Below are 50,212 nucleotides of genomic sequence, written 5' to 3' on the forward strand. Positions count from 1 at the left end.
AAGCGCATCGTCGAAGCCGTAGTAGTCATGCGCGAAGAACACGTGGCCGCTCATCTCGCCGGCCAACGGCGAACCAACTTCCTTCATTTTGGATTTGATAAGGCTATGTCCGGTTTTCCACATAAGGGGTTTTCCACCAAGTGCAGAGACCCGGTCGAATAGGGCGGAGCTGGCCTTCACATCGGCGATAATCGTGGATCCGGGGACCATTTTCAGGAGGTCCTCGGCGTAGATCATGAGCAACTGGTCGCCCCAGATCACGCGCCCCTCACCATCGACCGCACCGATGCGGTCGCCGTCGCCGTCAAAAGCTACACCAAAATGGAGGTTCTTCGCCGCGACCAGCGCCTTCAGGTCTGCAAGGTTCTTCTCCTCAGTCGGGTCCGGATGGTGGTTCGGAAACGTCCCGTCCACTTCAGTGAAGAGAAGATAATGCTCACCGGGAAGTTTCTTCGTCAGCAGTTCGAGAGCGGGTCCAGCAGCGCCGTTGCCAGCGTCCCAGCCGATGCGCAGATGACTCAGGCTTTCGGGGGCGATGCCGTTCAGCCCTTCAACCAGCCGGTCGACATAAGTGATCAGGATCTCGCGGTGCTCGCTGCTGCCCTTCCCGCCGGATGCCTCACCGTCGATCCAGTCTCCGGCTTCGGCCATTTTGCCCAGCTTGGCGATATCGGCGCCGAAGAACGGCAGCCCCATAAATACCATCTTGAAGCCATTGTAATTGGCGGGATTGTGGCTGCCAGTTATCTGAATGCCGCCTTGTACCTCTGGAATTGAGGCTTCGGCGTAATAGAGCATCGGGGTCGGCCCCATGCCGACACGCAGCGCATCGACCCCGCTGTCGTTGAGTCCTGCCACGACAGCTTCTTCCAGCATGGGCGAGCTGATGCGCCCGTCATAACCCACCGCGACCTTGGATCCTCCCGCGCGCTTGATCAGCGTGGCGAAGCCCCGGCCGATGGCATAGGCGTCGGCGGCGCCCAGCGTTTCATCGATGATACCGCGGATATCGTATTCGCGAAGGACGGTCGGGTGGAAGCTGTGTGTCATGGGCCCTCAGTCTGGCAATTCGTCTAGGAGCAGGTCGCGCGCGGCGTTGGCCTCGTGCACCTGGGCATTGGTTCCGCCGCGATCCGGGTGGACCATGGTGATGAGGCGGCGATGCGCCTCGATAATGTCTTTCCGGCCAGCCTCGGCGCGCACGGCAAGCAGCTTGCGCGCCTTGAACCGCGCCTGTTCGCGGGTCGGCCGGCTGCTGAGGAATTCCCACGGCCAGCGACCGAACATGTACCGGCAGGCAAAGGAAACGACTGCGGCGATCAGGACGAGTTTGAGCATTGCCTCCGGTCCCTTTCAATCAGGCTAAAGCGAGTTCAGCCGGTCTTGTTCCCGGCATCGGCAAGGCAAGCGAGGCCAGCAGGGCGCGCATTTCCTGCCGGGCGACAAGATGGCTGGTGCCCAGATCGCCGAGGTGGCCCTTGTCGAGCAGGGTCAGGCCCGAGGGAAACAGCTCGCGGTAGATCACGCGTTCCGACAGGCCGTTGGCGATGCGGAAGCCGACGCGCTTCGACAATTCCTTGAGGGCACCTTCAAGTCGCTTCTGGTTGCGTGCCTCGATATGGCCGGTGCGGTTGCGCACGACCACCCAGTCAAGCTCGCGCCTGCCCTGTTCGATGGTCATCATCGCGCGCTTCTTGCGGGTTTCCCAGATCAGTTCGGCATAGAATGACAAGCGCCGGACCTTAAAGGTCTCCGCGTCGACCTGCCCGATCAGGTCGAAGTCGACGAAGCTGTCGTTGAGCGGAGTGACCAGCGTGTCGGCCCCGGTCGCGGCGTGGCGGGCGAAGACATCGTCGCGCCCCGGCGTATCGAAGACGAGGAAGTCCATGCCCGCGCCAACCTCGGCAGTCATGGCGCCGAGCTGCTCGGTCGTGTCGCCATTGAACACTTCGAACCGCGCGGTTGGGAGGGTGATGCCGCGCCGCTTTTCCGTCTCGGCACGGTTTTCCAGATAACGGTGCAGGGTGCGCTGGCGCGGATCGAGGTCGATCGCGGCGACTTTCGCGCCCATGTAGGACAGCGCAATGGCGACGTGGACCGCTGTGGTCGACTTGCCGGTGCCGCCCTTTTCATTGGCGAAAACGATACGATGCGGGCCGGGGGCAGTAATCACGGTGTTCGGTAAGCCTTTGTGTGGTTTGTCTGCGCAGCTATCCCGCGCTAGGGCACTGCGTCTTTAACGCAAGGGACTCTCGCCGTGCAAACCGTCAATCGCATTGATCCACTACGCCAAGCGGTTGAGCTCTTGCGCGCCGACGGGCCGGTTGCCTTGGTGCCTACGATGGGCGCGCTGCATGACGGCCACCTTACGCTGGTGAGCGAAGCCCGGAAGCTTGCCGCGCATGTTGTCGTGTCGATCTTCGTCAATCCCCGCCAGTTCGGCGCGAACGAGGACCTGTCCTCCTACCCGCGCCCGTTCGAGCGCGATTGCGAGCTGTTGGGGGGCGAGGGCGTGTCGCTGGTGTGGAACCCCGATGGCGCGACGATGTACCCGCCCGGCTATGCCACCAACATTTCAGTGACCGGCGTGAGTGAAGGCCAGTGCGGCACAGCGAGGCCCGGGCATTTCGATGGCGTCGCCACGGTGGTGTGCAAGCTGTTCAACCAGGTGCGGCCCGATATCGCGCTGTTTGGCGAAAAGGACTGGCAGCAACTGGCAGTCATCCGCCGCATGGCCCGCGATCTTGATCTGTCACTGCCGAAGGCGGAGGCGATTCTGGGCGTGGCGACCGTGCGCGAGGCGGATGGTCTGGCGATGTCATCACGCAACGCTTACCTCACGGTAGAAGAGCGCGCGCAGGCCGCCGCTCTCCCGCGCGCTATGCAGGCTGCTATCGCCGCCGTGCGATCAGGCACCGCGCCTGAAGCAGCGATCGCGGCGCTGGGGCAGGCGTTGATCGCCGGCGGGTTCGCCGCAATCGATTATGCCGAGTTCGCCGATGCCGATTCGCTTCAAGTCCGGTCGCAGCTTGGCAACGAGCCGGCGCGGCTGCTGGTGGCAGCCCGGATCGGCAAGGCGCGATTGATCGACAACATGGCAGTTTTTGGCTACTAACAACATTCGTCATTTGCCTTGGTAAGGGGCATCGGCAATCAACGGGTCGTAATCAGTTTCCGGACGTCGGCTTTGCTGGAGGGCATTGGCGCTGACGCTCCACATTGGGGAGTGCGACTTTATGAAGAAGATCCTTTGCAGCCTTGCAGCCATCGCCGTGGCCATCGGCGGCATCAGCACCAGCGCCTCGGGCGCAGACAAGGGCTCGTCCGCCCGCCAGAAGCAAACCAAGGGCGTGCAGGAGATCCCGACCTGCGGCCGCAACCTGGGCGCGCTGGCGATCGTCGAGCCTGACACCCAGTGGTGGCGCGAACTCAACGTCGGCAGCCCCGAAGCGATCCTCAAGATCTTCGCGCAAAAGTCCGGCTGCTTCACCATGGTCAACCGTGGCCGCACGATGGCCAGCCGCGCGATGGAACGCGCGATGGCGGATTCGGGCGAGCTGCAGGACGGTTCCAACCTCGGCAAGGGCCAGGTCAAGACCGCCGACTACTACCTTGAACCCAACATCGTCTCGGCCAACAAGAAATCGAGCGGCGGCGGCTTTGGCGGCGTGCTCGGCGGGGTCGGCGGCAGTATGGGCGGCATGTTCGGCAAAATGGCAGGTGGCCTGATCGGCGGGATCAGCGTCAAGAAGGGTGAGGCCAACGTCACGCTCTCCGTGGTCAATGCCCGCACGACTGAGGAATTCTCGGTCGAAGGCTATGCCCGCAAGAGCGACATCGGCTTCGGCGGCGGTGGTGGCGGGCTGTTCAGCGGCGGCACTTTTGCCGGGGCGGCTGGCGGCGGCTATCAGAATACCGAAATCGGCCAGATCATCGTGCTCGCTTACCTCGATGCCTATACCAAGCTGGTCGGCCAGCTTGGCGGCCTGCCGGACAGTGCGGCAGCCGCGGCACCGCAGGCCAAGTAACCTCCTCTCCATAACCCCCCGCCAAGGCGTTTAACGCCAGAGCGAAAAGGGGCCTCTTCCCGGCGGGGAAGGGGCCCTTTCGCGTTGACAGGCGGGCGGTGCAGTCCACCAAGTCAGGCGAACGATTTCGGGAGCGGAAAATGGATCTGGGTAAAATCGGCGTCTGGTCGATGGAACTGCGCTTTGGCGACAAGGCCGAAGCAGCGAGCGGCGCGGCGGAGATTGAAGCGCTGGGCTATGGCGCGATCTGGGTGCCGGGCGGCATCGGCGGCGATGTGACCGGCGATCTCGATCACTTGCTGGCGGCGACGCAGCGCATCGTCGTGGCCACCGGCATCCTCAACATCTGGAAGCACGAACCGGCGGAAATTGCCGCCTGGTTCCTCGCCCTGCCAGACCACCAGCGCAGCCGCGTGATGCTCGGCCTCGGGGTCAGCCACGGTCCGCTGATTGGTGAGAACTGGAACCGCCCGGTGGCCAAGATGGCGGAGTGGCTGGACGCGTTCGAGGCGGCAGGCATGCCGATGGCGCAGACCTGCCTCGCCGCGCTGGGGCCGAAGATGCTCGAACTCGCCGGTCAGCGCACCTGCGGCGCGCATCCCTATCTGATCACTCCGGCGCACTCGGCAGAGGCACGGGCGATCATGGGGCCGGGCAAGCTGGTCGCGCCCGAACAGGGCGTCGTGCTCGAAAGCGATCCGGTGCGCGCCCGCGAAAAGGCGAGCGAGGCGCTCACTCATTACCGCCGCCTGCCGAATTACTGCAATTCGTGGAAGCGGCTGGGCTTCACCGAGGCGGATATCGAGCAGGAGAGCGACGCGCTGCTGGACGGCATCTTTGCGATGGGGGATGCGCAGGCCATTTCCGCGCGGGTGCGCGAGCATCACGATGCCGGTGCGGACCATGTCTGCGTCCAGACCATCACCGGCGGCGCGGGACTGGCGGCATCGCTCGCCGACTTGCGCGTGCTGGCAAAAGAACTGCTCTAGCGAGGCGAACCGCGTCAAATCAGCGTCGCGGCGATGCGCTTGGCCCTTGCCATGCGGGCGCGGACTACCACATCCTTGCTGCAGTGCGGCAAGCGTCATACAGGCGTCAGATTGTCCCGGTAGCATCGGCCTGCATTTCGGGAGTAGGCTCATGAACGCCAGGTCGCTTGCCAGCATAGTCCAACAGGGGAACGCCGTGGTTCAGGTGCGCAACAGGATCGACTCTCTGCTCTCCGGCCGGCTTGGCCGCCTGCTCGAACGCATCGGCATCAGCCGCGCCAAGGGCGATAACATCGGCCCGGTCGACCGGATGAACGACCTTGCCGATACGCTGCTTTCCGTCTCGGGCAAGGCATCGGGGCCGTCGCTGGCATCGGCCTTCTTCGACCTCTACGATGCCTCCTCACTGGAAGAACGGCGCGCGTTCCTCTCCGGCCTGCGCGCCCGTTTTCCGCGTGATGGCAAGGCCATCGATGCCGCCATTGCCAATTGGCAAGCCGCGCCCGGCGAACCCGCCGCCCGCGCGCTGCACAAGGCGGCGGAGGCACGCAGCCACAAGCTGATCCGCAAGCTCAACACCGCGCCAGGCGGCACCTGCCGCCTGATCCGCATGCGGGAAGACCTGCTCACCAAGGGCAGGCTCGCCGGTGACGAAGCCGCGCTCGACGCCGATTTCGAGCACATTTTCGAAGGCTGGTTCAATGCCGGCTTCCTCGAACTGCGCCGGATCGACTGGGAAACCTCGGCCTCTGTGCTCGAACGGGTGATCCGCTATGAGGCGGTTCATTCGATTGAATCGTGGGATGATCTGCGCGCCCGCGTGCAGCCGGCAGACCGCCGCTGCTACGGCTTCTTCCACCCGCAGATGCCCGACGAACCACTGATCTTCGTCGAAGTGGCGCTGACCATGGACTTGCCCGACGCGATCGGGCTGATCCTTGATGAGAAGCGCGTGCCGATCAATCCACACGCGGCCAGCCACGCGATCTTCTATTCGATCTCCAACTGCCAGGAAGGGCTGCGCGGCGTTCCCTTCGGCAACTTCCTGATCAAGCGCGTGGTCGGCCTGCTGCGCGAGGAATTGCCGCAGCTGGCCTGCTTTGCCACGCTGTCACCAGTTCCTGGCTTCGCTCGCTGGCTGGCGGGCGCGGGCGGAGCCGACGGTTTGGCCGGTGAGCCGCTGCGGGCGAAGGCGGCAGAATATCTGGTCGATGGCCGCGATACCAAGGGCGGCCCGCTCGATCCCGTCGCGCGTTTCCATCTTGGCAACGGCGCGCGGCTCGAAGCGATCCACGCCGATGCCGACCTTTCGGCGCGGGGTCTCAAGCAAAGCCACGGGGTCATGGTCAATTACGTCTACGATCTCGACGCGATCGAAGCGAATCTGCTGACCCTGTCGGAACTGGGTCAGGTGCCCCATTCTGCGGCAGTCGAAGCACTCGGGCAGGCGCTTGCAGCCTGAAGCGAATGGCGCAGTGCGGTTCGTCGCACGAAAGTTTCGCTTCGCACCCCGCGATGAAAATCTTGTTAGGCATGGTGCGAACGAATCTCTATTCGAAAAGTTGAGAATAAGGGATTCGGTTCGATGGACATTGCGGCCTGGTTTGCGACGATTGACCTGTCGGCATTGCTGCCCTTCATCCTCGTGGGCTTTGCTGCGCAGATGGTCGATGGCGCGCTGGGCATGGCCTTTGGCGTCATTTGCAACACCTTGCTGGTCGGCGTGATGGGCATGCCCCCCGCGCTCGCCTCGCAGCGGGTCCATCTTGTCGAATGCTTCACCACGGCCACTTCGGGTATCAGCCACCTGCTGCATGGCAATATCGACAAGCGCCTGTTCCTCAGCCTGGTCATTCCGGGCGTCATTGGCGGTGTGGCCGGCGCCTATCTGCTGACCTCGCTCGACGCCAGCGTGGTCAAGCCGTTTGTCCTGATCTACCTGACCCTCATCGGCGTTTACTTGCTCATTCGCGGCATTGCCTATCCGCCAAAGCAGAAGCCGGCCAAGGTCGTTGCGCCTTTGGGCTTGATCGGCGGCTTCCTCGATGCTGCCGGCGGGGGCGGCTGGGGACCGGTGGTCACCTCGAACCTGCTGATCCAGGGCGTCGAGCCGCGCAAGGTTGTCGGTTCAGTCAATGCCGCGGAATTCTTCCTCACCCTAGCTATTTCGGCGACCTTTATCTGGCACATCGGCATTACCGACCTTGCCGGCGCAACGCTTGGCCTGCTGATCGGCGGCGTGCTCGCCGCGCCAATGGCGGCATGGGCCGCGAAGCATTTCCCCGCCCGGCCGATGCTGATCCTGGTTGGCGTCGTGCTCACTCTCACCAGCCTTTACGGCGTGTATAGGGCATGGGGCTGATCCGGCGCGCTGGACCGGTGACTCGCGAGCGGTTACCTGATCCTCCTTGCCGCCGTTTCGCGGCGCGCTGAGCGGAGGCCGCGTTGGACAGCAAGTTGCTCGTGATCTGTCTGCTCACTGCAGGCATCAACCTGATCGGCGCGCTGGCCTATGCCGCGCGGATTGCCGGGGTGCGCACCGGGCGCATCGCGATGAGCTTTGCCCTGTTCAACATCCTCGTGCTGGTAAGCCGCACGGCCAACGGGTTCCTTGGGCCCTTCCTTGCCAAGCGCATCGAGAACCGGCTGGCGAACGGCGGCGGGGATGCCTTGCTCGGCGATTTCCGCATGGTGCTGGCCAGCGCGAGCGTGGCGGTCTTTGCCGGAATTCTGCTGGTGCCCACCGGCCAGCGCCTGTTCGCGGATGCCATCGGCTATTTTCAGCGCACCCGATCTACCGGAAAGCTGCTGTTGCACACGGTGACGCCCGGTGGGCTGAGTACGATCCGTCAGTCGCTGACCATGCCCAAGCTAAGCAATCTGAAGACGCTCGCTTCGATGCAGGGCGTGGGCTGGGGCGTGCTGCTGGCCAATGTTCTGGCGCAGGCGCTGCTGTCTGTGGGCGTGTTGGCCTCGTTGTATGCCGGCTATCTCAACCCGGAATTCCGCGTCACCGCTTCGCAGCTATCGGCTATCATCAACGGCGTGGCGACGATCCTGCTTTTCGCCCTGATCGACCCGCAGATTTCGGTGCTGACCGACGACGTTGTCGAAGGCCGGGTCGACGCCGGCCTGTTCCGCCGCACGATTGTGTGGGTATCGATCAGCCGGCTGGTGGGGACCCTGCTGGCGCAGGCGTTCTTCCTGCCCTCGGCCATGGCAATCGCCTGGGTTGCGGCGCGGGTTTAGTAACGGGCAACACCCGCTCCAATTCTCTCGTCATCCCGGGCTTGACCCGGGATCCAGCTTTCTTTTGCGGCCCGGCCGAGGAAGCGGGACCCCGGGTCAAGCCCGGGGTGACAACTAATTGGATCTGGGGTCTTTAACCCACAACCCCGCCCGCAGCCAGCACCGCCAGCGTCAGGATATCGGGCGCAATTGCCGTCATCGGGGCGATCTGGACCGGCATTTCCATGCCGACCAGCATTGGCCCGATAGTGGCACCACCGCCCAGTTCGCGCAGCAGCTTGGCCGAGATATTGGCCGATTGCAGCCCCGGCATCACCAGCACATTGGCCGGCGCGGACAGGCGGCTGAACGGATAGTTCGCCATGACCTTCGGGTTGAGCGCGGCATCGGGGGCCACTTCGCCCTCATATTCAAAGCTCACGCCCTCGGCATCAAGGATCGCCACGGCCTCGCGGATCGGTTCCAGCCACTTGCCGTGCGGGTTGCCGAAGGTGGAGTAGGACAGGAAGGCAACGCGCGGTTCATGGCCGAGACGGCGGGCCACTGCGGCGGTTTCCTTGGCGATGATCGCCAGATCCTCGGCGCTCGGCCGCTCGTTCACGGTCGTATCGGCCAGGAACACGGTGTAGTTCTTGTTGACCATCAGGTGCGTGCCGAAAGGCAGGTAGCCGGGCTTGGGATCAAGCACCTGCCGCACTTCCTTCATCGTCTGGCCAAACGGACGCGTCACGCCGGTGATCAGCGCATCGCCGATGCCCAGCTTGAGCAGGGCGCTGGCGAAGACGTTGCGGTCCTGATTGACCATGCGGCGCACGTCGCGCTCAAGGAAGCCGCGGCGCTGAAGGCGCTCGTAGAGCATCTCCACCATCGCGCCGACATGCGGCGACGTGGCCGAGTTATGGATTTCGTAGCCGCTGGAATTGCTGACGCCGAGCTCTTCCAGCTTGGCCAGCACGGCTTCGGTGCGGCCGACCAGTACCGGCTCGCCATAGCCGAAATCGCGGTACTGGATCGCCGCGCGCAGCACGACTTCGTTTTCAGCCTCGGCAAAGATCACCCGCTTGGGATTGGCCTTCACCTTGGCGTAGATCGAGGTCAGGGTCGACGTGGTCGGGTTGAGCCGGGCCTTGAGGCTGGTGCGATAGGCGTCGAAATCCTCGATCGGCTTTTGCGCCACGCCCGAATCCATCGCCGCCTTGGCCACGGCGGACGAAACCACTTCCATCAGGCGCGGATCGAAGGGGGCGGGGATGATGTATTCGGGGCCGAACTGGTGGTTCTTGCCATAAGCCGCCGCGACTTCCTCGGGCACCTGCTCGCGCGCCAGTTCCGCGATGGCGCGGGCGGCGGCGATCTTCATTTCCTCGTTGATCGCGGTGGCCCGCACGTCGAGCGCGCCGCGGAAGATGAAGGGGAAGCCGAGCACGTTGTTGACCTGGTTCGGATAGTCCGAACGGCCAGTGGCGACGATGGCATCAGGGCGCACTGCCATGGCATCGGGCGGAGTGATTTCCGGGTCCGGGTTGGCCATGGCGAAGATGATCGGGTTCTTGGCCATCGACTTGACCATGTCCTGCGACATTGCGCCGGCGACTGACAGGCCAAGGAACAGGTCAGCGCCGACGACGGCTTCGGCGAGCGTGCGCTTGTCGGTATCGATGGCATGGGCCGACTTGAACTGGTCGATCCCGGCGCGGCCGCGATAGATCACGCCCTTGCTGTCGCAGACGGTGACGTTTTCATGGCGTACGCCCATCGACTTGATCAGCGCGGTGCAAGCGAGCGCCGAAGCGCCGGCGCCGTTCACCACGACCTTGATGTCCTCGAACTTGCGGCCAGTGATATGGCAGGCATTGACGAGCCCGGCGGCAGCGATGATCGCCGTGCCGTGCTGGTCATCGTGCATCACCGGGATCTTCATCCGCTCGCGCAGGGCCTGCTCGATAACGAAGCATTCGGGAGCCTTGATGTCCTCAAGGTTGATGCCGCCAAAGCTTGGCTCCATCATGGCGATGGCTTCGATCAGCGCATCGGGATCTTCGCTGTCGAGCTCGATATCGATCGAATCGACGTCGGCGAAGCGCTTGAACAGCACCGCCTTGCCTTCCATCACCGGCTTCGACGCCAGCGCGCCAAGGTTGCCCATGCCAAGGATGGCCGTGCCATTGGTGATGACCGCGACGAGGTTGCCCTTGGCCGTATAGTCATAGGCCGTTGCAGGGTCGTCGTAGATGGCTTGCACCGGCACCGCGACGCCGGGGGAATCGGCAAGGCTCAGGTCGCGCTGGGTCGCCATCGGCTTGGAAGCGATGATCTCGATCTTACCCGGACGGATCGTCTTGTGATAGAACAGCGCCTCGCGCTCGGTGAACTTGACGTTACTTTCGTCGGACACGCGTGAATTCTCCCGTTGCCAAGCCGGCCCTAACGGCAAAGCGCGAAAGACGATAGGGGAAAGCCGGAAGTGACACCGTTTCCGAATCGACTTCGCAAGGTCTAATCATCGCCGCGATGCACGCATCGACGACTCCTTCGGCCCCGCCCGGCCCCGCCACGCCGATGATGGCGCAATATCATGCGCTTAAGGCGCAGGCCTCTGATTGCCTGCTGTTCTACCGCATGGGCGACTTTTTCGAGCTGTTCTTCGACGATGCGCGCACGGCGGCGCAAGTGCTCGATATCGCTCTGACCAGCCGGGGCGACGGCGTGCCGATGTGCGGCGTGCCGGCCCATTCGGCGGAAGGCTACCTTGCTCGCCTGATCAAGGCGGGATGCCGCGTCGCGATTGCCGAGCAGACCGAAACGCCCGAGCAGGCAAAGAAGCGCGGTGGATCGAAGGCATTGGTCGCGCGCGATATAGTCCGCTTTGTCACCGCCGGAACGCTGACTGAAGAGGCTTTGCTAGAACCGCGCCGCGCCAATGTGCTGGCGGCGGTTTGCGAGGTGCGTGGGGCAATCGGGCTGGCCGCCGTCGACATTTCCACCGGCCGGATGGAGCTGGAGGAATGCGGCCCCGACCGGATCGGCGCGGCGCTGGCGCGGCTCGGGGCGAGCGAACTTGTCTGCCCCGAAGGCTGGGAAGACGCGCCGCTCGATACCATTGGCCGTCCGGCCCGCGATTTTGGCAGCGATTCTGGCGAGGTGCGGCTGCGCGGCGTTCACGGCGTTGCGACGCTGGACGGTTTTGGCCAGTTCAGCCGGGCGATGCTGGGGGCGGCAGGGGGCCTCATCGCCTATCTCGACCATGTCGGGCGGGGCAATCTGCCGCTGCTGTTGCCGCCAGTGATGCGCGACGGCGCGGCGCATCTGGCCATGGACGAGGCGACGCGGGCCAGCCTTGAGGTGCTCGAATCCAGCTCAGGCGGTCGGCGCGGCAGCCTGATCGATGCGGTCGACCGCTGCGTTACTGGCGCGGGTGCGCGCCAGCTGGCCGAGGACCTTTCCGCCCCGTTGACTGACATTGCCGCGATCGAGGCGCGGCTGGCGCTGGTTCAGTGGTTGCACGAAGATCCGTTGCTCCGCGATGACCTGCGCGCCGTCTTGCGGGCCCTGCCCGACGTGGGGCGTGCACTCGGGCGCGTTGTCGCGGGACGCGGCAGTCCGCGTGATCTGGGGCAATTGCGCGATGGCCTGTCCGAAGCGCGTCGCCTGCGCGACCATCTGCTGCGGCGGGGTGACCGGCCAGCGCTGCTTGACGAATTGCTCCCGCTGCTAGGCGGGCACGGCGCATTGGTCGATCTCTATAGCCGCGCGCTGGTGCCAGCGCCGCCGACCGAACGCAGCCAGGGTGGTTTCATCGCCGAGGGCTATGACCATGCGCTTGATGCCCTGCGCGCCACCGCCGGCAACGCCCGCCGCGCCATTGCCGCGCTTGAAGCGAAGTACCGCGACGAAACCGGGGTGGCCGCGCTCAAGATCCGCCACAACGGCGTGCTGGGCTATTTCATCGAGGTCCCGGCGAAGCACGCCGACCGGCTGATGGTGCCGGAATCTGGATTCACCCACCGCCAGACCATGGCCGGCGCGGTGCGCTTCAATGCGCTCGCCCTGCATGAAGAGGCGAGCCGCATTGGCGAGGCGGGCGGCCATTCACTCGCCGCCGAGGAAGCACATTTCGAGGAACTGGTCGCCGCTGCAGTAGCTCAGGCCGAAGGCATTGCCCGCACCGCTGCGGCGCTGGCGCGGGTCGATGTTTCGGCCGGTCAGGCGGAGCGCGCAGCGGAAGGCGGGTGGTCCCGCCCAGAATTGCTCGAAGACCCCTGCCTCGAAATCACCGGTGGCCGGCATCCTGTCGTCGAAGCTGCGCTCGCGGCGAAGGGCGAACGGTTTGTCGCCAACGATTGCGCGCTGTCATTGAACGACCGGCTGTGGCTGGTCGGCGGGCCGAACATGGGCGGCAAGTCCACATTTCTGCGCCAGAACGCACTGATCGTCCTCCTCGCGCAGGCCGGCGGTTTTGTACCTGCCGAAGCCGCGAAGCTGGGCCTGGTCGACCGTCTGTTCAGCCGCGTTGGCGCATCGGACAACCTTGCGCGCGGACGCTCGACCTTCATGGTCGAAATGGTCGAAACCGCCACGATTTTGAGCCAAGCAGGGGAGCGCAGCTTCGTTATCCTCGATGAGGTGGGGCGCGGCACCTCCACCTATGACGGCCTCGCGCTGGCATGGGCCGTGGCCGAGGCGGTTCATTCGAACAACCGTTCACGCTGCCTGTTCGCCACACATTACCATGAGCTGGCGCGGCTGGCGGACACCTGCGAGGCGCTGTCGCTCCACCACGTCCGCGCACGCGAATGGAAGGGTGACCTCGTCCTGCTGCATGAAGTAGCAGAGGGGCCGGCGGATCGTTCCTATGGCCTCGCAGTTGCCAAGCTGGCTGGCGTGCCTGCGCCAGTGGTGGCGCGCGCCAAGACCGTGCTCGAGAAGCTGGAAAAGGGCCGCGCGGAAACCGGCGGGCTGGCGGCTGGGCTTGGTGACTTGCCGCTGTTCGCCGCCGCGCTCGACGCGGCGGAGGAAAAGGTCGACCGCCTCCGCGAGAAGCTGGAGGGTCTCGATATCGATTCCCTCAGTCCGCGCGAGGCGCTCGACCTGTTGTATGAATTGAAACGGGACGCGGCGACCTAGACCTTGTCGGGGTCGTGGCCCTCGCCGTAAGTTTCGTCTTCATCATCCATGTTGGGTTCGCCGGCAAAGGCACCCATGTCGATGCGGCCCGATGCTTCCATGTCGCGCATGTGGTCGATCAGGTCTTGCTCGTCGACACCTTCGACGCCCCCGCCAACCTTCTCGCTATCGAGCGGGCTGGAATCGTCGGGATTACCGGCTTCTTCGGCGATTTGCTGGGCCTGCGCGGCTTCGTCGTCCTGCTCGAGGTTGTGCGCTTCGGGGGCAAGATCGTGGTTCTTGTCATTCATCTACGTTCTCCTTGAAGAGGGAACGCCGGGCAGGGCTGCCTGTTCCCCTAGCGGTTCCCGCCGGGCACCCAGAGCACGTCATTCTTGCCGCCATCGTTCACCGCGCGGGCGAGGACGAAGAGGTAATCGGACAGCCGGTTGATATAGCTGAGTGCCGCCAGATTGACCGGGCTTTCTTGGGCCAGCGCCGCCATTGCCCGTTCCGCCCGGCGCACGGCGGCGCGGGCGACGTGGACGCGGGCAGAAGCCTCGCTGCCGCCCGGAAGGATGAAGCTGGTCAGCGGGTCGATCCACGCGGTGATCGCGTCGATCGCGGTTTCGAGCCATTCGCTCTGCGCAGGGACTATGCGCAGGACCATCTCGGACGGCGCAAAATCCTCGCCCGGGGTGGCAAGGTCGGCTCCCAGATCGAACAGGTCATTCTGCACGCGCTGCAGTTCGCGGCCCGGCTCGGTCCCGGCGAGCACCACGAGGGCCAGGCCGATCGCGCTGTTCGCCTCGTCAACCGTGCCGATCGCTTCGAAGCGCTGATCGTGCTTGGGCAGGCGCGAGCCATCGACGAGGCCCGAGGTGCCGCCGTCGCCGGTGCGCGTATAGATCTTGTTGAGCTTGACCAAGTAGCGAAGGCCCTGGCTTCAGGAACTGCTGCCGGCGGCCAGCAGCAGCGCGACCACCAGAATAGCCAGCCCCTGAAACAGGATGCGGTTGAACATCATCTTGTTCTGCTTGAGCTGCGAGGGCGAAGGCCCGCTGGCCGGGTCATGCTCGAGGTCCATGCGCGTGCTGTGCAGGAAGGCACCGATGCCGCGCACCAGGCTGTAGACGACAAGGCCCATGAGAACGAGCAGGACGGGAACGAGAAGCCATTTCATGTCCCGCCTCCTACGCCTGTGCCAAGCGAAATGCCAGCGGGGAAGTGGCCGGCTCGCAATGCATCGGCGAGAGCTCGCCCGTACTCCCCGGCGCGGCGGCGGTCGGTGAGACCAAAGCCTTCCTGCGCCGATCCGCGCCGCTTGGCGAGCTTCTTCCCGTTCGCTTCGACCAGCAGTGCATGATGATGCCAGACCGGCACCGGCAGGCCGAACAACGCTTGTAGCAGCCGGTGAACGTGGGTCGCTGCGAACAGGTCGGCGCCGCGCGTCACCAGCGTGATGCCGTCTGCTGAATCGTCCAGCGTGGCGGCGAGGTGATAGCTTGCCGGGGCATCCTTGCGCACCAGAACGACATCGCCGAACAGCTCGGGCCGCGCCGCCTGCTCGCCGGCATTCTCGTCGCGCCAGGTGAGCGGGCCGGCCAGTGCGACCGCCTTGGCCATATCGAGCCGCCACGCCGCCCCGTGCGAGTACATGTCGCGGCCCCGACAGGTTCCGGGATAAAGCGGCCCGTCAGGCCCATCGGCGCGGGCAGCGGCCAGCACGTCGGCGCGGGTGCATTGGCAGGGGTAGAGCAAGCCCATTCCCCGCAGGCGCTCGGCAGCGTCGGCGTAGCTTTCCAGCCGTTCCGACTGGCGCACCACCGGTCCGTCCCAGTGAAGATCCAGCCAATCGAGGTCGGCCAGATGATCGTCGGCCAGTTCCGCGCGGCTGCGAGCGCCGTCGATGTCTTCCACCCGCACAAGGAACTCCCCGCCGCGTTCCCGCGCCAGGTCATGCGCGACGATTGCCGCCCAGGCATGGCCAAGGTGGAGCGAGCCATTCGGGCTGGGGGCGAAACGGGTGCGGATCAAGGCCAGGTTCCTGTGAAACGCCTTGTCCTGTGGATTTCGCCTTGGCGCAAGCCTTGACGGGCGGCCCTCAGCAATGTTCATTGCCGTCATGCAGCTGCAACATCACATGCCCATGGAAAGGCCATGCTCAAGTCGGAGCTGATAGAGCGCGCGGCCCGGTTCCGCAGCGCCGAGGGGGACCCCTCCCGCCATCTGTCCGATTGTCCTGCGCTCGTGCTCAATGCCGATTACACCCCGCTCTCCTATTATCCGCTCAGCCTGTGGCCGTGGCAGACGGCGATCAAGGCGATCTTTCTTGAGCGCGTGGACATTGTTGCGACCTATGATCGCCACGTCCATTCGCCGACCTGGGACATGGCCGTGCCTTCGGTCATCGCCTTGCGGCAATATGTGCGGCCTAACGAATTTCCCGCCTTCACCCGCTTCAACCTTTTCCTGCGCGACCGGTTTTCCTGCCAGTACTGCGGCAGCCCGCAGAACCTGACTTTCGATCACGTCGTGCCCCGCCGGCTGGGCGGGCGGACAAGCTGGGAAAACGTCGCCACCGCCTGCGCGCCCTGCAACATGCGCAAGGGCGGGCGCACGCCGAGACAGGCGCACATGCCGTTGCTGGTCGAACCGATCCGGCCAACCAGCTGGCAATTGCAGGAACGCGGCCGCAGCTTCCCGCCGGGCCACTTGCATGAAACCTGGCGGGATTGGCTCTACTGGGATGTCGAGCTGGAGGCTTGAGCGCCTTTGGGCTGATCCCTCAAAACTGTCATCCTGAACTTGTTTCAGGATCCATTTCGCTTCACCCGCTGGGCCTTGGTTAAGTGATGCAACTGCGCCGTTGCATTGTCGCCGCTACGGTCGGGTGCGAGGCCCGATGGATCCTGAAACAAGTTCAGGATGACGTTTGGTTCTGAGCGATGGCGTGGGGTGAGGTGGCTGGCCGCTACTTCGCCGCGGTCACCTTCGGCGCATCGGCGAACGGCTTGATCCCCAGCTTCGGATAGATTTCGCTCGGGAAGTAGGCCGTTCCGCCCTTGACCACCATGGCGATCGACTTGATCGCTTTCAGGTCCTTGGTCGGATCACCCGGTACCAAAAAGAAATCCGCGAACTTGCCGCGCTCGATTGAACCGAGCTGCTGGTCGACGCCCATGTAGCGCGCCACGTCGATGGTGTCGCGGGCCAGCACTTCGGCCGGCGTCATGCCCAGCTTGGCAAACAATTCCAGCTCGCGGTGCAGGGTGAAGGCGCCGCCGGTGTCGGTGCCCGGGATCAGGAAGATGCCGCGGCGGTGCATTTCGGCGAGCGTTTCGATCACCTTGCCATAAGCAGCGACATATTCGGCGCGCTGCTGCGGGGTGTCGGCACCGAACAAAGCTTGTTTCAATGCCCGTTGCTCGGCGGGCGGCATGTGGTCGATATAGTCGACCGCGCCGGGGTTGGCCGCGCCGTCAATCGCGGTCATGCCCAGTTCGTGGATGCCGATGGTCGGTTCATGCGACACCTTGTTCGCCACCATGGCATCGAGCGTGGCCTTCACCTTGCCGCCTTGCACGTCGATGGTCGGGAAGCGGCGCATTGCGGTGAAGCGAAACAGGGTGCGGGTGTCCTCGCCCGGATTGAGCACCCAGCCGAGCATCAACTGATTGACGTGGGTAATCTCGTCATAGCCGGCAGCGATCATGGCATCGGCGCTGGAAAAGGCGGGCACGTGACCGGCCACGCGCATACCCAGCTTGTGCGCCTCGGCCGCCATCAGCGGTGCCCACTTGGGGTCGATCGAGTTATAGATCTTGAGCTGGTTGTACCCGCGCGCGGCATACCAGCGCACGTGGTTCAGCGCCTCGGTCTCGGTCGAGGCGAGCAGGCCGGTGGCCGAGGAGAACGGGCTCTTGCCCTCGACAAAACCGCTGCGCACGACACGCGGGCCGGCTATCTCGCCCTTGTCTATCCGGTCGATCAGCTGTGTGAGCAGGGTGTTGTTGTTGCCCATGTCGCGGACCGAGGTGACGCCTGCGAGCACATTGAGCAGGCCGTCCTCTTGCCCCAGATGGCCGTGCATATCGGTGAGGCCGGGGACGAGCGTTCCACCATCGCCCTCGATCACCGTTTCGCCCGGCGTTGCCAGTGATCCGGCGGGGACGACCTCGCTGATTTTGCCATCGAACCAGACGACATCGCTGGGACTGGTGAGCTTTTTTGCCACCGGATCGAACAGCTTGACGTTGCGCAGCCGCACCGGCCCGGCCCAATTCCGCGCGCCGTCCATCTGGATGTCGCGCAGGCGTTCGGACGCCAGCTTTTCGGCCACCCCGCGCAGGGTCGCGTCGGCGCCCTTTTCATAGCCGGCGCGGGCGATGATGAAGTTCGAGCTCGGCATGGCGAACAGCTCGCCCTTGCTGTCGAGCGTGATGTAGCCCGGCGAAATCGACAGTCCGGATAGTTCGTAAGTCACCACTTCGAGCGGCCCGCCGGTGCCATCAAGCGTGCGGCGGTCCTTTTCGGTCAGCGTGGCCGAGCCGCCCGGTGCGACTTTCAAAGTGCGGCCCGGCGCGGCGAGGAGCGCCTTGGCAAGCAGCGCCTGATCGAGCGGCGATCCGCTCTGCGTTACGTAAAAGCGCGGTGCGCCCTTGCCCTTGATCGTGCCGCCGCCAGCCGCATCGCGCCATGTCACTCCACCCGAGGTGCGGCGGAAGCTTTCGTTCACGGCATTGCCGAAGGTAGTCCGTCCCGTGCCCTGATAGCTGACCGGCGCGCCGTCCTCGCCCAGCTTGAGCACTTCCTTGATCGTCGGCCCGCGCCCGTTTTGCTTGAAATCGAAATCGACGGTTACCGCTTCGCCCTGTTGGTCGACCTTGAAGTGGCCGATGTCGCGGCCCTGCATCAGCACGCGGTATTCGGCAGTGTCAGCAATCGCGGGGGTGGCCAGCGCGGAAAGAGCGGCGGCGAGCAGGAAGCGGGTTTTCAAGGCGGTTTCTCCGGAAACGAGTTCGCGACACTAGCGGGAACTTTGATCCGGCAAAGCGAAAAAAAAGAGCCCCGCGTCCGGACAGGATGCGGGGCGAGGCAGGGTGGAGCTTGTTGAATTCTGCGCGGGCCGCGGGCGGCCTATTTCTCGATCGACCAGCGCACCGATGAATACCAGGTGCCGGCAACCTTCGCGCCGTTCTCGTCCGTGCGGGGATCGAAGCGGCCGCGCTGGGAAAGTTTGGCGCAGGCCGCCGCGTCGAGCCGGGGGAACCCGCTCGATCCGGTGACGGTGCAGCTGGTTACCTTGCCGTCTGCGCCCACGCCCAGCCGGAAGCGGACGGTGCCCTCGTTGCCTTCGCGCAGGTCCTGCGCCGGGTAGTCATTGCGGCTGACCCATTCGCCGGGACGGCCCTTGGGCTTGGGGGACTTGGGGGTGAAGGCGGCGCGGCTGGGTTCGCTGGTCGGCAGCGGTGACGGGGAGGCCGTGCCGGTTCCCGAACCTGTGCCGGTTTCCTCGGCAGGACCGGAGGTGCCGGTTGGCTGACTGGTAGGCGTTACTTGAGGGGTGGGAAGGGGCGATGGCTGCGGGATCGGATCGTAGATCGTCTTGTCCTGCGGTTTGGCAGTCTCGGTCGGCTTTTCGGGCGGAACCGGCGTGAAAGTGGTGGTGATCGGCTTGTCAGGGTCTCGCGGGCCGACGACGTAGCTCAGGCTGGCGATGATCGCGTAGATGCCGGCGGCCTGCAGTGCGGCGACGATGATCGCGGTTCTGGCCCGGCTGGCGGATGACTGGCTGGAAACATAGGCCATGACACACCTCTTCCTGTTCCCCGCCGGCGTTGATGCGGCGGTTGTGTTGAGTCGTGTCCGGACGATCAATTCATGTCATAGTATTACATCACACGCAATGATATTTTATCACATAACTAACCCACGTCAGCATATTTCGCTATGATATCAGGTGGATCATGCGCTTAGCGCACGCCGGCAAGCGCCTTTTGCCGCCGCCGCTGTACGGAAGAACCAAGGCCGATTGCCTCGCGGTACTTGGCCACGGTGCGCCGGGCGAGTTCGAAGCCGCGCTCCTTGAGCAAGTCAACCAGCGTGTCGTCGGACAGGATCGCCTTGGGGTCTTCAGCATCGATCACCTGCCGGATCGCCGCCTTGACCGCTTCTGCCGAAGCGCCGCCCTCGCCATCGACCGCACCGACGCCTGACGTGAAGAAATATTTCAGCTCAAAGGTGCCGCGAGGGCACATCAGGTATTTGTTCGAGGTCACGCGGCTGACGGTCGATTCGTGCATCTCGATCGTTTCGGCAATCGCGCGCAGGGTCAGCGGCTTCAGCTGCGAAACGCCCTGCCGGAAGAAGCCTTCCTGCTGCTTGACGATCTCGCTCGCCACTTTGAGGATCGTCTTCTGCCGCTGGTCGAGCGCCTTTACCAGCCAATTGGCATCGGCCAGTTTCTCGGACAGCCAGCCGCGCGCATCCTTGCCGCCGCAGGCCCCCTTCATCTCGACATAGTAGGTGCGGTTGACGATCAGACGCGGCAAAGTGTCCTGATTGATCGCCACGTCCCAGCCGCCATCGCTGCGCGGGGTGACGAGCACGTCGGGTGTCACCGGCTCGCCCCCGCCCGAGGAGAATTTGAGCCCCGGCTTGGGATCATAGGACCGCAGTTCCGACATCATGTCGGCGAAATCCTCGTCATCGACGCCGCACATGCGCTTCAGCCGCGCCAGTTCGCCGCGCGCCAGCAGGTCGAGATTGTCGAGCAGGCGCGCCATGCAGGGATCGTAACGGTCGACCTCGCGGGCCTGCAGGGCAAGGCATTCACCCAGATTGCGCGCGCCGACGCCGGTGGGGTCGAGCGACTGCACCAGCACCAAGGCTGATTCGGCTGCCGCCAGTGCTATGCCCAGATCATCGGCAATCTCGCGCAAGGGGCTGGAGAGGTAGCCCGCATCATCGATCCGATCGACCAGAGCACTGGCAATCAGCCGTTCGCGCGGCGTGGCGCAGGACAGGCCGATCTGCCGTTCGAGATGTTCGGCCAATGTCGGCCCGCCGCCGCCGCGATCGTCGATGCCGGGCAGGTCCTCGCCGCCATAGCTGGAGACAGCGGCGCCCCAGTCGCCGGTATCGCGGTCAATGTCGAGCGTGGCGGTATCGATGTCGAGCGGCTTGTCCTCGCTGCCACGCGCTTCGCCGATCAGCTGGTCGACCGGCGAGCTTTCAAGGCTGGTGCGGCGAGCTTCATCGATGGGCTCGGCAGGGGCATCGGCTGGCGCAGGAGCGCCGATTTCGAGCAGCGGGTTGGCCTCCAGCGCCTCGCCGATGAAGGTCTCGACCTCAAGGTTTGACAGCGCCAGCAGCTTGATCGCCTGCTGCAGTTGCGGCGTCATGACCAGCGACTGGCTTTGCCGAAGATCGAGGCGCGGCCCCAATGCCATGGATCAGTCCGCCGGCCGGCCAGAAGTCACAACGTGAAGTCGCTGCCGAGGTAGAGCAGCTTCACGTTTTCATCGCTGACCATGCCTTCGGGCGTGCCGGCGAACAGCACTTGTCCACCATAGATCACGCAGGTCTTGTCAACGATGTCGAGCGTCTCGCGGACGTTGTGATCGGTGATCAGCACGCCAATACCGCGCGTTGACAGGTCCTTGACCAGGTCGCGGATGTCGCTGATCGACAGCGGGTCGATGCCGGCAAAGGGTTCGTCGAGCAACATGATCGAGGGCTTGGCCGCTAGCGCGCGGGCAATTTCGCAGCGCCGGCGTTCACCGCCCGACAGCGCCATGGCAGCGCTGGAGCGCAGCCGGGCGAGGCCGAATTCGTCGAGCAGGCGTTCCAGTTCCTCAGCCCGGGTGTCGGCGTCAGGCTCGCTCAGTTCGAGCACGGCAGCGATGTTCTGTTCAACGGTCAGCCCGCGAAAGATCGAGGTTTCCTGCGGTAGATAGCCAAGGCCGAGGATCGCGCGGCGGTACATCGGCAGACTGGTGACATCGATGCCATCCATCAGGATGCGGCCCGAATCCGGTTTCACCAGACCCATGATCGAATAGAAGCACGTGGTCTTGCCCGCGCCGTTGGGGCCAAGCAGGCCGAGCACTTCGCCCTTGGCGACCGACAGCGAAATGTCGGACAGGACGGCGCGCTTGTCATAGCTCTTGGCGATCGAGATGACCTCAAGCCCGTTGCCGGAACCTGTTTCGTCTGTGGTCGGTGATGAAGTCTGTGTCTGGGTCATTGTTTCTCGGTTTAGGCAGCGTAATCGCGCACTTCAAGCCGCGATCCGACTAAGATGGAGCAAATTGGCAGGATTCCTGCATGGCCATGCGAAAATATGCTGGTTAACGGTGCTTGATCATCTGTTCAAACTTTGGTCTACTGGTTCCAATAAGGGCAGAGGAAAGGACCGGCCGAATGGTCGAAGTCACCCGGCGGGTACGTATAGCAACTGAGCGAGTGCTGGACTGGCGCAAGCGTATGAGCGACAATATCGCTTATGCCCTGCTGGCTTACACCGGCCTGCAGATTTTCGTCACGCTTGGCGCGCTCAAGGGGCAGAAGAGTTCGATCATCCCCTATTTCGCGCTGGTGATTCTCGTCGTCGCGATTATTCCCGCTTGCCGCCGCTTCGAACGCCGCTGGAACCGCCTGACCAATGAACAGGCCGCCGATCCCTCCTATGGCCCCGCCTATCGCCGTGACCGCCTGTGGCTGTGGGCGCTGGCCATCGGCCTGCCTTTCGCGCTGACCGCATTGTTCATGGGGCTGACCCGGTTCGTTACCGGCTGATACTTCGCCCAAGCCGTGATTGCCCAAGCGGCGATTGCCCAAGCCGTGATTGATCGCAGGCCCTCGCCCGGCTAAGCCGCGCCCATGCTTTCCGTTACCGCAGCGCAGGAACGCGCCTCCGCCCTGATCGACCGCGCCCGCAAGGCCGGCGCCGATGCCGCCGATGCCGTCTATGCGGGAGACAGCTCGGAAAGCATTTCGGTGCGGCTTGGCAAGCTCGAGGATGTCGAGCGCAGCGAAAACGAACACATTGGCCTCAGGGTTTTTGTCGGCAGGGGATCGGCCTCGATCGGGTCGAGCGATCTTGCCGATGCCGCGCTCGATGAATTGGCCGCCCGAGCCGTCGCCATGGCCCGCGCCGCGCCGGACGATCAATATGCCGGTCTTGCTCCCGAAGACCGGCTGGCGCGCGAATTTCCGCAAGGCCTCGATCTCGTCGATAAAGGTGAGCCCGATCCCGTCACCCTGCGTGCCATGGCGCTGGCCGCCGAAGACGCCGCGCGCGCCGTTTCCGGAGTGACCAACAGCGAAGGCGGAGGCGCGAGCAGCGGGCGCGGCGTGTTCGCGCTGGCCACCAGCCACGGCTTTGCCGGCGCTTACGAAACGACCAGCCACGGCCTGTCCGCCAGCGTCATCGCCGGCGAAGGCGCCGATATGCAGCGCGACTACGCCTGGCGCTCGGCGCGGCACCTTTCGGACCTGCTTTCGCCGGAGGAAATCGGCTCGCTGGCTGGGACTCGCGCCGTTGCGCGGCTCAACCCCGGCAAGCTCGGCAGCGGCTCCATGCCCGTGGTGTTCGATCCGCGCGTCAGCGGGACGCTGATCGGTCACTTGCTCGGCGCGATTGCCGGCAGTTCGATCGCGCGGCGTTCCAGCTTTTTGCTCGGCAAGGAAGATGAGCAGTTGTTCGATGCTGGCATTGCAATCCATGATGATCCGCACCGTCCCCGTGCGCTGCGTTCGCGCGGCTTCGACGGCGAAGGTCTGCCCACCGCGCCGCGCGCGCTGGTTGAGGGCGGGCGGCTGACCGGCTGGCTGATGGACAGCGCCTCGGCCCGCCAGCTTGGCAAGGAGCCGACTGGTCACGCCTCGCGCGGGGGCAATGGTGCGCCGGGTGTTTCGGCGAGCAATGTCCACATGGCGGCGGGATCGCTCTCGCCCGCAGACCTGATCGCCGATATCCGAGAAGGCGTGCTGGTCACCGAACTGATTGGGCAGGGCGTGAATGCGGTGACCGGCGATTACAGCCGGGGCGCGTCCGGATACCGCATCGTGAATGGCGAAATCGTCGGTCCGGTCGCGGAATTCACCGTGGCGGGCAACCTCATCGCCATGTTCGCGGCGCTGGTCCCGGCGAACGATCTCGAAATGTACCGCGCGGTCAATGCACCGACGCTCCGCATTGACGGGATGATGATCGCCGGCGACTGATTCGCCGCAAGATGACACCGAACCCCGCAGGAATCCTTGTCGAGTGGACACACTGGACACAGTCCTGAGGGAAATGTCCGGCGAGCCTTTCGCTCGCGGGGAAGCGACGGAAACGGGCAAGGCGGCAGGCATCGGCGCAGGCTAACAAGCCGGGCCGGGGTAGGAAAGAGACGAAGGCCTTGTTTGGCGATTGTGATTCGCTGGCTCAGCGCGCAGCTTTGCGTTCATGGACTCGGCCGAAGCCCAGCTCGAAACCTTCATGGCCCGCTACCTGCCCGGCGTGGCCGGGATGGGCCGCGCCGCGATCAAGCGGATGCGCGCGCGGCTGCCGGGATGCGATGCACTGGTCTATGACAATTACAACGCGCTGGCGGTCGGCTTTTCGCCCAATGGCAAGACGGGCGCAGCCATCGTCTCGATTGCGCTCTATACGCGCTGGGTGAGCCTGTTTTTCTTGCGCGGCGCCGGGCTGCCCGATACCGACAACCTGCTCAAGGGCAATGGCTCGGCGGTGCGTCACATCGTGCTGGGCAGCGCCGATGACCTTGATTTGCCGCCAGTGCGCGACCTGATCGATCGGGCGCTGGCAGCGGCTGCCATGCCGCATGATCCCGCGCGCAAAGGCGCCCTGATGATCAAGGCGATTTCCGAAGTGCAGCGCCCCCGCCGGCCAGCGAAGGGCTAAGGCACAGGCGTCAGGCGATCAGTCCTTCGGGGCGGCGTCGTGGCGCGCGATGGCTTCCACAATCAGGCGGCGGGCCTCTTCGGCATCGCCCCACTTACCGACGCGAACCCACTTTTCGGCCTCAAGGTCCTTGTAGTGGGTGAAGAAGTGCTCGATCTGCTGGAGCACGATCGAAGGCAGGTCCTTCTGCTCGCCGATGTCGGAATAGTACGGGAAGGTCGAATCGACCGGCACGCAGATCAGCTTTTCATCGCCGCCGTGTTCGTCTTCAAGGTGGAGTACACCGATCGGTCGGGCGCGCACAACGCAGCCCGGGACGAAGGGCGAGCGCGCCACAACCAGCGCGTCAATCGGATCGCCATCGTCCGAAAGCGTGTGCGGTACGAAGCCATAGTTCGCCGGATAGCGCATCGGCGTATGCAGGATGCGGTCGACGAACAATGCGCCGGACTTCTTGTCAAATTCGTACTTCACCGGTTCGCCGCCGACGGGCACTTCGATGATGACGTTGAGGCTTTCGGGCGGATTATCGCCGACGGGGATGAGATCGATGTTCATAGCCCGCGCCTCTACGGCGATCTCTGCTGCATCGCAACATGAATTGCGCCCAAATCTCGGCCAAATCAGCCGAGTGACGTTCAGCCCAGCGCGTTGATCACGAAGGCGATGACTCCGATGTTGAACACAAACGCCGCCAGACAGTGCACCAGCATGATCCGCCGTATCCCTGGCGCTCGCGCGGCCACGTCAGAGGTCTGGAAAGTCATGCCGAGGGTAAAGGCGAAATAGGCGAAATCCCAGTAATCGGGCGTCTTCGTGCCGGGAAAATCAATTCCCGCGGCGTCCTTGCCGGTGTCCTTGTCGGCCAGATAGAAGGCATGGGCATAGTGCAGCGCATAAACCGAATTGGCGAACAGCCAGATCAGCGCCAGGGTGCCGACCAGCTTGGTCATGGCCCATGGCTCGCCGTTCTTCGCTGGCCCAAGCTCGCCAGTGATTGCTGCCATGACCGCAAGGCCGACTAAGGTGGACAGCATCAGCACCATAACCCGGTTGGCGTCGTTTTCCTGCGCATGGCGGCGCATCACTGCGGCGCTGCTGCCCGCCAGAAGCGGGATCAGCGAAAGCAGGAACAGCAGCGCGGCAAAGTCAAACCCCATGGCCACGCTGTCTTGCCACGGCGGGTTGGGGGCAAGCCAGTGCCAGCCAAGCCCGCTCAGCACCAGAAGCACAAGGAAGCCGATGAAGCGGGGCGGCGCGATGCGGTTTCCCAGAGTTTTCACTTGGCGACTTACTTTTTCTTCGCCGGAAGCGCCTTGGGCATCGGGCGCAGCGGCATCATCAACTGGTCGAGCCGCGCCGTCCCTTCGGGCACCGCGCGTTCAAGCCACGGCCAGCGCAGGCCGCCCTGCCAGTCCACATTGATCGTCTGGAAACGATTGCCGCGCTGGACCAGCAGGTCGATCGGCGCGCCATTTTTAGCCGCCTTGATCGCCGCCTTCAGACCGTCAGCGTCGTAGGTATTGCCGCCCACCGCGACGATTTTCGATCCGCTGACGATCCCGGCGTTGAAAGCCGGACCGTCCCACCGGGTCGAGGTGACCTTGCCGTCCTTGTCGATGACAATGCCCAGCGAATGGGTAAGGTTGAGGTTCTTCGCTTCGGTCATCAGTCCCTTGTCATAGGGGTTGGGCTCGTCTTTCCAGACAAGCTTGTACCCGCCCTTTTCGATGCCGCCCAAGGGTGCAGGCTGGCCCGGCTGGTTGATCCGGGTGTCGAGGAAAGTCTTCCAGTCATGCGGATAGACCGCGTTCAGCCGAGTGATGATCTCATCGACCTCGAAGGGCAGCTGCCCCCAGTCGCCATCGCGCATGCCAAAGAAACTGCGCGCGAAATCGTCGATCGACTTGCGCCCGTCGGTGCCCGCGCGGATCACCTGATCCGCCTCCAGCCAGATCAGCGCGCCTTCGCGGTAATAGTCCTCGCCGCGCGCCAGACTGGCAAACGGCTTGGGCTTGCGCGCGCCGAACACGGGATCGAGCCCGGTATCCTCGACCGAACGCCATTCGCGCCCCGGCTGTTCGCTATATCCGCCCGCCCAGTTGGCCAGCATGCCCAGGATCACCGCCTTGCCCTGCAGGCCCGACCGCGCGGCAAGCACGGTGCCCCAGAACTGGTCCTGCCCTTCATAGGCCCAGAGCAGGTCGCCCTGCATCGGCTGGCGATAGTCAGGCGTCCACAGCCGTGCCGGGCGCCGGAACTTGCCCGACCACGAATGGCTGTATTCGTGCGGCAGCAGGTTGCGGTCGTGCTCGTTCTTGTCCCACTCGGTGAAGGCACCCGGTTCAAGCTGGTTTTCGGACGAGCGGTGATGCTCCAGCCCGATGCTGCCCATGCGGTCGGTCAGCGCCAGCAGCATTTCGTAGTGATCGAAATGGTTCGCGCCGAAGGCCAGCCGCGCCTCGGTGACGAGGTTGCGGTGCAGCGCGATCTGCTCGGGCTTCGCCGCCAGCTGCTCTGGCTTGTCGGCAACGACGTGGAGCGTGACCTTTTGGCCCAGGTCATAGGACTTGTAATGCTTGCCCGCGAAGATCGGCGAATCGACCAGCGTTTCGTAATCGGTTTCCGCCCATGTCACGCGGTTGCCGGCAGCGCTCTTGCCGTCGAGCGCAGTGGCAACGGACCAGCCGGCGGGGAAGATCACGCTCGGCTTCACGCGGATCTGGCGCACGTAATGCCCGGCGGGATAGAGGCTCATCTTCTCCCACTGCAGGTTGAGCATTTCCTGCGTCATGGTGATCCGGCCCTCGCTCGACTGCAGCGGGCTGGTGTGGATGAACTTCGCCGTCACCGCGCTCGCGCCGGCGGGAATATCGACATGGAAGGCAAAGACCTCGACCGGATCGCGCTTCCATTTGAGCTGCGTGGTGCCGGCATAGAACTTGACGTCAACCAGCTCTGCCAGCGGCCCGCGCGTGCCGTGGGTGCCGGGCAACCACTGCGGGAACAGCAGCGTCAGCCGCGTCGTGCCCGGCGCAACCGGGATCGTTTGCGTCACGCGGTAAGCCGCGCGCACGGTATCGCTCGCGTCGATGTCGAGCAGCATGGTTCCGCCGGGATAAGGCACATCGCGCGCATCGGGCACGCTGGGGGTGATCGGCACGGCCACCGGCGCGGACTTTTGCATGGTCTGCGCGGCAAGGGGGGAGGCAAGGACGGTGGAGAGCAGCAGGGCTGCAAGCGGGGCGACAGCGAAGGTTGGTTTCATGCGGAACTGTTTGCCGGGAACATGCGCCGAGTGCAACTGCAGGGTTGATTCGGGTTCGCGCAGAGGCCGCAAAGGCCGCAGAGGGGGTAGCGCCTTGCGCCGCAGGCCTCGACACTACCAGCGTCTCGCCAGACCAGCGGTCGATAGATCAAGGGGCTTTGCCCCAAGAACGGCATCTTCGCGTTCTTGGCGACCTTTGCGCGAACCAAAATCCACGCTTCACCAATCGCGCCAGTCAGACTAAGCGCGAAACCCATGAGCACCAAGACCCCGCAGGCCATTCGCGGCACCCAGGACATTTTCGGCGCCGAGGCCGAGGCTTTCGCCCATGTCGTCGAAACCTTCGAGCGCGTGCGCAAGCTCTACCGGTTCCGCCGGGTGGAAATGCCGGTCTTCGAAAAGACCGAGGTGTTCAGCCGCTCGATCGGCGAGACGACCGATGTCGTGTCCAAGGAAATGTACTCTTTCGAGGATCGCGGCGGGGATTCGCTCACCCTGCGGCCCGAATTCACCGCCGGCATCGCCCGCGCCTTCCTGACCAATGGCTGGCAGCAGCACGCACCGCTGAAGGTCGCCACGCACGGGCCGCTGTTCCGCTATGAACGCCCGCAGAAGGGCCGCTACCGCCAGTTCCACCAGATCGACGCCGAGATCATCGGTGCAGGAGAGCCACAAGCAGACGTCGAGCTGCTGGTCATGGCCGACCAGTTGCTGAAAGAACTGGGCATTTCTGACGGCGTGACGCTGATGCTCAACACGCTGGGCGACGGCGAAAGCCGCGAGGCATGGCGCGCGGCGCTGGTCGATTACTTCCGCGCGGTGCAGGGCGAACTGAGCGAAGATTCGCAGGACCGGCTCGAAAAGAACCCGCTGCGCATCCTCGATTCCAAGGACCCGCGAGACAAGGCCTTCGTCGGCGATGCGCCGAAGATCGACGACTTCCTCAGCGCCGAGGCACAGGACTTCTTTGGCAAGGTGACCAGCGGTCTGGACGCGGCTGGCGTGGAATGGACCCGCGCGCCGTCACTCGTGCGCGGGCTCGATTACTATCGCCACACCGCGTTCGAATTCGTCACCGACCGGCTGGGCGCGCAAGGCACCGTGCTGGGCGGCGGTCGCTATGACGGACTGATGGAAAGCCTGGGCGGCGCGCCGACGCCTGCGGTTGGCTGGGCGGCGGGGATTGAGCGGCTGGCGATGCTGGTCTCCGATGGGGGCAGCGTCCCTGCCGACAAGCTTGAGGCAGCGGTGCTCGTTGAAAACGACGAGGGTCTGCCAGCAGCTATCAAGCTGCTCAGCGGGCTGCGTGCGGCAGGTGTTTCAGCCGAGATCGTGGCATCGGGGTCGCCCAAGAAGCGGTACGACAAAGCAGTCAAACTCGGTCCGCAAGCGATCCTGCGGGTCAACGAAACCGGCTACTACGGATTCTCCGTTGATGGCGAGAATCCGCGGCTCGACGCATTTATAAAGTCGCTCGTTTGACCTGTTCGACTACCCTTCTTCGTCACCCTGAACTTGTTTCAGGGTCCATTTCTCCCCACGCGCCTTTCGCTTGGGGCAGGGTGCAACGGCGCCGCTGCGCTTCTATCGATGGCGCCGGGCGTGGGGCACGATGGATCCTGAAACAAGTTCAGGATGACGAGTCTTTTTATGGTCGGGGCGGCAAATGTCCGTAACCGACGCCCGCCTTCGCCAGATTGCCGCCCGCTTCTCCGAACTGGAAGCGCGGCTGGCTTCGGGCACGCTGGAGGGCAAGGACTTCATCGCCGCCAGCCGCGACTATGCTGAGCTTGAGCCGGTCGCCAAGGCCGCTGCCGAGGTCGCTTCAATGCGCGGCGAACTCGAATCGCTCGCGCAGCTCGACGATCCCGAAATGCGCGAACTGGCCGAAGAGGAACTCGCCCGGATAAAGGCAGCGCTGCCCGATGCAGAGCACAATCTCTCGGTCGCCATGTTGCCGCGCGATTCGGCGGACAGCCGCCCGGCCATGCTCGAAATCCGCGGCGGTACCGGCGGCGACGAGGCCGCGCTGTTCGCTGCCGACCTGTTCCGCATGTACGAACGCTATGCCGCCGAACAGGGCTGGCGGGTCGAGGTCGTCTCGGCGAATGTCAGCGATATCGGCGGCTATAAGGAAGTCGTGGCGAACATCGCGGGCAACGGCGTATTCGCCAAGCTGAAGTTCGAGAGCGGCGTCCACCGCGTGCAGCGTGTGCCGGTGACCGAAAGCGGCGGGCGCATCCACACCTCTGCCGCCACCGTCGCGGTCTTGCCCGAACCCGACGAGGTTGACGTCAACATCGAGGACAAGGACCTCAAGATCGATGTCTACCGGGCATCCGGCGCGGGCGGTCAGCACGTCAACACCACCGATTCTGCCGTTCGCATCACACACCTGCCCACGGGCACCGTGGTGACCTGTCAGGATGGCCGCAGCCAGCACAAGAACAAGGACAAGGCCATGCAGGTCCTGCGTGCCCGCCTGTTCGAGGCGCAGCGCGATGCGGCGCAGGGCGAAGAGGCCGAGGCGCGCAAGGCGATGGTCGGCTCTGGCGACCGCTCGGAACGCATCCGCACTTACAATTTCCCGCAAGGCCGCGTGACCGATCACCGCATCAACCTGACGCTGCACCGCCTTCCTGAAATCCTCGAAGGGCCGGGGCTTGGCGAACTGATCGACGCACTGATCGCGGAGGATCAGGCCGCGCGTCTTGCGGCGCTGGGGGAGTAGGGTGAGCGTCGGACTCGCCATCCGCGAGGCTGCCGAGGCGCTTGAGGGCAAGTCGGACACTGCCCGGCTCGATGCCGAACTGCTGATGGCGCACCTGCTGGGCGTCACCCGCTCCGACCTGTTGATGCGCCACATGGGCGACGAGGTCAGCGAGGGCTATGCGCGGCTGATCATGCGCCGGATGCGCGGCGAGCCGGTGGCCTATATCATCGGGACACAGGACTTTTACGGCCACACCCTGCGCGTTACGCCCGACGTGCTGATCCCGCGCGGGGACAGCGAGGCGCTGGTCGTCGCGGCGCTGGCGGCCCGGCCCGATGCCCGCCGTGTGCTCGATTGCGGCACGGGATCGGGCGCGCTGCTGCTCGCAGTGCTGGCGGACCTGCCGGGGGCGGAAGGTGTGGGCATCGACAGTTCGCCTGCCGCGCTGGCCGTGGCGCAAGGCAATGCCGAGACGCTGGGACTGGCGGGCCGCGTGACCATGATCCTTGCTGACTGGCACCAGCCGGGCTGGGCGGAGGAACTGGGCCAGTTCGACCTCATCCTGGCCAACCCGCCCTATGTCGAGGAAGCGGCGGAACTGGACGCATCGGTGCGCGATCATGAACCTGCCAGCGCGTTGTTTTCCGGTCCCGAAGGGCTCGATGATTACCGCGTATTGGTACCGCAATTGTCCGGACTTCTCGTGCCCGGAGGGGCTGCGCTGGTCGAGATCGGCTACCAACAGGCGGAGCCTGTCGGCACCATCGCACAGGCCGCAGGGCTCTCCGTCACGCTGCACCGCGATCTTGCCGGTCGGCCGCGCGTGCTCGAAATGGTGCATTGCGAGACGATTTCACTTGGCAATGCCGGCGCGGCGGCCTAGACCCGGTGCAGGTCAGCGGTCAGATGGTAACAGGTTTCCGTCCCGCAGGCCCAAACTCCAGCATTTGCAAAGGCAAGGCAATAAGGCCTCGCACAGGGCAGATGTCGGGACACCACGCCTGTCGGAGGGGCACGTGGTGCAACCAATGCGATTCCCTGCCGGGCATAGACGCGGCGGGAACCGGTGAAGGAACTCACCCTTGAACAATACTCGTGGGAACAACAATAACCGCCGGCGCGGCCGCGGCAATCGCCCGAACAACGGCGGCGGTGGTGGCGGTGGCAATGGCCAGCAGCTCAACCGGATTGACAGCCGGGCGCGCGGCAATGCGCCGCAGATGCTGGAAAAGTATCGCAAGCTGGCGTCGGATGCCCACCTCAACGGCGACCGGGTGCAGGCGGAATACTTCCTGCAGTTCGCCGACCACTATTTCCGCGTGATCGCTGACCAGCGCGTCCGCCAGGAAGAACAGCGCACCCCCCGCCAGGAACGCTGGCAGGAAGGTGGCGAGGAAAATACCGAGGATACGGGCGATTACGCTCCGGTCAGCGATTTTCCGGCCTTCGACCAGCCGGTCTACAACCGCCGCGAAGATCGTCCCCGTGAAGAGCGTGCACCTCGCGAAGAGCGGGCTCCGCGCGAAGAGCGTGCGCCTCGTGAGGAACGCGCCCCGCGCGAGGATCGCCCGCAGCGTGAAGATCGCCCCCAGCGGGCAGAGCGTGCTCCCCGTCAGGATCGGCCCCGCGAAGACCGCGAACCGCGTGTCGCTGCGCAGGAAACCGCTCCCGAAACTGACGATCAGGCAGCTGCTGCCGGCGCTTCGGACGAACAGGCCGGACAGGTTTACGAGCCGGCGGAAAATCCCTTCGTGCGCGAAAATCGCGGAACGCGTGGCCTCCGCCCGCGCCGTGACGATCGTCGTCCGCGCCGTGACGATGCTGACGGCGACGCCCCCTCGGGCCTCGACGCGTCAATCCTGCCGCCGGCGATCAATCCGTCGCGCGATGAACCTGCCCAGGAAGCCCCCGTTGCCGAGGAAGCACCGGCTCCCCGCAAGCGCGCTCCCCGCAAGCCCAAGGCAGAAGCCGCCGAGGAAGCCGCGGAATAGTCAGGTAACGCCCGGCTCTCGCGCATAGCGAAAGCCGGGCTGCTTGCCTCAAGCGTGCAAGCCCGCCACAAGCATGGGCAATGGCCGCACTGACCCGTATCGCTGAACGCCTGCTTGCCCGCCCGCTTCTGCTCGCCCCTGCGATCGGCGCGCTGGCCGCACTTGGCTTTGAACCGCTCCACCTCTGGCCGCTGACGCTGCTGGGCATTGCCTGGCTGACCGTGGCCGTGGCGACAGCCGCCAGCCGCAAGCGTGCCTTCCTGACCGGCTGGCTCTGGGCGCTCGGGCATTTCTGTACCGGCAATTTCTGGATCGCCACAGCCTTTACCTATCAGGCGGAAATGCCGGCGTGGCTGGGCTTCGTCGGGGTCTTCCTCGTGTCGTTCTACATCGCGGTCTATCCGGCGCTGGCGACGCTGGCCAGCTGGCACGCGCGGCGCCGGCCGCTGGCCTTGGTGCTCGCCTTTGCCGGGGCGTGGATCGTCACCGAATGGCTCCGCAGCTGGGTGTTTACCGGCTTTGCCTGGAACCCGCTGGGCGCGGCGCTGCTGGGGCCCTTCGATGGACAAGGTCTTGCGCCGCTGACGCGCGCGATCGGCACCTATGGCCTGTCAGGCGTGCTGGTGCTGATCGCCGGCCTGCTGCTTGCCATCGGACGCGGGCGGAGAGGCCTGCTTGCTGCCCTGGCGCTGGTCGCAGTGCTGGTGCCGATGGGGCTCACCGGGCTGATTTCGGCGCCACAGGGCAAAGTCGCCTATACCCTCGTCCAGCCGAATATCGCCCAGCAGGACATCGCCAACCCTTCCACTTATGAGGACCAGTTCCAGCGCCTGGCCAAGTTGTCGCTGCAGCAAGTACGCGGAGCCGAGAGGCTGGTGCTGTGGCCCGAAAGCGGCGTGCCGGATTACCTGCGCGAAGGCTATCCGCGCTATTTTTATGAAGAATCGACCTACGCCGCCGACCCGGCAATGGCGCGGCGGCGGATCGGCGCGGTGACTGGACCCGGGGCGCTGCTGCTGACCGGCGCGGTGGATCTCGAGATGCAGGGCGATAACATCACCGGTGCGCGCAATGTCGTTACCGCGCTAGGGCCAGACGGCGCGCTGCGCGGCTCCTATGCCAAGGCGCATCTGGTGCCCTATGGCGAATACCTGCCGATGCGCGCCCTGCTTGAGCCGCTGGGGCTATCACGGCTGGTGGCGGGCAGCCTCGATTTCCTACCGGGTCCGGGGCCGCGCACATTGGACTTCGGGGCTTATGGCAAGGCCGGCTTCCAGGTCTGCTACGAAATCGTCTTTTCGGGGCAGGTCGCCGACCGCGCCAACCGACCCGACTATATCTTCAACCCCTCGAACGACGGCTGGTTCGGTGCCTGGGGTCCGCCGCAGCACCTTGCCCAGGCGCGGCTGCGCGCCATCGAGGAGGGCCTGCCGGTCCTGCGCGCGACAACCAATGGCATCAGCGCGGTGATTGACGCCGATGGCATCGTCCGCGCGCAGATCCCACGCTTCACCGCCGCGCGACTCGATGGCAAGATCCCGCCTGCCCATGCGCCGACGCTGTTTGCGCGTTTCGGCAATATGCTCCCGCTTGGTCTTGCGACAATTCTTCTTGGCCTGTCCCTGCTTGTCTTGGCGCGCGCACGCCGCTAGGGAGTGAGCCATATAACGATTTCTTTATATCAGGATCGATCATGCGCGAATCGTACTTGTTCACTTCCGAATCCGTCTCAGAAGGCCATCCCGACAAGGTTTCGGACCAGATCAGCGATTCGATCGTCGATCTTTTCCTGTCGAAGGATCCCGAGGCGCGCATCGCTTGTGAAACGCTGACCACGACCCAGCTCGTTGTCCTCGCCGGCGAAATCCGCTGCAAGGGTGTCTATGAAAACGGCGAATGGGCCGCTGGTGCCAAGGAAGAAATCGAAGCCACGGTGCGCAAGACCGTGCGCGAGATCGGCTATGAACAGGACGGCTTCCACTGGGAAAAGTTCGAATTCATCAACCGCCTCCACGGCCAGTCGGAACACATCGCGCAGGGTGTAGATGCCGGCGACAACAAGGATGAAGGCGCGGGCGATCAGGGCATCATGTTCGGTTACGCGACTGACGAAACCCCCGATCTCATGCCCGCGACGTTGTACTACAGCCACAAGATTCTTAAACGCATGGCGGACGATCGCAAGTCGGGCGCTGCACCATTCCTTGAGCCTGACGCCAAGAGCCAAGTCACGCTGCGCTACGAAGGCAGCTTGCCAGTTGCCGCGACCGCCGTGGTTGTCAGTACTCAGCATAAGCGGGGCTATTGCCTTACGGGGGAACATGCTGACCCCGCACTCTATGCGGAGCTTGAATCATACGTCCGCCGCGTGATTGCTGACGTCATCCCTCCTGTGCTGCTGCGCGAGACTGAATATCATATCAACCCGACCGGCTCGTTCGAAATCGGCGGACCTGACGGCGATGCCGGCCTGACCGGCCGCAAGATCATCGTCGATACCTACGGCGGCGCGGCCCCGCACGGAGGCGGCGCGTTTTCGGGCAAGGATCCGACCAAGGTTGACCGTTCGGCGGCCTATATCACCCGCTACCTCGCCAAGAACATCGTCGCCGCCGGCCTCGCCACGCGCTGCACGATCCAGTTGGCCTATGCTATCGGCGTGTCGAAGCCGTTGTCGCTCTATGTCGACACGCATGACACCGGCACGGCCGGTGATGACCGGATCGAAGCCGCGATCATGGGCATCGAAAAGCTCGGCGGCCTGACCCCGCGCGCCATCCGTACGCACCTCGGGCTCAACAAGCCGATCTACCGCAAGACGGCAGCCTATGGCCACTTCGGCCAGAAGGCAGAGGGCGACCTCTTCCCGTGGGAACGCACCGATCTGGTCGAAGACCTGAAGGCCGCGCTGGGCTGATTTTGGACTGAGGAAGAATGGGAATGGATTTCAGCCAGACCGATTATCTCCTCGCGCTCGCCATGCTGGTCGGGGCCACGCTTTATTCAAGCGTCGGCCACGGTGGTTCATCGGCCTATATTGCCCTGATGGCGCTGTTCGGTGTGCAGCAGCCGGTGATGAAGCCGACTGCACTGGTGCTCAATCTGATTGTCTCCAGTTTGGGAACGGTACGCTATTTCCGCGCCGGCCAATTCCGCTGGCGCACCTTGTGGCCTTTCCTGATCGGATCACTGCCCTTCGCCTTCATTGGCGGCGGGCTGAAGGTGCCAGGCGAATATTACCGCCCACTGGTGGGTGCCGTGCTACTGTATGCCGGACTTCGTCTGCTTTGGCCCAGACCGATGAAGGCACAGACCGAATGGCGCGACCCGCCGGTTTGGATCGCCGTACTGTGCGGAGCCGGCATTGGCCTTCTGTCCGGCCTCACTGGGACCGGGGGCGGCATTTTCCTCTCGCCTTTGCTCATGTTCATGGCCTGGTCGCTGCCCAAGCCGGCGAGCGGAGTGGCCGCGCTGTTCATCCTGGCGAATTCCGCTTCGGGCTTGCTGGGCAATCTGGCGCAGGTTCAGGCCCTGCCGCCGCAATTACCCCTCTATGCCGGGGCGGTATTGCTGGGCGGGATCGCCGGAACCACGCTTGGCATCAAGCTGACCTCGCCCAAGGTGATCAAGGTCATGGGCGCCGTATTGCTGGTGGCCAGCGCCAAGCTTTTCGGCGTTTACTGAGGATACGAAAAAGGGGGGATTGCTCCCCCCTTCATTCGAGCCATGACTCGTCAGTTCAGGCGTCGCCTGTCCGCGCCTCACGCGCTGCGACTTCGTAGCTCGCTTCGTGCAGCCAGCGGCCCACCTTGCGGCCGAACTTGGCAATCGCATTCATGTTGAAGAAGTGCATGAATCCCAGCACGACCACGGCAAGCCCGACCTTGCTGGACAGGAAGCGGATCATGTCGGGCACGGTCACTGGCTCATCGCCGAACTGCAGGGTCAGCAGGATGAAGCCGAGGTTGACGAGGTAGAAGCCGACCACCAGCAAATGGTTGGTGGACTTGGCCAGGGTCACGTCATGGCCGAAGCATTCGATCAGGAACACCTCGCCGTTGCTGGACAAGGTGCGCGCCACCCACACGGTCAGGCCGATGGCGATGGCGAGGTAGAGAATATAGGCAATGGTGATCATCGTTTCCTCCTGTCATTTCGGTAAAAACAGAAACTGATAATTGTGGCTGTACGCAAGCGGGTGAAACTCCTTTCAGATCAGCTGTCGGATTTGGCCTTGCCGGGGATGAAGCGGGCGACCTTGCTGCCCAGTTTCATCAAGGTGACGAGGGTGCTTTTGGGCAGGCGGCGCACGTCATCGTACCAGCCGGCCAGAGTGCCCATGAATTCCTGCATCTGCACGATGCGTTCGCGCACGTGGGCGGGCACGTCCTTGCGGTCACGCAGTTCTGCTGCAAGCTTGTCCAGCATGGCGATCGTCGGATCGACCTCGCGCCGCTTGCGCTCGGTCACGACATTGGTGAGCAGATCCCACAGGTCGCTCTCCGCCACGAAATGATCGCGGCGATCGCCAGCCACGTGCGTACGCCGGACGATGCGATAGGACTGCAATTCCTTGAGCGCAGTGGAGACATTTGACCGAGCGAGGCCAAGCGCGTCGCAGATTTCCTCGGCATGCAGCGGGCGGTCGGACAGGTAGAGCAGCGCGTGAACCTGGCTGACCGAACGGTTGACGCCCCACTGGTTGCCCATCTCCCCCCAGTGGAGGATGAAGGCTTGGGCCTCGGGAATGTCGATCAGCGCGGTCATCACGGCGACTCACTAATTTCTGTAAAGACAGAAATAGCCGTAATGTCAGTCAGAAGTCAAGCGGCGAGCGTCTGCTCGGGCGGGATGCCAGTCTCCGCGTCTTCCTCGTGCGGCCAGTGATCCATCCGGGCCATGCCGGGATCGAGGAAGATCGCCGGGATGTGGCCGAACAGCAGCGCGCGGTGGATCCAGAAGTCGGTCCATTTCTCGATCCAGCGCGGGCCTTCGCGGCCGGTGCGGGTCAGCCATTGGGCATAGGGTTCAAAATGGTCGGGCTCGTCCTTGTGAACGATGCGGAAGATGCGCGCCATGATCGGGTCGGCCAGCACGTGGGCATTTTCCAGCAGGATCTCCACCTGCCGCAGGCCGCGCTGTTCGGTGAGGATGATCACCCGGCACAGCTTCTCGAAATCTTGCTTACGCGCGATGATGCTGCCGGTATCAAGCTCGTCGATCTCGCAGCCAAAGGCCTTGAGAATGAAGCGGTCGATGTGGCCGACCCGCCGGTCGAGCGCGAGCGGCATCTTGCCCTGCCGCTCGAACCAGCGCTTGAACATCATGTAGTGCTTGTACTCGTCCGCGCGGTGCTTTTCGATCTGGGCGATGAATTCGTGATCGTCCGGATGGCAGGCGCGCACGGCTTCGAGCACGCGGTCCAGCGCGGTATAGCCCCGGTGCTCGTTGTAGATGTACACCGAGGCGAGAACGTCGAGATAACGGTCGCGGAAGCTCCAGCTCGATTTGACGGGGATGGTTTGGCCCATGCCGATCAACCGGCCTTGGCCAGCTCCACCTCGATCGCGCCGACGAGCGAAATGTCCTCCGGCGGGGTCGCGGGAGAGAACCGCGCGGCAACATTGCCATCGCGGCCGATCAGGAACTTCTCGAAATTCCACAGCACTTCGGGGTCTTCGGTGGGGCTGAGACCATGCCCGCGCAGCTTTTCGCGCCACTCTTCGGCATTGCCCTGTTTCATCGGCATCTCGGCGGTAAGCGCAGCATAAAGTGGCTGCTTGGCCGGGCCGGTGACATCGCCCTTGGCGTACATCGGGAAGGAAACGTTGTAATTCACAGAGCAGAAATCCGCGATCTCCGAATCTGTTCCCGGTTCCTGCCCGGCAAAATCGTTGGCCGGGAAGCCCAGCACTTCGAAACCCTGATCCTTGAACCGCTTATAAAGCGCCTCAAGCCCTTCGTACTGCGGCGTCAGGCCGCATTTCGACGCGGTGTTGACCACCAGCAGCACTTTGCCGCGATGATCGCCCAGCGTGTCATACGACCCGTCAATGCGGGAAAGCGGAATATCCTGAAGCTGAGACATGGGCGGCACCTCCTGCGCGCGTTACCGCCTGAAGGTAGTGATCTGCCGGGCTAAGGCAATGCCCGGTGACCACATCGGGCCAGATAGTCAGGCGCGTGCGCGATAATCGGCGGTGATTTCGCCGGCTTCGGCCAGTTCTGCCTCATGGCTTGCCTCGCGCCAGGTCTCGGCCAGCGCCTCGGCCTCCCAGTCGCGCATGGCCGGATGGGCGAGGACATGGTCGACCCAGGCCTGCCCCGCGCCGACATCAAGGCCGTAGGTGCGGATGCGGAAGGCGACGGGCGCGAAGAAAGCATCGGCGGCGGTGAACTCCGCGCCGGCCAGCCACGGCCCGCCGAAGCGCGACAGGCCCTCGGCGAATATCTCGGCAATCCGCGCGACATTGGCGGTAAGGGCGGGGGACATGGGCTTGGGCTTGACCCGCACGCCGACATTCATCGTGCAGTCGCCCCGCAGCGCCGAGAACCCGGCGTGCATTTCCGCGATCACGCCTTGCGCCCATGCGCGGGCATCAGCATCGGCGGGCCAGACGCCTTTGTGCCGGTCCGCGAGATAGAGCGTGATGCCCAGCGAATCATGCACCCGCCGCTCACCGTCGATTAGTACCGGGACTTGGCCGGTCGGCGAAAAGCTGCGGAATTCGTCGTAGTTCGACGGCTTGGTGAAGGGCTCGATCCGGTCCTCGAACGGCAGGCCAAGCGCCTTCATCAGCACCCATGGCCGCAGTGACCAGCTCGAATAATTGCGGTTCGCGGTGATCAGGGTGTAGCCCAAGGCGGGTTCCTTCAATCGACGTAGTGCGCGGTGGTCTTCTCGCGGACTTCCTGCGGCGTCACACCGGGGGCACATTCGATCAGGCGGAAGGGCGATGCGTGATCGGGGCGCTGGAACACGGCGAGGTCGGTGACGATCATGTCGACTACATTGCGACCCGTCAGCGGCAGGGTGCAGGCCGGGATGAACTTGGCGCTGCCATCCTTGGCGCAGTGTTCCATGACGACGATGATCTTCTTGACCCCGGCGACGAGGTCCATCGCGCCGCCCATGCCCTTGATCATCTTCCCCGGGATCATCCAGTTGGCGATGTCGCCATTCTCGGCCACTTCCATCGCGCCGAGCACGGTAAGGTCGATATGCCCGCCGCGGATCATCGCGAAGGACTGCGCGCTGTCGAAATAGGCCGAGTGCGGCAGTTCGCTGATCGTCTGCTTGCCGGCATTGATCAGGTCGGCGTCAACCTCGTCGTCATAGGGAAACGGCCCGATGCCGAGCATGCCGTTTTCGCTCTGCAGCGTGACGGTAATGTCTTCGGGCACATGGTTCGCCACCAGCGTCGGAATGCCGATGCCGAGGTTGACGTAATAGCCGTCCTGCAATTCCTGCGCGGCGCGGGCAGCCATTTCATCGCGGGTCCAGCCCTTGGTCAGGCCGTCGTGAGTGGTCATTCTGCTTCCTTCAACCTTAGACGTTCTTCGTCCATGCCATTCAAAATGCGAGCCAGCGCCTCTGATTCAGTCAGGGAGTCATTTGCGGCAAATGTCGTTGCCGCTGTATGAGCGCACTCGATCAGAAGTGCGCCAAGCAACTCAGGCGTCCAGCTTTTGGAGCGCGATACCCCGACGAACGAGCGATCTGAGTTCACCCAAAGCCTCGCCAATTCGGCGGCATCGGGGGGGAGAGGTCCCATCACATTGATGTCCAATTCCCCCGGATGCCGGCGTTCAAAGCCCAGCGGCTTCAGCAATGCTGCCATCATGGCATCGGAGCCGGGGCGAGAAACCAGCCGTTGCCGAACAGGCGGTCGGCGGGAATCTGGGTGTCCGGGTCCTTGAGGTAATCGAAGGCTTCGTCGAAATCGCCGCGACGGTCGCCGGCCATGGCGACGACGCACCAGTTGCGTGCGGCGGAGAGCCGGCGTGCCTGCTTGCGGTCACCCGGGCCCTTGAGCAGCAGCAGCCGGTCGGTCTTGCTGGGATCGAGCCCGGCGCGCGCCAAGGCGGCGGAAACCTTTTCGGCCTGCTCGACTTGCAGGGCGCTGGTCCACATCACGGTGATCCCGGCGGCGCGCAGCGCGGAGAGCGCCTCGGCGAGGCCGGGCTGCGCGGCAGCGGCGGCGGGGTCGAACACGTTCAGTTCGGGATCGAGGTCGATCAGCACGGCGGGTTGCAACTTGCCGCACTGGGCGCGGCGCGGGGCGCTGAGCGGGTCGTTGGGGTCGATCACGTCAAGCACGGCATCGGCCATCGGCGAGGATGCGCGCGACAAGGCGTAGGACGTGAGGCCGAGATAGCCCGCGCTACGGGCCGCAACCGGGATCGGTGCAGCGGGCATCATCACGCGCGCACCGGCTGCCGGGCGCGGGGCAGGGGCGGTGACGAGTTCGGCGGGCGGCGCGGCGGCTGGAAGCGGAACTTGCGCGAGTGCCGGTGCCGGCTCGATCTTCGCTTCGATCGGCGCAAGTGCGAGCGAGGCAGGCTCGGGAACCGGGGCGGGGGCGGGGGCTGGGGCGACCTGCTGCGGGGCGTCAGCGACCGCGCCTTTGGTTACGAGCGTCGGTTGCGGCGCGGGCGCGGGCAGCGACGAGGCGGGAAGGTCAACCACGGTGTACATCCGGGGCTGGGCCGGGCCGGTGGGCACGGCGACGGTTTCGGTCACCACGGTTGGCGCCAGCGTTGCCTTTGGGGCTTCCTCACCAACGAAGACCGCCTTGCGAACCTCCTTGGCCGGGGCCGAGGCATCCGACTGGCGGCTGCCGTCCTTTGGGCCTTCGGTCCGCTTCTTGGCGATGGTCGCACCCGCGAGGACCGGGATCGCTGCCGCCACGCAGCCCTGCAAGGCCAGCAGCGCGCCGAGCGCCAGTCCTGCTTTCAGCGCCCCCGTTCCAAGCCCCGCTGTAGTCATCAACCCATCTCCTGGTCACGTACGGTACGGAACTCGATTTTCTTGTCGTAAGGCGCGCCCAGCACCAGCCGCTGGACGTAGACGCCGGGCAAGTGGATCGCATCGGGATCAAGCGTGCCGACCTCGACGATCTCTTCCACTTCGACCACGGTGATCTTGCCGCAGGTGGCGGCGGGCACGTTGAAATTGCGCGCGGTCTTGCGGAACACGACATTGCCGGTCTTGTCGGCCTTCCATGCCTTGACGATGGCAAGGTCGGCAAAGATGCCGCGTTCGAGGATGTACTCCTGATCGGTGCCGCTCGAATCGGCGAAGTGCTTGGCTTCCTTGCCTTCGGCCACAAGGGTGCCGACGCCGGTCTTGGTATAGAACCCCGGAATGCCCGCGCCGCCGGCGCGCATGCGTTCGGCCAGAGTGCCTTGCGGGCAGAATTCGACCTCAAGCTCCCCGGCAAGGTACTGGCGCTCGAACTCCTTGTTCTCGCCCACGTAGGAGGCGATCATCTTCTTCACCTGCCGCGTGCGCAGCAGCTTGCCGATGCCTTCGTTGTCGATCCCGGCATTGTTGCTGGCAAAGGTCAGGTCCTTCACGCCGGCTGCGGCGATGGCGTCAATCAGCCGTTCGGGAATGCCACAAAGGCCGAAGCCGCCGCTGGCGATCAGCATGCCATCGCGCAGCACGCCATCAAGTGCGGAGGCTGCATCGGGATAGAGCTTGTTCATTGTCACTCCGGGTTCGCTTTGCGCTGTGCCTAGCCGAACGCTGTGGGACGGGCAATTGCGCCGAGGGGCCGCCGGGTACCATTTGTTGCGTGAAGGAACCGATTTGACGTGGATCATGGCGCAAAGGCCACGGATATGGTCGGAACGGGGTACAGGGTCATTCACTCTTAAAGGAGTTTCGCCGATGCGCTCCCTTCTCATTCTCGCCGATCGCACCCCCGCTGCCACAGGTAGGATCGAGGCCGGCCTGTCGATTGCCCGCATGACCGGCGGCCATGTCACCCTGCTGGTTGATACGCCAGTGATGCGCTTCACCGCCGTCGATGCCATGGGCGGCGCGAGCGTGGTGACCGAGGCGCTGCAGGAAGCAGTCGCCGATGACAATGCCTATGCCCGCTCGATCGACGCCCATCTCGCCCATGAAGACGTGCCCTGCACCGTGCTGCGCGCTGAAAGCGAGGCGCTGGATGCCATGGTCGAGGCCGGGCGACTGGCTGACCTCGCCATCGTATCGCGCGGCGACCCGCTGGCCGGGGACTTGCCGCTGGCGCTGCGCTGCCCGGTGCTGGCGGTCAGCGACGAAGCGCCGGTCACTTTCCCGGTCGAACGGGTCTGCATTGCCTGGGATGGCAGCGCCGAGGCGGCAAACGCCCTGCGCGCCGCCGTGCCATTGCTAAAAAGCGCGGTGGAAGTGACGGTCATCACGGTCGAAGATGTCCCTTCGGCATGGCCGGCCACCGATGCCCTCGCCTATTTGTCGCGCCACGGGATCGGCGCGGAGCAGGCGGTGCTGCCGAGACTCGGCTCTGTCGAAGATACCTTGCTGCGCGAAATCACCCTGCGCGGGGCCGGGCTTCTGGTCATGGGTGCCTTTGGACACAGCCGGGTGCGCGAATATCTGTTCGGCGGGGTGACCCGGTCGATGCTGGAAATGCGACACGGGCCGGCTTTGCTACTGGCGCACTGACCCTGCTGCATCGCAACAAAACCTGAGCAGAATCAGTCTGGTTTCAACCGAAACCCGATAAGCTTGGGTGAATTGTCGAACGATTTTCGCTAATTCACACGTATAAACGTGGATGGTTGCAAACTTTGCAATCGAAAATGCGCATTTCGCACTTGCACAATAAATCGAGTCGGGGAATAACGATCAGGCCTTTCAGGCATCCTCTCCCAAAGACTTCATGGGCCTGGTCGGAAACGACCGGGCCTTTTTTTGTCTCGCGATTACCCCCGGCAGGCCGGCGCTTTCGGCCGGCTTTCCGGTCCTCCCGACCAAGCCACCATTTGCAATCGCCGGAACCAGTTCCTAGCTTCGCCGTTCCCCGGATGATGGGGCAGGACTGCAGAGGGACGAATTGATGGCGCAAGCGAAAGCCAAGCAGGACGACACGGTGAAGCTGCAGGTTGCGGCAGCGCGGCAGGAGGAAAGCGGCCACGGCATTGCCCGCGTGCCGAAGTCCACGCTTGCCCGCCTCGGCGTGACCGAAGGCGACGTGATCGAGATCGTCGGCAAGCGATCGACCCCGGCGCGCGTCCTGCTCGCCTATCCCGAAGACGAAGGGCTGGAAGTGATCCGGCTCGATGGCCTGCAGCGCGCCAATGCCGATGTCGGTTCGGGCGACCATGTCGAGGTGCGCTCTGTCGAATCGCGCCCCGCCACCCGCGTGGTCTTTGCGCCCGCCCAGCGCGAAATGCGTCTGCAGGGACCGGCCGAGGCGCTGCGCCGCAATTTCTTCGAACGGCCGCTGCTCGCCGGTGACCTTGTCGCCACGGCGGGACAGCAGCAGGTGCGCGATATGCCGCCCCAGGTTGCGCGCATGTTCAACGCGCCGGCCTATGCGCTCACCCAGATCCGCCTGATGGTCGTCGCCACGACCCCCAAGGGCATCGTCCACATCGACGAGAATACCGAAGTCGAACTGCGCGAGGAATATGAGGAAGCATCGACCGGCCGCGCCGACGTCAATTACGATGACGTTGGCGGCATGGGCGATACCATCCGCCAGCTGCGCGAAATGGTCGAGCTGCCGCTGCGCTATCCCGAACTGTTCACCCGGCTCGGCGTCGATCCGCCGAAGGGCGTGCTGCTGCATGGCCCGCCAGGAACCGGCAAGACGCGGCTGGCGCGCGCGGTTGCCAATGAAAGTGATGCGCATTTCATCACGATCAACGGCCCGGAAATCATGGGCTCGGCCTATGGCGAGAGCGAACGGCGCCTGCGCGAGGTGTTTGAAGACGCGGCTGCGAATGCGCCGTCGATCGTGTTCATCGACGAGATCGATTCGATCGCGCCCAAGCGCTCGAACGTGCAAGGCGAAGCGGAAAAGCGGCTGGTCGCCCAGTTGCTGACGCTGATGGATGGGCTTCATGCGCGCTCCAACGTGGTCGTCATCGCCGCCACCAACCGGCCCGACGCGATCGACGAGGCGCTGCGACGGCCCGGCCGGTTCGACCGCGAAATCATCGTCGGCGTGCCGGACGAGAAGGGCCGCCGCGAGATCATCGGCATTCACACTCGCGGAATGCCGCTGGCGAAGGACGTCGATCTCGATGAACTGTCGCGCACCAGCCACGGCTTCGTCGGCGCGGATCTTGCCGCGCTGGCCCGCGAGGCCGCGATCGAGGCGGTGCGCCGGATCATGCCGCAGCTTGATCTGGAAGCGCAGACGATCCCGCCTGAAGTGCTCGAGAACCTGTCAGTCACGCGAAATGACTTTGTCGAGGCATTGAAGCGCGTCCAGCCGAGCGCCATGCGCGAAGTCATGGTCCAGGTGCCGAATATCGGCTGGGGCGATGTCGGCGGTGTGCCCGAAGCGGAAGAGCGCCTGCGCGAAGGTATCGAGTTGCCCTTGAAGCACCCCGATGCCTTCCACCGGCTCGGCATCCGTCCGGCCAAGGGATTCCTGCTTTATGGCCCTCCCGGAACCGGCAAGACCCTGCTCGCCAAGGCGGTCGCCAAGGAAAGCGAGGCGAACTTCATCTCGATCAAGAGCAGCGACCTGCTGTCCAAATGGTACGGCGAGAGCGAGCAGCAGATCAGCCGCCTGTTCGCGCGCGCCCGTCAGGTCGCGCCCTGCGTGATCTTCATTGACGAGATCGATAGTCTGGTTCCCGCGCGCGGATCAGGCGCCAACGAGCCGCAGGTTACCGGCCGCGTGGTCAACACGATCCTCGCCGAAATGGACGGGCTGGAGGAATTGCAGTCGGTCATCCTGATTGGTGCGACCAATCGCCCCGGCCTCGTCGATCCGGCGATCATGCGCCCCGGCCGGCTTGACGAGCTGATCTATGTCGGCACGCCCAACGCCGAAGGCCGCGTGCAGATCCTTGGTATCCACACGGCGAAAATGCCGCTGGCCAAGGACGTCGACCTGAAAGCCATCGCCGCCCAGACCGAACGCTTCACCGGCGCCGATCTGGAAGACGTGGTCCGCCGCGCCGGCCTCAATGCCATCCGTCGCTCGGGCGCGAAGGCGAAGACGGTTTCGGCGGAGGACTTCGAGGCGGCCCTGGCAGACAGCCGCGCAACAGTGACCGAGGAAATGGAAGCGGAATACGGGCGGATGAAGGGCGAACTCAAGAAGCGCGCCATGGCCGTCACTCAGATCGGCTTCCTTGCCCCGGGCATGGTCGAACCGATCCGTCCGAAGAAGCACGGGTAGCCATAAATCCGAAGCGGAAGGCGTTCAGTCTTCCGCTTCGGGTTCGGTCAGTTGGCCGACCGGGAAGACCAGCCGCAGCACAAGGCCGTGCGGGGCGTATTCGCGCTCGATGCTGCCCTGCAATTGCCGGGCGGAGCTTTCCGCCAGCTTGGTGCCAAAGCCGATCCGCTCGTCCGCCGCGTGTTCGGGCGGGGTGAAGCTGCAATGCTCTTCCCAGGTCACCGTGGCTTCCTGATCGTCGGCGATGGTCCATTGCACCTTGACCAGCCCGCCGGGCTGCGACCAGGAACCGTATTTCACGGCATTGGTCGCCAGTTCGTGCAGCACCAGCCCCAGCGGCAGCGCATGCGCGTCTGACAGGATCAGTTCGGGCCCGGCGATATCGCACTTGTGGGCGTCAGAGCGATAGGGCGCGACGGCCGTTTCGATCAGCTTGCCAAGGTGCGCGCCCGCCGCCGCCCCGCCGCTCTGGGTAAGTTCGTGGGCATTGAGTAATGCAGAAATGCGCGTGGCGACCCGGTCAAGCGCCGGCTTGGCATCGGGATCGCCCCGGCCCGACATCCGCACGATGGCGAGAACAACGGCGAACAGGTTCTTGATCCGGTGATTGAGTTCACGGCTGAGCAGGTCGGCGCGGTCGCGCGCTTCGGCCAGTTCATCTGCGTGGGCGGCGCGCACTTCGGCATCGATCAGCCGGCGCACCTGCCACATGCCGAGCGCCAGCACGGCGAGGATCATCAGGAACATCAGAACCAGCCCCGGCACGATGCGCGCCTCGGCCGATGCAGCCCGCTCGCTGGCATAGAGCAATTGCTCGCGCTCCATGTCCTCAAACCGGGAAACGGCGGCGCGCAGTTGCTCCATGGTTTGCAGGCCCTTGCCCGTCAGGATGCGGGTCCGCGCGACCTCGATTTCGCCGCGCGCGATCAGGGTGACGGATTCTTCAAGCTCGCCGAACTTGGTCTCGGTCAGCGTGCTGATCTGCGCGACAAGGTCCTGGCTGATGGCTTGCGGATCGTCCGCGGTGAAGGTTTTCAACTCGCCCAGTGTCGAGCGAAAGGCCTTCCGCGCCGTTTCATAGGGCGCGAGATAACGGCGGTCGGTGGTGATGAAATAGCCGCGCTGGCCGGATTCGGCGCTGGTCGTATGCTCGATGATCTCGTGCAGGAGCGTGATGACGTGGTCGGTGCGTTCGGCCTGCACGCGCTGGCGTTGTTCGGCGCGCACCGTGTCCCAGACGAGGATCATCGCCAACAGCAGCAGCGCCCCCAGCGCGATGAGCACGCCGAAGCCGTCGTTGCGCGTGGAATTCCACCACATCTTCGCATCGCGCAGCACCTGCCCCTTGGGACGGTACGGGTTGGATGACTTGGGGTAACGCCCGGTTTCCATGGCACTTGCAGCATTGACCCGTGGGGTCAGTGCGCTGCCCCCCAGCTCAGTCCGGTGCCGATCTCTACGCCCAGTGGCACGTCAAGCTTGACTGCAGGCTCCGCCGCATCGGCCATGACGCGCTCGATCACCTTGCTGGCGGCGGCGACGTCGCCTTCAGGCAGTTCGAAGACCAGTTCGTCGTGGACCTGCAGCAGCATTTTTACGTTCGGCAGACCGGCATCGATCAACGCCGGGGTCATGCGCACCATCGCGCGCTTGATGATGTCAGCGCTGGTGCCCTGGATCGGTGCGTTGATCGCAGCCCGCTCGCTGCCCTGCCGCTCGGCCCCGTTGGACGAGGAAATGCGCGGGAACCACGTCTTGCGGCCGAACAGAGTCTCCGAATAGCCGCGCCCGCGCACGCTTTCCAGCGTGTCGTGAATGTAGCGCTGGATGCCCGGGAAGCGCTTGAAATAGAGGTCGATCACCGCCTGTGCCTCTTCCGCCGGAATCCCCAACCGGCCTGCAAGCCCCCAGCGGCTGATACCATAAAGAATGGCGAAGTTAACAGTCTTTGCCCGCGCGCGGGTGTCGCGGTCGACCGTGCCGAACATTTCCTGCGCGGTGCGGGCGTGAATGTCCTCGCCGGCGGCGAAGGCTTCCTTCAGTTCGGGCACATCGGCCATATGCGCGGCGAGCCGCAGCTCGATCTGGCTGTAGTCGGCGGCGAGCAGGACATTGCCGGGCTCGGCCACGAAAGCATCACGGATCTGGCGGCCGATCTCGGTGCGGATCGGTATGTTCTGGAGATTCGGCTCGGTCGAGGAAAGGCGTCCGGTTTGCGCGCCGACCAAACTGTAGCTGGTATGCACGCGGCCCGTGCGCGGGTTGATCGCCGCCTGCAGCGCCTCGGTATAGGTCGAGCGCAGCTTGCTCAGTTGCCGCCATTCGAGCACTTTTCCGGCAATCCCCGAACCCTCACCGGCAAGGCTTTCCAGCACCGACTGGTCGGTCGAATATTGTCCGGTCTTGCCTTTCTTGCCGCCCTTGAAGCCCATCTTGTCGAACAGGATATCACCCAGCTGCTTGGGGCTGCCGATGGTGAATTCCTGGCCTGCCATGCCGTGAATCTCGGCCTCAAGCTTGGCGATTTCGGTGGCGAAAGTCGCGGAGAGGCCGGCCAGCCGCTCGCGGTCGACCTTGATGCCGTGGCGCTCCATCTGGGCGACGACGCTGATCAGCGGCCGGTCGACGCGCTCATAGATTCGGGTGCCGCCTTCCTCGCTGAGGCGTGGTTTCAGCACGCGGTGCAAGCGCCATGTGATGTCGGCGTCTTCAGCGGCATATTCGGTGGCGCGATCGAGCGGCACTTCGCCAAAGGATATCTGCTTCTTGCCGGTGCCGCAGATCTCCTTGAAGGTCAGCGTGGTGTGGCCAAGATGACGCTGCGACAGCTCGTCCATGCCGTGACCGCCACCGATCCCGTCGAGCGAGCGGCCAGCGTCGAGGTCGAAGGACATGACCATCGTGTCATCGACCGGGGTGACGGCGATGCCAGAGCGCGCGAACAGGGTGATGTCGTACTTGGCGTTCTGGCCAACCTTGAGCACGGCCTCGCTCTCCAGCAGCGGCTTCAGCAGCGCCAGAGCTTCGACGCGGTCCACTTGCTGCGGCTTTTCCGAGAACATGTCGGTGCCGCCGTGGCCGAGCGGAATGTAGCAGGCATCGTTCGGGCCGAGTGCCAGACTGACCCCGACCAGATCGGCCACCATCGAATCGAGTGACGAGGTTTCGGTGTCGAACGCCACCAGCCGCGCGGCATGGGCGCGCTCGATCCAGTGTTCGAGCCGCGCGCGCGTCTGCACGCATTCATAGGTGCTGCGATCGACCGCAGGCATCGCCGGCAAGGTCTGACGGTTGCCCTCGGGCGGGCTCGCGACAGCAGCGGTAACCGGCTTGGCGGGATTGAGATCGTTGCGCCGCTCAGGGCTGCCGCGCCCTTCGCCCAGCCGCTTGAGCAGGCTGTGGAAGCCGTGTTCGCTGAGAAAATCGGCGAGCGGGTCGGGCGGGATCTGGTCGAGCTTGAAATCGTCCAGCGGCATCGGCAGCGGGCAGTCTTCCTTGAGCTGCACCAGCACGCGAGACAGCCGCGCCATGTCGGCCTGTTCGATCAGGCTTTCGCGCAGTTTGCCGGCCTTCATTTCGGGAGCGGCGGCAAGCGCGGCTTCAAGGTTGCCGTGTTCCTGGATCAGCTTGGTCGCGGTCTTCGGTCCGATACCGCGAATGCCGGGCACGTTATCAACCGAATCGCCCATCAGCGCGAGCACGTCGCCGACCAGTTCGGGGACCACGCCGAACTTCTCGATCACTTCGGGCACGTCGATCCGCAGGTTCTTCATCGTATCGAGCATGTCGATGCAGCCACCACCGCTGCCGTCAGCCTTGTCGCTGCATTTGCCGACCAGCTGCATCAGGTCCTTGTCGGATGATACTATGGTCACGTCCCAACCGCGTTCGGTCGACGCGCGGGCATAGGAGGCGATCAGGTCATCCGCTTCGAAACCCAGCACTTCGATGCAGGGCAGGCTGAAAGCGCGGGTGGCATCGCGGATCAGCGGGAACTGGGGCACCAGATCTTCGGGCGGGGGCGGACGGTTGGCCTTGTATTGATCGTAGATCTCGTTGCGGAAGCTCTTGCTCGATGCGTCGAGGATCACGGCGAGGTGGGTCGGGCCATCGGCCTTGTGCAGGTCATCCGCCAGTTTCCACAGCATCGTCGTATAGCCATAGACCGCGCCGACCGGGGTTCCCTGCGGATTGGTCAGAGGCGGCAGGCGGTGATAGGCGCGGAAAATATAGGCTGAGCCATCGACGAGATAGAGGTGCTGCCGCGATTCCATGGACGATTCTCTAGCACCATTGCGGGGCCATGGAACCTGCGAGAGCCAAAAACCTGTGGCCATAAGCTTGCCACAATTGCCTGCCATAAAACAAAAATCGGCGGTAATCCGCCAGATTCGCCTCCTGCCCCCAGCGGGTTGGTGACTAATGCTTGCATCCCACAAACATTCGCATTATTTGTCGCCGTGAAGTCTACCGGATAGGTTGGCTTTACCGGGCGACTCCGCGGCATTGGGCCAAGGGTTCGAACGGGGTCCACTCGCTCAAGGATTATATACATGCGCAAGATCGCTCTCGTCGCC

The 50,212-nt window shown here is 64.3% G+C and carries 46 protein-coding genes; 20 read left to right on the forward strand and 26 right to left on the reverse strand.

The annotated features are described in order from the left end of the window. From RMO89_RS18090 to RMO89_RS18100, 3 genes are all read right to left on the reverse strand, one after another. Positions 1-1,050, reverse strand: a 1,050-nt coding sequence (locus RMO89_RS18090; protein ID WP_310534906.1) for a phosphomannomutase/phosphoglucomutase, incomplete at its 3' end; no start/stop codon positions are given. A 6-nt stretch (positions 1,051-1,056) separates the two neighbouring features. Beyond that, positions 1,057-1,338 carry a molecular chaperone DnaJ gene (locus RMO89_RS18095; protein ID WP_310534907.1) on the reverse strand — a complete coding sequence of 94 codons (282 nt, stop codon included), beginning with the start codon at positions 1,336-1,338 and terminating at the stop codon, positions 1,057-1,059. A gap of 19 nt (positions 1,339-1,357) precedes the next feature. After that, complete coding sequence (locus RMO89_RS18100) at positions 1,358-2,170, reverse strand: division plane positioning ATPase MipZ (RefSeq protein WP_310534962.1); 813 nt, start codon at positions 2,168-2,170, stop codon at positions 1,358-1,360. Between the two features lie 87 nt (positions 2,171-2,257). On the opposite strand from RMO89_RS18100, the gene panC reads away from it, so the two are divergent. From panC to RMO89_RS18130, 6 genes are all read left to right on the forward strand, one after another. Beyond that, positions 2,258-3,115, forward strand: coding sequence for a pantoate--beta-alanine ligase (panC, locus tag RMO89_RS18105; RefSeq protein WP_310534908.1), 858 nt, complete (start codon positions 2,258-2,260; stop codon positions 3,113-3,115). A 121-nt stretch (positions 3,116-3,236) separates the two neighbouring features. Beyond that, complete coding sequence (locus tag RMO89_RS18110; protein WP_310534909.1) at positions 3,237-4,028, forward strand: CsgG/HfaB family protein; 792 nt, start codon at positions 3,237-3,239, stop codon at positions 4,026-4,028. 140 nt (positions 4,029-4,168) lie between these two features. Beyond that, a complete protein-coding gene (locus RMO89_RS18115; protein WP_310534911.1) occupies positions 4,169-5,017 on the forward strand; it encodes a TIGR03620 family F420-dependent LLM class oxidoreductase in 849 nt (282 codons plus the stop codon). 151 nt (positions 5,018-5,168) lie between these two features. Continuing rightward, complete coding sequence (locus RMO89_RS18120) at positions 5,169-6,479, forward strand: malonyl-CoA decarboxylase (protein ID WP_310534913.1); 1,311 nt, start codon at positions 5,169-5,171, stop codon at positions 6,477-6,479. A gap of 123 nt (positions 6,480-6,602) precedes the next feature. After that, complete coding sequence (locus tag RMO89_RS18125) at positions 6,603-7,379, forward strand: sulfite exporter TauE/SafE family protein (RefSeq protein WP_310534914.1); 777 nt, start codon at positions 6,603-6,605, stop codon at positions 7,377-7,379. 83 nt (positions 7,380-7,462) lie between these two features. Further along, positions 7,463-8,266: a lipid II flippase Amj family protein gene (locus RMO89_RS18130; protein ID WP_310534916.1), complete on the forward strand. Its 804-nt coding sequence runs from the start codon at positions 7,463-7,465 to the stop codon at positions 8,264-8,266. A 133-nt stretch (positions 8,267-8,399) separates the two neighbouring features. Here the strand turns inward: RMO89_RS18130 and RMO89_RS18135 are convergent, their stop codons facing one another. Next, positions 8,400-10,661: an NADP-dependent malic enzyme gene (locus tag RMO89_RS18135; RefSeq protein ID WP_310534918.1), complete on the reverse strand. Its 2,262-nt coding sequence runs from the start codon at positions 10,659-10,661 to the stop codon at positions 8,400-8,402. Between the two features lie 164 nt (positions 10,662-10,825). Between RMO89_RS18135 and mutS the strand changes: the two genes are divergently transcribed. Further along, a complete protein-coding gene (gene mutS, locus RMO89_RS18140; RefSeq protein ID WP_310534963.1) occupies positions 10,826-13,390 on the forward strand; it encodes a DNA mismatch repair protein MutS in 2,565 nt (854 codons plus the stop codon). Here mutS and RMO89_RS18145 read toward each other — a convergent pair. The 4 genes from RMO89_RS18145 to gluQRS are packed head-to-tail and all read right to left on the reverse strand — an operon-like array spanning position 13,387 to position 15,406. Then, positions 13,387-13,680 (reverse strand): hypothetical protein, encoded by a 294-nt coding sequence (locus RMO89_RS18145; RefSeq protein ID WP_310534920.1) that lies wholly within the window; start codon positions 13,678-13,680, stop codon positions 13,387-13,389. The two genes, mutS and RMO89_RS18145, sit on opposite strands and share 4 nt — an antisense overlap. 47 nt (positions 13,681-13,727) lie before the next feature. Next, on the reverse strand, positions 13,728-14,297 hold the full coding sequence (locus RMO89_RS18150) for a cob(I)yrinic acid a,c-diamide adenosyltransferase (protein WP_310534921.1): 570 nt from the start codon (positions 14,295-14,297) through the stop codon (positions 13,728-13,730). 18 nt (positions 14,298-14,315) lie between these two features. Beyond that, positions 14,316-14,552: an HIG1 domain-containing protein gene (locus RMO89_RS18155; protein ID WP_310534922.1), complete on the reverse strand. Its 237-nt coding sequence runs from the start codon at positions 14,550-14,552 to the stop codon at positions 14,316-14,318. Continuing rightward, positions 14,549-15,406: a tRNA glutamyl-Q(34) synthetase GluQRS gene (gene gluQRS, locus RMO89_RS18160; RefSeq protein ID WP_310534923.1), complete on the reverse strand. Its 858-nt coding sequence runs from the start codon at positions 15,404-15,406 to the stop codon at positions 14,549-14,551. The genes RMO89_RS18155 and gluQRS overlap by 4 nt, the downstream gene beginning before the upstream one ends. Before the next feature lie 123 nt (positions 15,407-15,529). On the opposite strand from gluQRS, the gene RMO89_RS18165 reads away from it, so the two are divergent. Beyond that, positions 15,530-16,138 (forward strand): HNH endonuclease, encoded by a 609-nt coding sequence (locus tag RMO89_RS18165; protein WP_310534924.1) that lies wholly within the window; start codon positions 15,530-15,532, stop codon positions 16,136-16,138. A gap of 205 nt (positions 16,139-16,343) precedes the next feature. Here RMO89_RS18165 and RMO89_RS18170 read toward each other — a convergent pair whose 3' ends face one another. From RMO89_RS18170 to lptB, 4 genes are all read right to left on the reverse strand, one after another. Continuing rightward, on the reverse strand, positions 16,344-18,368 hold the full coding sequence (locus RMO89_RS18170) for an amidohydrolase family protein (RefSeq protein WP_310534925.1): 2,025 nt from the start codon (positions 18,366-18,368) through the stop codon (positions 16,344-16,346). Positions 18,369-18,508: 140 nt separating this feature from the next. After that, entirely contained in the window at positions 18,509-19,180 is a 672-nt protein-coding gene (locus RMO89_RS18175; protein ID WP_310534927.1) for a TonB family protein, read from the reverse strand. Positions 19,181-19,344: 164 nt separating this feature from the next. Further along, positions 19,345-20,823 (reverse strand): RNA polymerase factor sigma-54, encoded by a 1,479-nt coding sequence (gene rpoN / locus RMO89_RS18180; protein WP_310534928.1) that lies wholly within the window; start codon positions 20,821-20,823, stop codon positions 19,345-19,347. Between the two features lie 26 nt (positions 20,824-20,849). Further along, positions 20,850-21,620, reverse strand: coding sequence for an LPS export ABC transporter ATP-binding protein (gene lptB / locus RMO89_RS18185; RefSeq protein WP_310534929.1), 771 nt, complete (start codon positions 21,618-21,620; stop codon positions 20,850-20,852). 176 nt (positions 21,621-21,796) lie between these two features. On the opposite strand from lptB, the gene RMO89_RS18190 reads away from it, so the two are divergent. The 3 genes from RMO89_RS18190 to RMO89_RS18200 all read left to right on the forward strand — a co-directional run bounded on the left by RMO89_RS18190 (position 21,797) and on the right by RMO89_RS18200 (position 24,287). Beyond that, positions 21,797-22,171 (forward strand): hypothetical protein, encoded by a 375-nt coding sequence (locus tag RMO89_RS18190; protein WP_310534930.1) that lies wholly within the window; start codon positions 21,797-21,799, stop codon positions 22,169-22,171. Positions 22,172-22,255: 84 nt separating this feature from the next. Then, entirely contained in the window at positions 22,256-23,602 is a 1,347-nt protein-coding gene (locus RMO89_RS18195) for a TldD/PmbA family protein (RefSeq protein ID WP_310534931.1), read from the forward strand. A gap of 226 nt (positions 23,603-23,828) precedes the next feature. Further along, complete coding sequence (locus tag RMO89_RS18200) at positions 23,829-24,287, forward strand: DUF1801 domain-containing protein (RefSeq protein ID WP_310534932.1); 459 nt, start codon at positions 23,829-23,831, stop codon at positions 24,285-24,287. An 18-nt stretch (positions 24,288-24,305) separates the two neighbouring features. Here the strand turns inward: RMO89_RS18200 and ppa are convergent, their stop codons facing one another. The 3 genes from ppa to RMO89_RS18215 all read right to left on the reverse strand — a co-directional run bounded on the left by ppa (position 24,306) and on the right by RMO89_RS18215 (position 27,555). After that, on the reverse strand, positions 24,306-24,845 hold the full coding sequence (gene ppa / locus RMO89_RS18205) for an inorganic diphosphatase (protein WP_310534933.1): 540 nt from the start codon (positions 24,843-24,845) through the stop codon (positions 24,306-24,308). An 80-nt stretch (positions 24,846-24,925) separates the two neighbouring features. Then, positions 24,926-25,570: a DUF1345 domain-containing protein gene (locus RMO89_RS18210; RefSeq protein ID WP_310534934.1), complete on the reverse strand. Its 645-nt coding sequence runs from the start codon at positions 25,568-25,570 to the stop codon at positions 24,926-24,928. Between the two features lie 8 nt (positions 25,571-25,578). Beyond that, positions 25,579-27,555 (reverse strand): peptidase M61, encoded by a 1,977-nt coding sequence (locus RMO89_RS18215; RefSeq protein WP_310534935.1) that lies wholly within the window; start codon positions 27,553-27,555, stop codon positions 25,579-25,581. 255 nt (positions 27,556-27,810) lie between these two features. Between RMO89_RS18215 and hisS the strand changes: the two genes are divergently transcribed. From hisS to RMO89_RS18250, 7 genes are all read left to right on the forward strand, one after another. Next, positions 27,811-29,037, forward strand: coding sequence for a histidine--tRNA ligase (gene hisS, locus RMO89_RS18220; protein ID WP_310534937.1), 1,227 nt, complete (start codon positions 27,811-27,813; stop codon positions 29,035-29,037). A 184-nt stretch (positions 29,038-29,221) separates the two neighbouring features. After that, complete coding sequence (prfA, locus tag RMO89_RS18225; RefSeq protein ID WP_310534938.1) at positions 29,222-30,286, forward strand: peptide chain release factor 1; 1,065 nt, start codon at positions 29,222-29,224, stop codon at positions 30,284-30,286. A gap of 1 nt (position 30,287) precedes the next feature. Next, positions 30,288-31,151 carry a peptide chain release factor N(5)-glutamine methyltransferase gene (gene prmC, locus RMO89_RS18230; protein ID WP_310534939.1) on the forward strand — a complete coding sequence of 288 codons (864 nt, stop codon included), beginning with the start codon at positions 30,288-30,290 and terminating at the stop codon, positions 31,149-31,151. Positions 31,152-31,350: 199 nt separating this feature from the next. Further along, positions 31,351-32,259, forward strand: a complete 909-nt coding sequence (locus tag RMO89_RS18235) for a DUF4167 domain-containing protein (RefSeq protein ID WP_310534940.1) — start codon at positions 31,351-31,353, stop codon at positions 32,257-32,259. 80 nt (positions 32,260-32,339) lie between these two features. Beyond that, positions 32,340-33,911 carry an apolipoprotein N-acyltransferase gene (gene lnt / locus RMO89_RS18240; RefSeq protein ID WP_310534942.1) on the forward strand — a complete coding sequence of 524 codons (1,572 nt, stop codon included), beginning with the start codon at positions 32,340-32,342 and terminating at the stop codon, positions 33,909-33,911. Positions 33,912-33,952: 41 nt separating this feature from the next. Next, a complete protein-coding gene (gene metK, locus RMO89_RS18245; RefSeq protein WP_310534944.1) occupies positions 33,953-35,176 on the forward strand; it encodes a methionine adenosyltransferase in 1,224 nt (407 codons plus the stop codon). 23 nt (positions 35,177-35,199) lie between these two features. Next, positions 35,200-35,943 carry a sulfite exporter TauE/SafE family protein gene (locus RMO89_RS18250; protein WP_310534946.1) on the forward strand — a complete coding sequence of 248 codons (744 nt, stop codon included), beginning with the start codon at positions 35,200-35,202 and terminating at the stop codon, positions 35,941-35,943. A 55-nt stretch (positions 35,944-35,998) separates the two neighbouring features. Here RMO89_RS18250 and RMO89_RS18255 read toward each other — a convergent pair whose 3' ends face one another. The 9 genes from RMO89_RS18255 to RMO89_RS18295 all read right to left on the reverse strand — a co-directional run bounded on the left by RMO89_RS18255 (position 35,999) and on the right by RMO89_RS18295 (position 41,970). Then, positions 35,999-36,397: a hypothetical protein gene (locus RMO89_RS18255; RefSeq protein ID WP_310534947.1), complete on the reverse strand. Its 399-nt coding sequence runs from the start codon at positions 36,395-36,397 to the stop codon at positions 35,999-36,001. Between the two features lie 77 nt (positions 36,398-36,474). Continuing rightward, positions 36,475-37,026 carry a MarR family transcriptional regulator gene (locus tag RMO89_RS18260; protein ID WP_310534948.1) on the reverse strand — a complete coding sequence of 184 codons (552 nt, stop codon included), beginning with the start codon at positions 37,024-37,026 and terminating at the stop codon, positions 36,475-36,477. A 56-nt stretch (positions 37,027-37,082) separates the two neighbouring features. After that, positions 37,083-37,790 (reverse strand): ferritin-like domain-containing protein, encoded by a 708-nt coding sequence (locus tag RMO89_RS18265; protein ID WP_310534949.1) that lies wholly within the window; start codon positions 37,788-37,790, stop codon positions 37,083-37,085. Positions 37,791-37,795: 5 nt separating this feature from the next. After that, the gene (locus RMO89_RS18270) at positions 37,796-38,347 is read right to left on the reverse strand and encodes a glutathione peroxidase (RefSeq protein ID WP_310534950.1); all 552 of its coding nucleotides are present in this window, start codon (positions 38,345-38,347) and stop codon (positions 37,796-37,798) included. A gap of 87 nt (positions 38,348-38,434) precedes the next feature. Continuing rightward, the gene (locus tag RMO89_RS18275; RefSeq protein ID WP_310534951.1) at positions 38,435-39,121 is read right to left on the reverse strand and encodes a glutathione S-transferase family protein; all 687 of its coding nucleotides are present in this window, start codon (positions 39,119-39,121) and stop codon (positions 38,435-38,437) included. An 11-nt stretch (positions 39,122-39,132) separates the two neighbouring features. After that, entirely contained in the window at positions 39,133-39,792 is a 660-nt protein-coding gene (locus RMO89_RS18280; protein WP_310534953.1) for a CoA transferase subunit B, read from the reverse strand. Beyond that, entirely contained in the window at positions 39,789-40,103 is a 315-nt protein-coding gene (locus tag RMO89_RS18285) for a DUF5076 domain-containing protein (RefSeq protein ID WP_310534954.1), read from the reverse strand. Before RMO89_RS18285 ends, RMO89_RS18280 begins: the two co-directional genes overlap by 4 nt. Next, positions 40,100-41,248: a hypothetical protein gene (locus RMO89_RS18290; protein WP_310534955.1), complete on the reverse strand. Its 1,149-nt coding sequence runs from the start codon at positions 41,246-41,248 to the stop codon at positions 40,100-40,102. The genes RMO89_RS18285 and RMO89_RS18290 overlap by 4 nt, the downstream gene beginning before the upstream one ends. After that, a complete protein-coding gene (locus RMO89_RS18295; RefSeq protein WP_310534956.1) occupies positions 41,248-41,970 on the reverse strand; it encodes a CoA transferase subunit A in 723 nt (240 codons plus the stop codon). Before RMO89_RS18295 ends, RMO89_RS18290 begins: the two co-directional genes overlap by 1 nt. A gap of 184 nt (positions 41,971-42,154) precedes the next feature. Between RMO89_RS18295 and RMO89_RS18300 the strand changes: the two genes are divergently transcribed. Together RMO89_RS18300 and RMO89_RS18305 are read left to right on the forward strand one after the other, a co-directional pair. Then, positions 42,155-42,937: a universal stress protein gene (locus RMO89_RS18300; protein WP_310534957.1), complete on the forward strand. Its 783-nt coding sequence runs from the start codon at positions 42,155-42,157 to the stop codon at positions 42,935-42,937. 394 nt (positions 42,938-43,331) lie between these two features. Next, on the forward strand, positions 43,332-45,635 hold the full coding sequence (locus RMO89_RS18305; RefSeq protein WP_310534959.1) for a CDC48 family AAA ATPase: 2,304 nt from the start codon (positions 43,332-43,334) through the stop codon (positions 45,633-45,635). Positions 45,636-45,659: 24 nt separating this feature from the next. On the opposite strand, the gene RMO89_RS18310 is transcribed toward RMO89_RS18305, so the two are convergent. Both RMO89_RS18310 and polA read right to left on the reverse strand, forming a co-directional pair. Next, positions 45,660-47,027: a CHASE3 domain-containing protein gene (locus tag RMO89_RS18310; RefSeq protein ID WP_310534960.1), complete on the reverse strand. Its 1,368-nt coding sequence runs from the start codon at positions 47,025-47,027 to the stop codon at positions 45,660-45,662. Positions 47,028-47,053: 26 nt separating this feature from the next. After that, positions 47,054-49,909, reverse strand: a complete 2,856-nt coding sequence (gene polA, locus RMO89_RS18315) for a DNA polymerase I (RefSeq protein ID WP_310534961.1) — start codon at positions 49,907-49,909, stop codon at positions 47,054-47,056. Positions 49,910-50,212 lie beyond the last annotated feature (303 nt).

Source organism: Novosphingobium sp. (assembly GCF_031424035.1).
GTDB lineage: Bacteria > Pseudomonadota > Alphaproteobacteria > Sphingomonadales > Sphingomonadaceae > Novosphingobium.

Coding starts and splice junctions, on each gene's coding strand:
- RMO89_RS18095 (WP_310534907.1), bottom strand. CDS start 1,338: ATGCTCAAACTCGTCCTGATCGCCGCAGTCGTTTCCTTTGCCTGCCGG.
- RMO89_RS18110 (WP_310534909.1), top strand. CDS start 3,237: ATGAAGAAGATCCTTTGCAGCCTTGCAGCCATCGCCGTGGCCATCGGC.
- RMO89_RS18115 (WP_310534911.1), top strand. CDS start 4,169: ATGGATCTGGGTAAAATCGGCGTCTGGTCGATGGAACTGCGCTTTGGC.
- RMO89_RS18120 (WP_310534913.1), top strand. CDS start 5,169: ATGAACGCCAGGTCGCTTGCCAGCATAGTCCAACAGGGGAACGCCGTG.
- RMO89_RS18125 (WP_310534914.1), top strand. CDS start 6,603: ATGGACATTGCGGCCTGGTTTGCGACGATTGACCTGTCGGCATTGCTG.
- mutS (WP_310534963.1), top strand. CDS start 10,826: ATGATGGCGCAATATCATGCGCTTAAGGCGCAGGCCTCTGATTGCCTG.
- RMO89_RS18145 (WP_310534920.1), bottom strand. CDS start 13,680: ATGAATGACAAGAACCACGATCTTGCCCCCGAAGCGCACAACCTCGAG.
- RMO89_RS18155 (WP_310534922.1), bottom strand. CDS start 14,552: ATGAAATGGCTTCTCGTTCCCGTCCTGCTCGTTCTCATGGGCCTTGTC.
- RMO89_RS18165 (WP_310534924.1), top strand. CDS start 15,530: ATGCTCAAGTCGGAGCTGATAGAGCGCGCGGCCCGGTTCCGCAGCGCC.
- RMO89_RS18175 (WP_310534927.1), bottom strand. CDS start 19,180: ATGGCCTATGTTTCCAGCCAGTCATCCGCCAGCCGGGCCAGAACCGCG.
- rpoN (WP_310534928.1), bottom strand. CDS start 20,823: ATGGCATTGGGGCCGCGCCTCGATCTTCGGCAAAGCCAGTCGCTGGTC.
- lptB (WP_310534929.1), bottom strand. CDS start 21,620: ATGACCCAGACACAGACTTCATCACCGACCACAGACGAAACAGGTTCC.
- RMO89_RS18190 (WP_310534930.1), top strand. CDS start 21,797: ATGGTCGAAGTCACCCGGCGGGTACGTATAGCAACTGAGCGAGTGCTG.
- RMO89_RS18195 (WP_310534931.1), top strand. CDS start 22,256: ATGCTTTCCGTTACCGCAGCGCAGGAACGCGCCTCCGCCCTGATCGAC.
- RMO89_RS18200 (WP_310534932.1), top strand. CDS start 23,829: ATGGACTCGGCCGAAGCCCAGCTCGAAACCTTCATGGCCCGCTACCTG.
- ppa (WP_310534933.1), bottom strand. CDS start 24,845: ATGAACATCGATCTCATCCCCGTCGGCGATAATCCGCCCGAAAGCCTC.
- RMO89_RS18215 (WP_310534935.1), bottom strand. CDS start 27,555: ATGAAACCAACCTTCGCTGTCGCCCCGCTTGCAGCCCTGCTGCTCTCC.
- hisS (WP_310534937.1), top strand. CDS start 27,811: ATGAGCACCAAGACCCCGCAGGCCATTCGCGGCACCCAGGACATTTTC.
- prfA (WP_310534938.1), top strand. CDS start 29,222: ATGTCCGTAACCGACGCCCGCCTTCGCCAGATTGCCGCCCGCTTCTCC.
- lnt (WP_310534942.1), top strand. CDS start 32,340: ATGGCCGCACTGACCCGTATCGCTGAACGCCTGCTTGCCCGCCCGCTT.
- metK (WP_310534944.1), top strand. CDS start 33,953: ATGCGCGAATCGTACTTGTTCACTTCCGAATCCGTCTCAGAAGGCCAT.
- RMO89_RS18250 (WP_310534946.1), top strand. CDS start 35,200: ATGGATTTCAGCCAGACCGATTATCTCCTCGCGCTCGCCATGCTGGTC.
- RMO89_RS18255 (WP_310534947.1), bottom strand. CDS start 36,397: ATGATCACCATTGCCTATATTCTCTACCTCGCCATCGCCATCGGCCTG.
- RMO89_RS18260 (WP_310534948.1), bottom strand. CDS start 37,026: ATGACCGCGCTGATCGACATTCCCGAGGCCCAAGCCTTCATCCTCCAC.
- RMO89_RS18265 (WP_310534949.1), bottom strand. CDS start 37,790: ATGGGCCAAACCATCCCCGTCAAATCGAGCTGGAGCTTCCGCGACCGT.
- RMO89_RS18270 (WP_310534950.1), bottom strand. CDS start 38,347: ATGTCTCAGCTTCAGGATATTCCGCTTTCCCGCATTGACGGGTCGTAT.
- RMO89_RS18280 (WP_310534953.1), bottom strand. CDS start 39,792: ATGACCACTCACGACGGCCTGACCAAGGGCTGGACCCGCGATGAAATG.
- RMO89_RS18285 (WP_310534954.1), bottom strand. CDS start 40,103: ATGATGGCAGCATTGCTGAAGCCGCTGGGCTTTGAACGCCGGCATCCG.
- RMO89_RS18290 (WP_310534955.1), bottom strand. CDS start 41,248: ATGACTACAGCGGGGCTTGGAACGGGGGCGCTGAAAGCAGGACTGGCG.
- RMO89_RS18295 (WP_310534956.1), bottom strand. CDS start 41,970: ATGAACAAGCTCTATCCCGATGCAGCCTCCGCACTTGATGGCGTGCTG.
- RMO89_RS18300 (WP_310534957.1), top strand. CDS start 42,155: ATGCGCTCCCTTCTCATTCTCGCCGATCGCACCCCCGCTGCCACAGGT.
- RMO89_RS18305 (WP_310534959.1), top strand. CDS start 43,332: ATGGCGCAAGCGAAAGCCAAGCAGGACGACACGGTGAAGCTGCAGGTT.
- RMO89_RS18310 (WP_310534960.1), bottom strand. CDS start 47,027: ATGGAAACCGGGCGTTACCCCAAGTCATCCAACCCGTACCGTCCCAAG.
- polA (WP_310534961.1), bottom strand. CDS start 49,909: ATGGAATCGCGGCAGCACCTCTATCTCGTCGATGGCTCAGCCTATATT.